48 protein-coding genes, 3 tRNA genes and 1 pseudogene are annotated in these 48,926 nt (G+C 57.7%); 15 read left to right on the forward strand and 37 right to left on the reverse strand.

Annotated elements, in window-relative coordinates:
• Positions 1-134 precede the first annotated feature (134 nt).
• Positions 135-1,697, reverse strand: a complete 1,563-nt coding sequence (locus DU506_RS06285; RefSeq protein ID WP_235825458.1) for a tyrosine-type recombinase/integrase — start codon at positions 1,695-1,697, stop codon at positions 135-137.
• A gap of 11 nt (positions 1,698-1,708) precedes the next feature.
• Positions 1,709-2,977 carry a site-specific integrase gene (locus tag DU506_RS06290; RefSeq protein ID WP_114486096.1) on the reverse strand — a complete coding sequence of 423 codons (1,269 nt, stop codon included), beginning with the start codon at positions 2,975-2,977 and terminating at the stop codon, positions 1,709-1,711.
• 145 nt (positions 2,978-3,122) lie between these two features.
• On the opposite strand from DU506_RS06290, the gene ettA reads away from it, so the two are divergent.
• Positions 3,123-4,811, forward strand: a complete 1,689-nt coding sequence (gene ettA / locus DU506_RS06295; protein ID WP_114486097.1) for an energy-dependent translational throttle protein EttA — start codon at positions 3,123-3,125, stop codon at positions 4,809-4,811.
• A 100-nt stretch (positions 4,812-4,911) separates the two neighbouring features.
• Here ettA and coq7 read toward each other — a convergent pair whose 3' ends face one another.
• From coq7 to phaR, 6 genes are all read right to left on the reverse strand, one after another.
• Positions 4,912-5,553 (reverse strand): 2-polyprenyl-3-methyl-6-methoxy-1,4-benzoquinone monooxygenase, encoded by a 642-nt coding sequence (gene coq7 / locus DU506_RS06300; RefSeq protein WP_114486098.1) that lies wholly within the window; start codon positions 5,551-5,553, stop codon positions 4,912-4,914.
• A gap of 33 nt (positions 5,554-5,586) precedes the next feature.
• On the reverse strand, positions 5,587-5,928 hold the full coding sequence (locus DU506_RS06305; RefSeq protein WP_114486099.1) for a histidine triad nucleotide-binding protein: 342 nt from the start codon (positions 5,926-5,928) through the stop codon (positions 5,587-5,589).
• Between the two features lie 62 nt (positions 5,929-5,990).
• Positions 5,991-6,863, reverse strand: coding sequence for a phosphoribulokinase (locus tag DU506_RS06310; protein ID WP_114486100.1), 873 nt, complete (start codon positions 6,861-6,863; stop codon positions 5,991-5,993).
• Positions 6,863-7,315 carry an acyl-CoA thioesterase gene (locus DU506_RS06315; RefSeq protein ID WP_114486101.1) on the reverse strand — a complete coding sequence of 151 codons (453 nt, stop codon included), beginning with the start codon at positions 7,313-7,315 and terminating at the stop codon, positions 6,863-6,865. Before DU506_RS06315 ends, DU506_RS06310 begins: the two co-directional genes overlap by 1 nt.
• Before the next feature lie 72 nt (positions 7,316-7,387).
• On the reverse strand, positions 7,388-8,683 hold the full coding sequence (purD, locus tag DU506_RS06320; protein ID WP_114486102.1) for a phosphoribosylamine--glycine ligase: 1,296 nt from the start codon (positions 8,681-8,683) through the stop codon (positions 7,388-7,390).
• A gap of 98 nt (positions 8,684-8,781) precedes the next feature.
• Complete coding sequence (gene phaR / locus DU506_RS06325) at positions 8,782-9,318, reverse strand: polyhydroxyalkanoate synthesis repressor PhaR (RefSeq protein ID WP_114486103.1); 537 nt, start codon at positions 9,316-9,318, stop codon at positions 8,782-8,784.
• A 148-nt stretch (positions 9,319-9,466) separates the two neighbouring features.
• On the opposite strand from phaR, the gene DU506_RS06330 reads away from it, so the two are divergent.
• On the forward strand, positions 9,467-10,180 hold the full coding sequence (locus DU506_RS06330; protein ID WP_114486171.1) for a 16S rRNA (uracil(1498)-N(3))-methyltransferase: 714 nt from the start codon (positions 9,467-9,469) through the stop codon (positions 10,178-10,180).
• Positions 10,181-10,203: 23 nt separating this feature from the next.
• On the opposite strand, the gene rloA3 is transcribed toward DU506_RS06330, so the two are convergent.
• From rloA3 to DU506_RS06385, 11 genes are all read right to left on the reverse strand, one after another.
• Positions 10,204-10,695, reverse strand: a complete 492-nt coding sequence (gene rloA3 / locus DU506_RS06335) for a retropepsin-like aspartic peptidase RloA3 (RefSeq protein ID WP_114486172.1) — start codon at positions 10,693-10,695, stop codon at positions 10,204-10,206.
• Between the two features lie 114 nt (positions 10,696-10,809).
• A complete protein-coding gene (locus tag DU506_RS06340; RefSeq protein WP_114486104.1) occupies positions 10,810-12,066 on the reverse strand; it encodes a lytic murein transglycosylase in 1,257 nt (418 codons plus the stop codon).
• A gap of 112 nt (positions 12,067-12,178) precedes the next feature.
• Complete coding sequence (locus DU506_RS06345) at positions 12,179-12,643, reverse strand: DUF3429 domain-containing protein (RefSeq protein ID WP_114486105.1); 465 nt, start codon at positions 12,641-12,643, stop codon at positions 12,179-12,181.
• 60 nt (positions 12,644-12,703) lie between these two features.
• Positions 12,704-13,975 carry a DASH family cryptochrome gene (locus tag DU506_RS06350; protein ID WP_114486173.1) on the reverse strand — a complete coding sequence of 424 codons (1,272 nt, stop codon included), beginning with the start codon at positions 13,973-13,975 and terminating at the stop codon, positions 12,704-12,706.
• A gap of 254 nt (positions 13,976-14,229) precedes the next feature.
• On the reverse strand, positions 14,230-14,634 hold the full coding sequence (gene mnhG / locus DU506_RS06355; protein WP_114486106.1) for a monovalent cation/H(+) antiporter subunit G: 405 nt from the start codon (positions 14,632-14,634) through the stop codon (positions 14,230-14,232).
• Positions 14,627-14,896 (reverse strand): MrpF/PhaF family protein, encoded by a 270-nt coding sequence (locus DU506_RS06360; protein ID WP_114486107.1) that lies wholly within the window; start codon positions 14,894-14,896, stop codon positions 14,627-14,629. Before DU506_RS06360 ends, mnhG begins: the two co-directional genes overlap by 8 nt.
• A 21-nt stretch (positions 14,897-14,917) precedes the next feature.
• Positions 14,918-15,391: a Na+/H+ antiporter subunit E gene (locus DU506_RS06365; RefSeq protein WP_114486108.1), complete on the reverse strand. Its 474-nt coding sequence runs from the start codon at positions 15,389-15,391 to the stop codon at positions 14,918-14,920.
• Positions 15,388-16,965: a Na+/H+ antiporter subunit D gene (locus DU506_RS06370; protein ID WP_114486109.1), complete on the reverse strand. Its 1,578-nt coding sequence runs from the start codon at positions 16,963-16,965 to the stop codon at positions 15,388-15,390. The genes DU506_RS06365 and DU506_RS06370 overlap by 4 nt, the downstream gene beginning before the upstream one ends.
• Positions 16,962-17,309: a Na+/H+ antiporter subunit C gene (locus tag DU506_RS06375; protein WP_114486110.1), complete on the reverse strand. Its 348-nt coding sequence runs from the start codon at positions 17,307-17,309 to the stop codon at positions 16,962-16,964. The genes DU506_RS06370 and DU506_RS06375 overlap by 4 nt, the downstream gene beginning before the upstream one ends.
• Positions 17,310-17,339: 30 nt before the next feature.
• Positions 17,340-17,771, reverse strand: coding sequence for a Na+/H+ antiporter subunit B (locus DU506_RS06380; RefSeq protein ID WP_114486111.1), 432 nt, complete (start codon positions 17,769-17,771; stop codon positions 17,340-17,342).
• Positions 17,764-20,094, reverse strand: coding sequence for a putative monovalent cation/H+ antiporter subunit A (locus DU506_RS06385; RefSeq protein WP_114486112.1), 2,331 nt, complete (start codon positions 20,092-20,094; stop codon positions 17,764-17,766). Before DU506_RS06385 ends, DU506_RS06380 begins: the two co-directional genes overlap by 8 nt.
• Before the next feature lie 241 nt (positions 20,095-20,335).
• Between DU506_RS06385 and DU506_RS06395 the strand changes: the two genes are divergently transcribed.
• The 6 genes from DU506_RS06395 to DU506_RS06420 are packed head-to-tail and all read left to right on the forward strand — an operon-like array spanning position 20,336 to position 26,161.
• A complete protein-coding gene (locus tag DU506_RS06395) occupies positions 20,336-23,161 on the forward strand; it encodes a monovalent cation/H+ antiporter subunit A (RefSeq protein WP_114486114.1) in 2,826 nt (941 codons plus the stop codon).
• Positions 23,161-23,493, forward strand: a complete 333-nt coding sequence (locus tag DU506_RS06400; protein ID WP_114486115.1) for a Na+/H+ antiporter subunit C — start codon at positions 23,161-23,163, stop codon at positions 23,491-23,493. Before DU506_RS06395 ends, DU506_RS06400 begins: the two co-directional genes overlap by 1 nt.
• Positions 23,490-24,992, forward strand: a complete 1,503-nt coding sequence (locus tag DU506_RS06405; protein WP_114486116.1) for a monovalent cation/H+ antiporter subunit D — start codon at positions 23,490-23,492, stop codon at positions 24,990-24,992. The genes DU506_RS06400 and DU506_RS06405 overlap by 4 nt, the downstream gene beginning before the upstream one ends.
• Entirely contained in the window at positions 24,989-25,486 is a 498-nt protein-coding gene (locus DU506_RS06410; protein WP_114486117.1) for a Na+/H+ antiporter subunit E, read from the forward strand. The genes DU506_RS06405 and DU506_RS06410 overlap by 4 nt, the downstream gene beginning before the upstream one ends.
• Complete coding sequence (locus tag DU506_RS06415) at positions 25,480-25,749, forward strand: K+/H+ antiporter subunit F (RefSeq protein WP_114486118.1); 270 nt, start codon at positions 25,480-25,482, stop codon at positions 25,747-25,749. Before DU506_RS06410 ends, DU506_RS06415 begins: the two co-directional genes overlap by 7 nt.
• Before the next feature lie 19 nt (positions 25,750-25,768).
• Positions 25,769-26,161 carry a Na+/H+ antiporter subunit G gene (locus DU506_RS06420; protein ID WP_181870708.1) on the forward strand — a complete coding sequence of 131 codons (393 nt, stop codon included), beginning with the start codon at positions 25,769-25,771 and terminating at the stop codon, positions 26,159-26,161.
• A gap of 75 nt (positions 26,162-26,236) precedes the next feature.
• Here DU506_RS06420 and hemH read toward each other — a convergent pair whose 3' ends face one another.
• Entirely contained in the window at positions 26,237-27,307 is a 1,071-nt protein-coding gene (hemH, locus tag DU506_RS06425; RefSeq protein ID WP_114486119.1) for a ferrochelatase, read from the reverse strand.
• A 164-nt stretch (positions 27,308-27,471) separates the two neighbouring features.
• Here hemH and DU506_RS06430 point away from each other — a divergent pair, with 164 nt between their 5' ends.
• Positions 27,472-27,885 (forward strand): thiol-disulfide oxidoreductase DCC family protein, encoded by a 414-nt coding sequence (locus DU506_RS06430; RefSeq protein ID WP_114486120.1) that lies wholly within the window; start codon positions 27,472-27,474, stop codon positions 27,883-27,885.
• Positions 27,886-27,927: 42 nt separating this feature from the next.
• Here the strand turns inward: DU506_RS06430 and DU506_RS06435 are convergent, their stop codons facing one another.
• The 9 genes from DU506_RS06435 to rnr form a co-directional block, all read right to left on the reverse strand.
• Positions 27,928-28,230, reverse strand: coding sequence for a DUF6482 family protein (locus tag DU506_RS06435; protein WP_114486121.1), 303 nt, complete (start codon positions 28,228-28,230; stop codon positions 27,928-27,930).
• 127 nt (positions 28,231-28,357) lie between these two features.
• The gene (locus DU506_RS06440; RefSeq protein WP_114486122.1) at positions 28,358-28,651 is read right to left on the reverse strand and encodes a hypothetical protein; all 294 of its coding nucleotides are present in this window, start codon (positions 28,649-28,651) and stop codon (positions 28,358-28,360) included.
• A gap of 150 nt (positions 28,652-28,801) precedes the next feature.
• Positions 28,802-30,190: a replicative DNA helicase gene (dnaB, locus tag DU506_RS06445; protein WP_114486123.1), complete on the reverse strand. Its 1,389-nt coding sequence runs from the start codon at positions 30,188-30,190 to the stop codon at positions 28,802-28,804.
• 141 nt (positions 30,191-30,331) lie between these two features.
• Positions 30,332-30,778 (reverse strand): 50S ribosomal protein L9, encoded by a 447-nt coding sequence (gene rplI / locus DU506_RS06450; RefSeq protein ID WP_114486124.1) that lies wholly within the window; start codon positions 30,776-30,778, stop codon positions 30,332-30,334.
• A gap of 15 nt (positions 30,779-30,793) precedes the next feature.
• Entirely contained in the window at positions 30,794-31,645 is an 852-nt protein-coding gene (locus tag DU506_RS06455) for a hypothetical protein (RefSeq protein WP_114486125.1), read from the reverse strand.
• A 12-nt stretch (positions 31,646-31,657) separates the two neighbouring features.
• A complete protein-coding gene (gene rpsR / locus DU506_RS06460; RefSeq protein WP_114486126.1) occupies positions 31,658-31,885 on the reverse strand; it encodes a 30S ribosomal protein S18 in 228 nt (75 codons plus the stop codon).
• Between the two features lie 33 nt (positions 31,886-31,918).
• Positions 31,919-32,287 (reverse strand): 30S ribosomal protein S6, encoded by a 369-nt coding sequence (gene rpsF / locus DU506_RS06465; RefSeq protein ID WP_114486127.1) that lies wholly within the window; start codon positions 32,285-32,287, stop codon positions 31,919-31,921.
• Between the two features lie 187 nt (positions 32,288-32,474).
• Entirely contained in the window at positions 32,475-33,260 is a 786-nt protein-coding gene (gene rlmB, locus DU506_RS06470; RefSeq protein WP_114486128.1) for a 23S rRNA (guanosine(2251)-2'-O)-methyltransferase RlmB, read from the reverse strand.
• Between the two features lie 3 nt (positions 33,261-33,263).
• Entirely contained in the window at positions 33,264-35,630 is a 2,367-nt protein-coding gene (gene rnr / locus DU506_RS06475; RefSeq protein WP_114486129.1) for a ribonuclease R, read from the reverse strand.
• Between the two features lie 277 nt (positions 35,631-35,907).
• Between rnr and DU506_RS06480 the strand changes: the two genes are divergently transcribed.
• The 3 genes from DU506_RS06480 to DU506_RS06490 all read left to right on the forward strand — a co-directional run bounded on the left by DU506_RS06480 (position 35,908) and on the right by DU506_RS06490 (position 36,316).
• A tRNA-Leu gene (locus DU506_RS06480) sits at positions 35,908-35,994 on the forward strand.
• 104 nt (positions 35,995-36,098) lie between these two features.
• A tRNA-Leu gene (locus tag DU506_RS06485) sits at positions 36,099-36,185 on the forward strand.
• 44 nt (positions 36,186-36,229) lie between these two features.
• Positions 36,230-36,316: transfer RNA gene (locus DU506_RS06490), tRNA-Leu, on the forward strand.
• A 179-nt stretch (positions 36,317-36,495) separates the two neighbouring features.
• Here the strand turns inward: DU506_RS06490 and DU506_RS06495 are convergent.
• Both DU506_RS06495 and DU506_RS06500 read right to left on the reverse strand, forming a co-directional pair.
• Positions 36,496-37,287, reverse strand: a complete 792-nt coding sequence (locus DU506_RS06495) for a DNA/RNA non-specific endonuclease (protein ID WP_114486175.1) — start codon at positions 37,285-37,287, stop codon at positions 36,496-36,498.
• 143 nt (positions 37,288-37,430) lie between these two features.
• Positions 37,431-37,706, reverse strand: a complete 276-nt coding sequence (locus DU506_RS06500; RefSeq protein WP_114486176.1) for an Lrp/AsnC family transcriptional regulator — start codon at positions 37,704-37,706, stop codon at positions 37,431-37,433.
• Positions 37,707-37,945: 239 nt separating this feature from the next.
• Between DU506_RS06500 and DU506_RS06505 the strand changes: the two genes are divergently transcribed.
• The gene (locus DU506_RS06505; protein ID WP_114486130.1) at positions 37,946-38,260 is read left to right on the forward strand and encodes a high-potential iron-sulfur protein; all 315 of its coding nucleotides are present in this window, start codon (positions 37,946-37,948) and stop codon (positions 38,258-38,260) included.
• Between the two features lie 103 nt (positions 38,261-38,363).
• On the opposite strand, the gene DU506_RS06510 is transcribed toward DU506_RS06505, so the two are convergent.
• The 5 genes from DU506_RS06510 to DU506_RS06530 form a co-directional block, all read right to left on the reverse strand.
• Positions 38,364-39,929, reverse strand: coding sequence for a SpoVR family protein (locus DU506_RS06510; RefSeq protein ID WP_114486131.1), 1,566 nt, complete (start codon positions 39,927-39,929; stop codon positions 38,364-38,366).
• A gap of 22 nt (positions 39,930-39,951) precedes the next feature.
• The gene (locus DU506_RS06515) at positions 39,952-41,238 is read right to left on the reverse strand and encodes a YeaH/YhbH family protein (RefSeq protein ID WP_114486132.1); all 1,287 of its coding nucleotides are present in this window, start codon (positions 41,236-41,238) and stop codon (positions 39,952-39,954) included.
• Positions 41,239-41,256: 18 nt separating this feature from the next.
• Entirely contained in the window at positions 41,257-43,179 is a 1,923-nt protein-coding gene (locus tag DU506_RS06520) for a PrkA family serine protein kinase (RefSeq protein ID WP_114486133.1), read from the reverse strand.
• 219 nt (positions 43,180-43,398) lie between these two features.
• Entirely contained in the window at positions 43,399-44,442 is a 1,044-nt protein-coding gene (locus DU506_RS06525) for a threonine aldolase family protein (RefSeq protein WP_114486134.1), read from the reverse strand.
• 152 nt (positions 44,443-44,594) lie between these two features.
• The gene (locus DU506_RS06530) at positions 44,595-46,616 is read right to left on the reverse strand and encodes an NADPH-dependent 2,4-dienoyl-CoA reductase (protein WP_114486135.1); all 2,022 of its coding nucleotides are present in this window, start codon (positions 46,614-46,616) and stop codon (positions 44,595-44,597) included.
• 140 nt (positions 46,617-46,756) lie between these two features.
• On the opposite strand from DU506_RS06530, the gene DU506_RS06535 reads away from it, so the two are divergent.
• Together DU506_RS06535 and DU506_RS06540 are read left to right on the forward strand one after the other, a co-directional pair.
• Positions 46,757-47,665, forward strand: a complete 909-nt coding sequence (locus DU506_RS06535) for a DMT family transporter (protein WP_114486136.1) — start codon at positions 46,757-46,759, stop codon at positions 47,663-47,665.
• A 145-nt stretch (positions 47,666-47,810) separates the two neighbouring features.
• Positions 47,811-48,197 carry a hypothetical protein gene (locus DU506_RS06540; RefSeq protein WP_114486137.1) on the forward strand — a complete coding sequence of 129 codons (387 nt, stop codon included), beginning with the start codon at positions 47,811-47,813 and terminating at the stop codon, positions 48,195-48,197.
• 62 nt (positions 48,198-48,259) lie between these two features.
• On the opposite strand, the pseudogene DU506_RS21610 reads toward DU506_RS06540, so the two are convergent.
• Positions 48,260-48,926, reverse strand: a pseudogene (locus tag DU506_RS21610) (IS4 family transposase); the annotation flags it as partial.

Below are 48,926 nucleotides of genomic sequence, written 5' to 3' on the forward strand. Positions count from 1 at the left end.
CATTTCCAGAAACTGGAACTGGTCATCAACAACGTCAAGTTCCAGGACGGAGAGCAAGTAATCGATCAGTCAGACAGGAACGCCGCCTGACCGTCGTACACCAGATTTGACAATAACTCGTCATGCGTCACCCCCTATGAACTGGCTAATTGGCGCAGGGTTTGACAATCTAAAATAACCTTACGGCAGGCCAAAATGGCGCGATCCCAGAGCACTGCCGTGGTTTTATCAGTGATGATTTGCGCTCGACGACGTTCCAGCCGTTCAAGAACAGACGTGTGATCCGCCTCCAAAAGTGGTTGGAATTTACCGCATCCGTAACAAGTAAAAGGTGCATCCAGGTGGCAGACTGCATCGGCACCACATATGGCTAGATCTTCAATCTGCCGATCCACTTGATTCCCGTTCTTCGCTGAGCTTTGATCCCTCACAATGGTGCCGGTAAACGCACTCACAACCAACGCGAGATGATCACTCATTTTCGCGTCAATCAAATTCATCAACTCAGCGGAGACCGCTCGATACTTTCGCACTGTCTGAGAATTTTTGTGCATCAGTGCACGTGCCATCGCCCATTCTTCCAATCCCGCATTGGAAAGATCTGTGCCAAAGGTGTGCCTGAAACGATGACCTCGACTGATTTTCAGCGGCTGATGCGTGCGATGCGAGATCGGGAAGCCAGCCATACGCTCCACTCCTGCGAGCCAGCTTCTTACCAAGCGCGATGAAGTATGAAACTCCGGCTGAGGCGCGTATTCCAGTGCCTTTTGATTGGGGAGATCAATCAAAACTGGTGGGTTTAAAGTGTTGCCACCCCTCTTATTTTCTACCTTACGTCGAAAAAGTGGAACATGGTTGATCGCCTTATCCCAATCGGCTTGGTCTGGATATTCCTGCCAGAGTTTGGCGAGGAGAATCGCCTTATAGGCCTGCACGGTGTTGTAAAGATCTTCATCCAGGCTGAACGTCTCTACCTTTTTGCGCCAGCCCTCATCGTCGCCTCGTTGCTTCGCCCAAAAAATTCTAATTTTGTGGCCCTGATCGGTCTTGATAAAGTCATCAAAGACCATCATGCGCAGCTGTACGCCCCGCTGCCCGTAAATCATCAGCAGGCGCAGGTAAAGGTATTGCTCGGGAACTAACTGACCATGGCAAAACTGCTCATGTATCCACAGGTGCAGCGCGTCCTGCTCCACCTGTGTATAAGGGCCTTGTTCAGGGTCCAAGCTCAGGATGGCATCTTTACGGACGGACTTTTTCCTCGGCAGCGTCTTGTACGCATTATTCAGTGATTGCGAAGGGCCCTGTTCAACGGACTCGCAGGTCTGCCAAAACTCGATGAAACTGACTAGTAGAGCAAACTCACTATTGCTAAAGCGCTCCCGCAGGTTGATCAGATGATCCTCATTGAGGATGTTAAGCCCTGCCTGCGCAGCCCGCGACATCACACTGCAGATGCTAACAACAGATCCCTGTGCCATATCTAGCATGCGGTATGCCAAGGCCGCATGTAGCCAGCGCTGCCATTCGGGCGCGACAACGGCGAGTGCGGCTTGCCAGTTAACCGAATTTTCAGCGGTTCTATCAGGCCACCAACTTAATTCAGTGGGCGTGAAAAACCTCCCACATTTGGCCAGGCGAGGTGTGTTCAACCACGCATCGAGTGTGTACCGAGTTGGTGCTTGGAGTGCATCCACAGCTATATCCACTAGGCACCTCTCTTTTTAATTTTGACTTCAGCTTTCTGACGGATGGCCTTAAACCTCTCGGAGCGTTTCTTCATTGCCTTATCTGCCTCTTCTTTCCAGAACTTCGCTCCATAGAGCGCCGGCATATTCGATTCAGGACTCCAGCCGAACATCCAGGTTAGGACTTTTTGAACTTGAGTTGTGCGATCCTCTGGCGTGAGGTTTTCAAGCTCCTCGCGCATGCTTTCGAGCATTGTGTAGACCGCGTCATGCCTTAGGATATGAGGATGGATGTGAGCCAGCTCAGGCGCTACTTTGCCTACTCGGGGGAAAACGCCATCCAGCGCTTTGATGCTCATGGGCTTGCCTTCATTTCGTCTATGAGATACGAGCAAAAACGGGTGCTTTCTCGCCTGCGATGAGCCTTTATGAGTTTTTCTGTAGCGATATTTCGACTCATACTGGCTAATCGACTCATAAAGGTCGTCGCTCATGACCAACATGCGTTCATGCGTTTTGAATTGCGGGGCCATCGTGCGCGGATCTAAGCTTTCATTCTCAAGATTGACCACCGAGAGCTGACGACTGGGCCAGTGAATATCGCCGATCTTGATCAAAAGCATTTCAGAGCGGCGAAGTCCCATATCGAGACCTAACAACAGAATGATGAAGTTACGCAGCTTAATTGATTCATCTGCGAATGGGTTCTCAGCACTCTCCGGATGCATGACTTTCAACAATCGACTCCGTTCCGAGGCTGTCAGCCCTTTCATCTCATCGATGCGCGTCTTTTTCCAACCTGGACTCGCCGCTTTAATTTTGCGATTAAAACGCCGTTTAACATCGTCAACCGCTTCATCTCGTGTCGAGTGATCACCGAGCTTATCGTATAGAAACGCCAGGTAATCGCGTACTGCTTCAATACGTTGTTTAGCATGGATCTTGCCAACCGATTCGTATGCCGTTGGATGTAAGCGCATGCCCGCATACTTTTTGGCCAAGGTTACTTTGTTGAATCCAGCGTCTGACACAAACCGAGCAATTTCGCTGTCTGTCAGATACTGCGATTGGGGGCGCTGTTCCAGGCGGGAAATGAGATCGATGGATGAGAAAGCGAGGAAGCCCTCAAATACGGTCAAGTGCTCAAGATACTTTTTTGTGGTTTCCAGAGCCTTTCCCGAGAGCTCAAAGGTTACGTACAGGTTTGGGTAATAGACGGGGATATGGTCTTGCACGAGCAGCTTTCTTCGCGCAGCATTCACCACTTGCTCGATAACTTGATAGCCCACGTTGCCCCCTGAAACATTACTTTTTTCAAGAATAGTAAAGAACAGAAATTTACACAAGGAAAAACTTAACTTTTTGTTTTATGCTTTGAGCGCTTATAATCACCCTCAAAGCCCCATGATAACTGACTTAAAGGCAAGATAGATTATGTCAAAAAGTGACAAAACAGGTAAAACAGGTTCTTATGTCTTTACCATGAACCGGGTCGGCAAGGTCGTGCCGCCCAAAAAGCAAATTCTCAAGGACATTTCCTTGTCGTTCTTCCCCGGCGCCAAGATTGGTGTGCTGGGCCTTAACGGTTCGGGCAAGTCCACCCTGCTACGCATCATGGCCGGTGTCGACAAGGAGTTCGAAGGCGAAGCGCGGCCGATGCCTAATCTCAATATTGGCTACCTGCCTCAGGAACCGGAGCTCGACGATACCAAAAACGTTCGGGATACCGTCGAGGAAGCCTTGGGCGCGATCAAGGAAGCTCAGGAAAAGCTGGATGGCGTCTACGCCGCCTATGCCGAGCCGGATGCCGACTTCGACGCCTTGGCCAGCGAACAAGGGCGCCTGGAAAACATCATCGAAGCGGCCGATGCGCATAACCTCGAGCGCAAGCTGGAAGTCGCCGCCGAAGCCCTGCGCCTGCCGCCCTGGGATGCCAAGGTAGGTACCCTTTCCGGGGGTGAGCGTCGCCGTGTGGCCCTGTGCCGTTTGCTGCTTTCCAGCCCCGACATGCTGCTGATCGACGAACCCACTAACCACCTAGATGCCGAATCGGTGGCTTGGCTCGAGCGCTATCTGCACGACTATTCGGGTACCGTGGTGGCGATTACCCACGACCGTTACTTCCTGGATAACGTTGCCGGCTGGATTCTGGAGCTTGACCGTGGCCAGGGCCTGCCTTTCGAAGGCAACTACTCCAACTGGCTGGAAACCAAGGAACAACGTCTCGGGCAGGAAGCCAAGCAGGAAGCGTCACGCCAGAAAGCCATTCGCCAGGAACTTGAATGGGTGCGCAGCAACACCAAGGGGCGCCAGGCCAAGAGCAAGGCGCGCCTGAATCGCTTTGAAGAGATGCAATCCGGCGATTTCCAGAAGCGCAATGAAACCAACGAAATCTACATTCCACCCGGCCCGCGCCTGGGCGACAAGGTCATCGAGTTTCATAACGTCACCAAGCGCTTCGATGACAAGCTACTCTACGAAGACCTGTCCTTCAGCATACCGCCCGGCGCGATCGTGGGGATTGTGGGTGGCAACGGTGCCGGCAAATCCACCCTGTTCAAGTTGATTACCGGCCAGGAACAGCCCGATGCCGGTGAAGTGGTGGTCGGTGATACCGTCAAGATCGCCTATGTCGAACAGCTGCGCGACGCCCTGGATGACAAGCAGACGGTGTGGGAAGCGGTTTCCGACGGTCAGGACCTGCTCAACATCAACGGCTACGAAGTGCCTTCGCGTGCCTATGTAGGTCGCTTCAACTTCAAGGGCAACGACCAGCAAAAGCGTCTGGACGAGCTTTCCGGTGGTGAGCGTGGCCGCCTGCAGCTGGCTCAGACCTTGAAACAGGGCGCCAATGTGCTGTTGCTGGATGAGCCCTCCAACGACCTGGACATCGAGACCCTGCGCGCCCTGGAAGAAGCGTTACTCGCCTTCCCCGGCTGTGCCATGGTGATCTCCCACGATCGCTGGTTCCTGGACCGTATCGCCACGCATATCCTGGCGTTCGAAGGCGATTCCCAGGTGGTGTTATTTGACGGCAACTACACTGATTACGAGGCGGACCACAAGAAGCGCGTCGGCAATGACTCGCCCAAGCGCATGAAGTACAAGCGTATCGATGCATGATGCTAGCTTCATGGTAGCTATCGATAACCGCGCTTGACTGAAAAAGGCCCCGAGGGGCCTTTTTCGTTTTTTAACCGCTTTTATTTCTCACTACCCGGGGCTATACCCGATAGACGCTTTTGGTCATGACCTTGGACATCAGGGACATGCCCAGCTTTACCGGCGCAGGAAAACGTGCGCCACCCGCCTCCAGCGCCAGCTGGGCGTGGTGGGCTTCATCGATCGCCATTTGCTTGAGAATTGCCCGAGAACGCTTGTCGGCTTGCGGCAAGGTTTTCATGTGTTCTTCCAGGTGCTTTCCCACTTGATCTTCGGTGGCGGCGACGAATCCCAGGCTGATCTTGTCACCGATGGCGCCCGCCGTGGCGCCGATCCCGAACGAGGCGGCGTAGAACAAAGGGTTGAGGTAACTGGTGCGCCCTTCAAGCTCCTGCAGCCGCTGGTCGCACCAGGCCAGATGGTCGATTTCTTCCTGGGCCGCCTCTTCCATCTGGCCACGCACCTGGGGCAACTTAGCGGTCATTCCCTGCCCCTGATACAGCGCCTGGGCACAGACTTCACCGGTATGGTTGATCCGCATCAGCCCCTCGGCATGGCGACGCTCCTGCTCATCAAGCGGCTCTTCGGCCAACTTCCCGGCGGGATTGGGCCGATACGGCTGCGCCGCCCGCGGCACCAGGGTACGCAACACGGTATCGAATTGATGAATAAGATTATCCGTACGACTGAGATTACGACGCATGGCGATTGCCTCCCTTGATGAGCATGACGCCCTTTAACCGGCGGGCCAGGTGAATTGCCGGCCTCCCAGAAGGTGCATGTGAAGGTGAAAGACCGTCTGGCCGCCCTTTTCGTTGCAGTTCATGACCACCCGATAACCATCATCGGCAAAGCCGTGATCCTTGGCCAGCTTGGCGGCGGTGTACTGCAGCCGGCCGATAGTCGCAAGGTCGCCTTCCTCGATATCGTTCAGGGTGGCGATGTGCTTTTTGGGTACAATCAGGATATGCGTCGGCGCCTGGGGCGAGAGGTCGTCAAAGGCCAGCACCTCGTCGTCTTCATAGACGATATTCGCCGGTATCTCCTGATTGATGATCTTGCAAAACAGACAATCCATGAAAAAGTCTCCTTGTGTTGCATGTCGTTGCGTCATTGGTTGGCTACCTGAATTCGGGTCTCTCAACGAAACCGGCGCTGGGCCAGAAGATGACGTACCAGCGGTGCCAGGATCAACTCCATGGCCAGCGATAGGCGTGAGCCCGGCACGACCAGCGTATGCGGCCGCGTCATGAAGGAATCCTTGATCATTGCCAGGAGCCAGGGAAAATCCACGGTGGATGGGTCGCGAAAACGAATCACCACGAATGACTCGGCATCCGTGGGAATGTCCTGCACCTCGAAGGGGTTCGAGGTATCCACGGTGGGCACTCGCTGAAAGTTGATGTGAGTGCGTGAAAACTGCGGCTGAATGTAGCGCACGTAGTCGTCCATGCGCCCCAGAATGGTATCGATCACCGCTTCCTGCGAATAGCCGCGCAACTTGGTGTCACGGTCGATCTTCTGGATCCACTCCAGGTTCATGGTCGGGGCGACGCCCACCAGCAAGTCCACGTGCCGGGCAATATCATGCTCTTCGGTCACCAGCCCACCATGAAGGCCTTCATAGAACAGTAGATCGGTACCGCAGGGCAGCGCCTGCCATTCGGTAAAGGTGCCCACACGACAGCCGGCTTCGATCATCTGCTTGTCTTCGGCATGGATGTAATGCCGAAAGGTGCCAGTACCCTGCTCGCCGTACTCGATAAACAGATTTTCCAGCCGGTCCAACTGATTGGCTTCCACGGCAAAATGCGAAAGCTCGTTCTTGCGTTCGGGCTCTTCGCGGAAGATACGGTGAAGATCGTCCCGGGTATAGCGGTGAAAGGCATCACCGTCGACCACGGCGGCATGCACATCCTCGCGCAGGAACATGCGTTCGAAACTGCGTCTGACCGTGGTGGTACCCGCCCCCGAGGAGCCGGTCACCGCGATGATCGGATATTCCCGTGACATCAGGCTTTCTCCGCCTCGGCAAGCACGGCCAGAACCGTCTCTGGAATGGCGACCGGACGCCCGGTTCGTGCATCGACCAGCAGCTGATTGACGCGTGCCGTCGCCACGACCTCACCGTCGCTTTTATCACCAGCACTTTTAACTACGCGGTGATAAATGCTCAATGCCTTGCCCTGGGGGGTGGGAATAGCGGTTTCCACGCTCAGGCTATCCGGCCAACGCGCCTCGCTCTGATACTGCACGGCAAGATCCGCCACCACGCTGGGATAGCCATGCATGTCCCATTCGGTCAGCCCCAGTGATGCCAGCGCCTGAATGCGAGCTTCATGCAGCAGCGAGACCAAGGCATCGTGGCCCAAGTGATGCCCGTAGTTCATGTCGGTCACGCGCACCGTCATCGGGTGACGATGGAAAACCGCCTCATGGGGAAATACCAACTTCACACGTTCCATGCTTGTTTCCTTTCAGGCTGCTTCGGGGCATGAGGCTCGAGCTCATGAATTCATGCGTTCTCACGCAGGCTTTTACGAGCGCTGGCTTTCGCGGGCAATGGCGCGAAAGCCGATATCGCGGCGATACTCGACCTGCGTCCAGTCGATCTCGGCCACCCCTTGATAGGCCGTCTGCTGCGCCGCAGAGACGCTTTCGCCCAGCGCCGTCACACACAGCACCCGGCCTCCAGTGGCCACGAACTGCCCCTGGGCATTTTCCTGGGTGCCGGCGTGGAAGACCTTGCAACCGGTTCCGGTAACATTATCCAGGCCGTGAATCACGTCGCCCTTGCGGTAGTCGCCCGGATAGCCTCCGGCCGCCATCACCACCCCCACCGCTGCACGCGGGTCCCACTCACAATGTTTGCCTTCCAGCTGCCCTCGGGCACCCGCCAGGCAGAGTTCAGCAAGATCCGAACGCAGGCGCAGCATGATCGGCTGGGTTTCCGGGTCACCGAAACGGCAGTTGTATTCGATCACCTTGGGGTTGCCTTGCGCATCGATCATCAGGCCGGCATACAGAAAGCCGCTATACGGATGGCCTTCGGCGGCCATCGCTTCAACCGTGGGCAGGATGACCCGCTCCATGATGCGTTGATCGACCTCGGGGGTAACCACCGGTGCCGGTGAATAGGCGCCCATGCCCCCGGTATTGGGGCCGGTATCGCCGTCGTAGGCACGTTTGTGGTCCTGGCTGGTCGCCATGGGCACCACATGCTTGCCATCGACCATGACGATAAAGCTGGCTTCCTCGCCTTCAAGAAATTCTTCGATCACCACCCGTGCCCCGGCGTTACCGAAGGTGTTAGCTTCGAGCATGTCGCGAATGGCCGCTTCCGCTTCGGCTTCGCTCATGGCGACGATCACGCCCTTGCCGGCGGCCAGGCCATCGGCCTTGATCACGATCGGCGCGCCCTGGCGCTTCAGGTATTCAAGAGCGGGCGCCACTTCGGTAAATGTCTGGTAATCGGCACTGGGAATATGGTGACGAGCCAGGAAATCCTTGGTGAAGGACTTGGACCCCTCAAGCTGAGCGGCAGCCCGGGTGGGGCCGAAAATAGCCAGCCCGGCCGCTTGAAAACGATCCACGACACCTTCCACCAGCGGCGCTTCGGGGCCGACAATGGTCAGACCCACCGCCTGAGCGGTGGCAAAATCCACCAGCACATCGAGATCGACGGCTTGAATGGCGACATTGGCAACCTTCGGCTCTTGGGCGGTGCCAGCATTGCCCGGGGCGACGAACACTTGCTCGACATTTTTCGACTGGGCTATTTTCCAAGCCAGTGCATGTTCGCGGCCACCGCCGCCAATAATCAAAACCTTCATCTGTTTCCTTCTCGACCTGGGAAGCTTTCAGTGCGTTGCAGCATTATGCCACAGCGTAGGCGGCCTGGCTTAATCCCGCCATGGCAGGGTCACCCGGCTCAACCAGGCGTTTTATCATTTTTGTCCGAGCTTTTAGTCTTGCCGGAGCTTTCAGCCTCATCAGGGCTTTCATCCTGGCTGTCGGGCGCGTCTTGTTCGATGGCATCCTGGTCGGTCTTGTTGAAGGTGTTTTTCCAGAAATGCATGTTTTCCTCCGCCAGTTCCCGCATGACCTCTATCGGCGAATTACGCACCGCCTGCTTCCACTGGTTTTGCATGCGTTTTTGCTGAGACAGCATCAAGCGCGTGCCCTGCTCCAGGTAGCGTGACAAGGGCAAGGGTGAGGTCATGTCATAGACCCGAATCAACTGCGCCAGTAGGTCATTGGAGAAAACCTCGGATTCACCCTCGCCCTGCTCCTGTTCGATGATGATCGACAGAAGAATGGTACGCGTCAGATCTTCTCCGCTTTTGGCATCTTCCACCCGGAACGGCTCTTCCTCAAGGATCAAGTGGCGCAGATCTTCCAGGGTGACATAGCGGCTTTGCTGAGTGTCGTACAATCTGCGATTGGCATACTTGCGAATTACGCGCACTGCGCATCTCCTTTGAAGCAATAGAGCTTTTTAGCCCGATGCTGGTATTGTGCCTGCAACACACGCCCATGCAAGCAACCACTGACAATTCCCCGACGGCATGGGCGCACCCCTACCTTTCATTTTTTCCGGAAAAATCGTTTTCGCCATGAACCTGATATTGATCGATCCAAACGAGTTGGCAAGCCCGAGCGCTGCTCGTATCACCGACCCTCGCCGCTTGCGCCATTTGCATGAGGTGCATCGCGCTCAGGAAGGGGACCGTTTAAGCGTGGGCATTCAGGGCGGCAAGATGGGCAAAGCCATCTTGAGCAAGCTGGATGAACATCACGCCTGCTTCACGCTGGAGTCACTGGATGAGCCCGCACCGGCTGAACTTCCTGTCCATCTGGTACTGGCCCTGCCGCGGCCTCGCATGCTGGCCAGAACCCTGGAGCACGTGACCGCACTGGGGGTCAAGCAGCTTACCTTGCTCAATACCAAGCGAGTGGAAAAGAGCTATTGGCAGTCTCCGGAACTGCGCGACGACAAGATCCATCAGCATTTACTGCTCGGCCTAGAGCAAGCCCGGGATACCCGGTTACCCAGCATTCACTTGGCCAAGGGCTTTCGTCCTTTCCTGGAAGACACCCTGCCCGGCTTGCTGGAAAGTCGCCAAGGGCTTCTCGCCCATCCCGGCATGCCTCATCCTTGTCCCCGTGGGGTTACTCAGCCAAGTCTGCTTCTGGTCGGTCCGGAAGGCGGTTTCATTCCCTGGGAAGTCGAGCAGCTGCTGGCAGCCGGCTGCGAGGGCATACATCTGGGCCCGCGCATCCTTCGGGTGGAAACCGCCGTGACCGCCTTGCTGGCGCGGATTTTTTAAAGCCCGATCAAAACGGCCGACACCTAGTCTTTCGACTCATGAGCCACCAGAGGTGCATCGTCCTCGCAATCGGGCGTCTGCATGAAGGTACGCCTTACATCAAGCAGCCCTAGATGACTCAAGGTGCGCCGCCCCAACAATAAAGGATAATTCATTTCCTCGCGGTCACGCAGGCTGAACTGTTCCTCGTAAATAGTGTTGCCCATGCACACCTTCAACAACACCACCGGGCGTTCATCACGCCCGCCGGCACCGCGCACGGCCAGCTCGCGATATAATGGGCGCTCCAGCGTATCGCTGAACGTTTCGCCGCTGGCATGATTTTCCAGTTTCAGGCGAAAGCGTACCCACTCTTCGCCATCTTCCTCGAACAGCTCGATATCGCGCGCATCCAGGGAAGAGGTCAAGGCGCCGCTATCCAGCTTGGCCTTCACTTCTATTCCCCAGGGTTTCAGGGTGGCCTTTTCCACCCAGCCGAAGACCTTTTCCTCGGCTTGCACCGCGCTGCTGCTCATGACAAATAGCGCTATTCCAATGACGTATACCAAGGCGCTATGTGTCACGCTTCGACCCGAGCTTGTTTTCCCAATCATGCAGCACTCCGTAAAGACAGAATTCGTATATTACTTTCACTGCGCCTGGCGTAGCCGGGCAAGCAGGTGCTGAGTGGCGAAGCCATCAGGGGTCAAACCGTTCTCACGCTGAAAGGCGCGTAGCCCGGCCCGAGTATCGGGACCCATGATGCCGTCCGCGCCACCCACTGCATAACCTTGATCGTTCAATAGGCGCTGAAGTTCCCGAGTATCCTGGCGACTCAAGGGAGCTTGTTCGCGCGGCCAGGACTGTTCGACACCTTCACGCCCGGCAATGGCGTCGCTCAGGGTAGCGACGGCCAGGGCATAACTGGTGGCATTGTTGTAGCGTAAAATCGCACGAAAGTTCTGCCCCACCAGAAAGGCGGGGCCATCGGCACCTGCCGGCACGATCAACGCCGCACTATCGAATTGGGGCAGTTCGCCCCGCATGGCGTGCACGCCCTGGGCAGCCCAGTCGGCCGTGCTCAGTCGTTGGGTCTGGGCGTAATCGAATGATTCGGGAAGTTTTACTTCAACCCCCCATGGCTGCCCCGCTTGCCAACCCGCCCGAGCCAGGTAATTAGCGGTGGAAGCCATTACGTCGGGAATGCTTTGCCATATATCACGCCGACCGTCGCCGTCGCCGTCCACCGCATAGGCTTCAAAACTTGACGGAATGAATTGGGTATGGCCCATGGCACCTGCCCAGGAACCCACCATTCGTTCGGCGGCAATATCACCTTGTTCAATGATACGCAGTGCCGCCATCAATTCATTGCGGGCGAATGCCTGACGCCGGCCTTCATAGGCCAAGGTGGCCAAGGATTCCAGAGTGGAAAAATCACCGAAGTTACTGCCGTAGTTACTTTCTATCCCCCAGATCGCGACGATAACCTCGGCAGGCACACCATAGCGCTGGGCCATGCGTTCTGCGGTGGCGCCATGGTCGGCGAGCTTTTCGCGCCCGTTATTGACCCGGGTACTGGAAACGGCAGTGTCCAGATAGTCCCAGATCGCCCGAACGAACTCGGGCTGATGCCGATCCAGCTCAATGACTCGAGGCCGGTAACGCAACCCATCGAGAGCCTGGGAGAGGGTCGCTTCACTGATGCCTTCGCTTCGCGCGTCGCGGCGAAATTCTCTTAGCCATTGGCTGAAATCGGTGTGACTGACGTCTTCGGCTACCTGGGCATCCACTTCGGATAACAGGGCATTGCCGGCCGTCGCCAAGGGCGACAAGGTAAATGTCAGGATGGCCGCGGCACCCAGCACTGAACCGCGCAGGGAAGAACGAATATGGGTTTTACACATAGAAAGGAACCTGTCTTTGATGGGCGACCCTTGACGAGAAGCACTTGCCGCCCACATAAACCCCAACCGGGAAAATAAAGCACGCGATGATCTCGCAGATCAGGGGAACACGCTAGCCTGACAGGTACTTTAGTCGCCAGATAACCAACAAATGGGTCAATATCACTACGACCGATAGCAATGAACGCAACGGCAAATACCATCCAGGAAATCCGGCGCGCCCCTCCCGACTAGCATCGTAGGCCCAGATCAGTATAAAACCGATAGCCAGCACCCATGCTCCTGTACTGAGGTTCAGTAACAGGGCCGGCCAGGCGATCAAACTCGGCACCATCGCGAGTGCCAGACGTCGACTGATACTAGCTCTTTCATCAATGTGATGGCTCAATGCCATGCCCCATTGCACGCCGCCCAGGAAGGAAAGAATGACCGCGCTGTAATATAAAAAGGCATACACCGCGATGAGCTGCCATGACGATGGCGCAGTCCATGCAAGAACGCCGGTAACGATGAAGGGAATCAGTCCAGCCAACCCCAAAAGCCAAACCACGCGTCTGTCGTCAATCATTTTCGCCATGGTGTGTTTCTCTATTTCGCGTTAGCGGGTTCGTGCACCCCCGAAGGGCCCACTTCGAGCTCAGGGCAACCAATGCGCAACATACAAACCGTCCGGATCATAATGCTCGGCTTGCTTGAGCACGTCGAAGTAGCGATCCTTTCGCGGATCACATCCGACACCCGCAACATACCGCCAGTTCCCCCAGTTGCTCGCCACATCATAGTCAATCAGGCAATGTTCGAACCAGGCGGCGCCCAACCGCCAATCGACATTCAAGTCCTTGACCAGAAAGCTGGCCACGTTCTGCCGGGCACGGTTGGATAACCAGCCGGTACTTTTCAGTTCGAGCATGGCGGCATCGATGAAGGCAACGCCTGTCTTGCCATCGCGCCAGGCATTGAAATTGGCGCAGGGTGCGGGCAGTTGACGGGAGCCGAACAAGGCGACCCCTTCCAGTCGAGCGGCATGATAAAAATATTCACGCCAGAGCAATTCGAAGATGACCCAATAGCTGGAATCATTGGCCCCATGGCAGGCTTCCCACCGGCGTACCTCGCCATATACCTGCCGAGCGGAGAGACATCCCTGCGCCAACCAGGGTGAGAGCCGAGTGGAGAAATACGCTCCCAGCAAGCCATTTCGAGTTTGCTTGTAAGTGGCGACTCCGCCCTGGTGCCAGAGGTAATCCTCCAGGCGCTGGTGAGCGGCTTCTTCGCCACCCACGTAGGCCAACCCTTGACGTGCATCGGGTTGCCAGCTGGCACTTTCTTCACATACCAGCTGTAGCGCTGGAAACCCCCGCGGTGCATCCGGCCAAGGCGGTAACGTAATAGGTGCCGGCAACGCCGAAGGCACTGACCACTGGGCTTCCACTTGGCGGCGAAAAGCCGAAAAGCTCGTCGGCAAGTCGTGCGAGGCAAAGGGTAGCGATTGCGATGCGAGCAACAACCCGCTCTCCACCGTCTGCAGTTCAGTACTGGCGGGAAGGTTGGCGCGCACAGCCGCTTGATAGCGTCTTTCATCCACCCCGGCGGTTTGCCGCACGCGAATACTGCGTACATTCAATCGCTTGGCCAGATCACCCACGATCTGGTCCGGCGACCCAATGCGTACTAGCAGGTCACTGCCCCGTTTGAGTAATTCGCCGCGCAACGCCATCAAGCTCTGCCATATGAAACGCAGGCGCGCCGACCCCATGCGCGACGCATCTTCTTTCTGGAAAAGCGCTTTTAGCCAGTGTTGATCCAGAACATAAAGGCAAAGCAGCTGATCCGGCGCGGTATCAAAGTGAAATAGCGGGTTATCCGCAATACGTAGATCATCCTGCAACCATACGATGTCAGCCGTCATGCCTGTGCCACCGTGCATACTGTTGTCTCCATATCATTTCCCCTTGCTGTTTGCTCGTCGCTACGCGTGCTGACCGGTAAATTACTTAACAGAATATATTACATTGTATAATTACTGTACATATATTGCAGTGTAATCTCTGTTCAACTCCCGCTTGTAACGCTTTCTTCAGGCACAAAAAAACCACCCGAAGGTGGCGTATGCAAAGAGCACTAACTTGCTACAAACATTTGAATTAGATAAATTTTTCCTGATTAGTCCGGATCGGTATCCCGCGGCTGACGCTGGGTATTCTCAATGCTTTCCATGCCGCTTTTGAGTTCATGGGTCAGCGGATCATAGTTGGGGCGCAGCTCATCCTTGACCGTGCCGCTCCACAGCTTGGAGCCGACGAAGTAGCCGGCCCGGCCGATCACATGGGCCGCCACCGGCGCGGTCATCAGGATGAACACGATGATGGCGAAGGCGCGCGCCGACACCCCAACCTCGGCGTAATGCATCGCCACCGCCAGCATGATCAGGATCACCCCCAGGGCCGCGGCCTTGGTGGTCGCGTGCATGCGGGTGAGCAGGTCGGGCAGGCGCAGGATGCCCAGTGACGCCAGTAGCATCAGCAAGGCGCCGGCAATGATGAAGGTACCCTTGACAAACTCAATCATCACGCGGTCCTCCCCGTTCCAGAAAGCGGGCGAAACCCATGGCGGCCAGAAACCCCATCAGGGCGATCACGATGGCGGCATCGATGAAGCTCGAGACGCCGGACTTGATGGCGTAGACGCCCACCAGGCCCACCACGATGCTGGCGAACAGCTCCAGCGCCACCACCCGATCGGGCAGGCTCGGGCCTCTCACCACGCGCACGAAGCACAGGATCAGCGCCAGGCTCATGATGACCTGGCTGATCAGGATCACGGTATCCATGTCGGCACCTCACGGCCAGGCTCAGCGAAACAGTTCCAGGGCACGGTATTCCATTTCCTTGAGGTTGCGGCGCAGCTCCTCCTCATCGTCGAGGAACATGGCGTGGATGTAGAGCACCTTGCGGTCGTCGGAGACGTCCAGACTCAGGGTGCCGGGGGTCAGGGAGATCAGGTTGGCCACCATGGTGATCTCCAGTTCGGTACGCGCCGCCAGGGGCATGGCGATCACCCCGGGACTCATGTGCCAGGGTGGCGTCAGGATATCAAAGCCCACCTTGAGGTTGGCCATCAGCAGCTCCTTGATAAAGAAGCCGATGAAACCCAGAATCCGCGGAATACGCGCCGGATAGCCTTTCAGTGCCTCCACCTGGGGTTCGATCAATAGCAGTGCAATGTAGCCGAACACCAGCCCCACCACCAGGTTGAGGCCGGAGAAGTCGCCGCTGAGGGTGACCCAGGCCAGCCCCAGCAACAGGTTCCAGATAGCTCCGGTCATGGGCTTTCCTCCTCGGCTGCCGACGCCTCGATGAGGGCCTCGATGACATCCACGTTGCTCCCCAGTACGGCGTCGATATAGCCCTGCGGGTTCATCAACTGGTCCCCGATGACGGTCATGATCACCATCAGCGGCTCGGCGAAGACACCGATCAGCAGCGACATCGCCGCCAGCACCCCCACCGGCATGCTCATCAGCCACAGACTGGGCGCGACCATGCGGCCGTCATCACCCACCACGGATTTCGGCTCGGGCACGAGGTTATCCTCGGGCAGCGCCTTCCAGAATACCTCGTTCCAGATCTTGACCATGGAGTAAAGTGTCATAAGACCCACCGCCAGCGCGATGCCGGTGACCACGTAGGCCTCGGCCTCGATGCCGGCGCGCACGATCACGAACTTGGCGAAGAAGCCCGACAGCGGCGGGATACCCGCCAGGGAGAAGGCGGAGAGGAAGAAAGCTACCGCTAACCAGGGACGCTCCTTGTAGAGTCCGCCCATCTTCTTGAGCTGGTAGGTTCCCTGCAGGCGCCGAGTGATGCCACTGATCAGGAAGAGGTTGGTCTTGACCACGATGTTGTGCATCACCGCGAAGACGCCGCCGGCGATCGCCAGGGGCGTGTAAAGCGCCAGTCCCAGGATCATGTAGCCGATCTGGCTGACGATATGGAACGACAGGATGCGCCGGAACTCGTACTGGGCCGCCGCGCCCAGTACGCCGGTAACCATGGTCAGGGCCGCCCCCCAGATCAGCAGGTCCTGGGTGTAGTCCATCGTCTGGTCGAACATCAGGGTGAATACCCGGAACAGCGAATAGACCCCCACCTTGGTCAACAAGCCGGCGAACAGTGCCGAGACCGCCACCGGCGGCGTGTGATAGGAGGCCGGCAGCCAGAAGAACAGCGGAAAGGCGGCCGCCTTGATACCGAAGGCCACCATGAACATCACCGCCAGCACCTCGACCATGCCCTGGTGCTCCGCCTCCTTGAGGCGCAAGGCGATGTCGGCCATGTTTAGGGTGCCCACCATGCCGTAGAGCAGGCCAATGGCGGTAAGGAAGATCACCGAGGCCAGCAGGTTGAGTGTCACGTACTTGATCGCCCCCTCCATCTGCGCCTTCTCGCCGCCGAGGATCAGCAAGGCGAAGGAGGCCACCAGCATGACCTCGAACCACACATAGAGGTTGAAAATATCGCCGGTGAGGAAGGCACCGGCAACCCCCGCCAGCAGCAGGTGCATCAGCGGATAGAAGCCGAACTTCTCGTGATCCGGCCCGGTGGAGGCCAGCGAATAAATGGAGAGTACCAGGCCGATCAGCGCGGTCAGCACGATCATCACCGCGCTGAGCATGTCGGCCACTAGGGTGATGCCGTAGGGCGCCGCCCAGCCACCCATCTGGATGGTGACGTAACCATCCTGATATACCGAGGTGAACAGCCACAGCGAGATCACCAGCAGCGCCAGGTTGCCGGCCACTGCGGTGAAGCGCTGCATGAGCCGCGAGCGCCAGAACAGCAGCGAGATGGCGCCCGACAGCAGCGGGAGAAGGACGGGAAGTGCGACTTCGGGCCTCACGTATCGGTATCCTTCATCTTGTCCAGGTCATCGGCCTTGACGATCTCGTAGGCCCGGCGAATCAACACCACGGCAAAGGCCAGCACGCCGAAGGCGATCACGATGGCGGTCAGCACCACTGCCTGGGGCAACGGGTCGGCCACCACACCCTCCGGGGCCAGCATGCCCTCGGGGATCAACGGCGGCGCCCCGCGGGTCATCCCTGCTGAAGTGAAGATCAGCAGGTTGGCGGCATTGGTCAGCAGCATCAATCCAATCACCAGCTTGACGATGGAGCGGCGCAGCATCAGGAAGATCGCGGCGGAATACAGCAAGCCGATGGCAATGGCCATCACGGGTTCCATAGGGCGCCTCCTGTCCGATAAGTGGCGGTTTCAGGGTTCATCCTTGTCCACCTCCATCAGGGTCATCACCATCGTCAGCACCGACCCCAGCACGGCCAGATAGACGCCGATATCGAAGATCAGCGGCGTCGAGGCCTTGAAACCGATACCAGGGATGGTCCACCACTGCGCGGTAAGGAAGGGGTCGCCCACGAACCAAGCAGGCACTACTGAAATCATGCCCAGCAACAGCCCCATGCCGATCAGGTCACGGGGATCGAGCATGCGCAGCACCTCTTTGGTGGCGCTGACCCCGAAGGCGAACAGGTAGAGGGTAAAGGCGCCGGCGGCCACCAGGCCAGCGATGAAGCCGCCGCCGGGTTCGTCGTGGCCGCGCAGCAGCAGGAATACCGAGAACAGCAGCTGCAGCGGCATCAGCAGCCGCGCCGCCGTGTTGAGGATAATGGTGCCGGACTTAACCATCGGCGTTCTCCTTGGCCGGGGCGCTGTTCTTGGGTTTCTCCGGGGCGCGCAATTTGAGCATGGCGAAGACCCCGATGGCGGCCAGCGCCAGCACGAAGATTTCGCCCAGAGTATCCAGAGCGCGATAGTCCACCAAAATCACGTTGACGATGTTGCGCCCGTGGGCCAGCGTCGCGCTGTTGGCGATCATGTAGTCGGAGATCGGCACGAACTGATCGATACTCCAGGAAGTGAGCACCAGCAGGGTAATCAGCGTACCCAGGCTGCCCGCCACGACCACGTCGCGTACTCGCTCCAACGGGGTCGAGAGGCTGGAGAAGCGTGGCAGGCGGAACAGCACCAGCACCAGCAGGATCACCGTCAGGGTCTCCACCAGCAGCTGGGTGATAGCCAGGTCCGGTGCGCTGAACAGGATGAAGATCAGTGCGATGGAGAAGCCCATGATACCCACCGAGACCACGGCACCGAGCCTCGAGCGGGCGATGGTGGCAAACAGGGCTGCCATCACCATGATGCCGACCACAACGGCCTCGTGGAACTGAACGTCCAGGGCAATGTGGAACTGGGGCGCGTGGCGCAGCAGCAACGAGTTGCCCACCAACGCGATCAAGGTAACGATCATCACCATGATGTAGTTGCGCATATAGCCGTTCTGCAGCACCCGGGTCTGCCACTCGGAGATCACCACGACGCCGTCCATCAGGGCGTCATAGCCGGCTTCCGGGCCGCGGGAAAGCAGCGGATCGAGGCACGCCAGCCGCGCCCGTATGCGATCCCAACGTTTGAACAGCAGGTAGCCCAGCGCCAGGCTGGCCAGCGACATCAACAGCGGCAGGTTGACGCCGTGCCACAGCGACAGCTTGACCTCCACCGATGTGCCGGCCACCGCCGAGGCCGCCGCCGCGAGCAGCCCGCTACCGGCGAGCACTGGTACAAGTCCGAACAGCAGTGAAAGGATCGCCAGCACCGCAGGGCCGATCAGCATGGAGGTCGGCGCCTCGTGGGCCACCCGCGGGGTCTCGCGGCGCTGTCCGAAGAAGGGGCGCAGGGCGACGATGGCCGCAACAACGATGGTCAGGGCCGTCGCACTGAAGGCCAGCAACATGATCAGCCACCGCCAGGCGCTGACCTCGAGCACCGACTCGAACATCAGTTCCTTACCGATGAAGCCGAACAACGGCGGCACCCCGGCCAAGGACAAGGCGGCAATACAAGCCACTGCGGCAGTGAGCGGCATGGTATGCCTTAACCCGCCCATGGCAGTGACATCCTTGGTACCGGTCTCGTGGTCGAGAACACCGGCCACCATAAACAATGACCCCTTGTAGAGGGCGTGGGCCAGCAGAAAGGTGACGAAGGCGATCATCGCCCCCTCGGTGCCGATACCCAGCAGCATGGTCAGGGTGCCCAGCGCCATGATCGTGGAGTAGGCCAGCAGCTTCTTGATGTTGGTGTGGCGAATGGCCAGGAAGGCGCCGGTGAACATGGTCAGCGCCCCTACCACCGAAAGCGTCACCGTCCACATCTCGGTACCGCCCAGGCTCGGCTGCAGGCGCGCCAGCAGGTAGATGCCCGCCTTGACCATGGTGGCCGAGTGCAGATAAGCCGAGACCGGCGTCGGGGCGGCCATGGCATTGGGTAGCCAGAAATGAAACGGAAACTGCGCCGACTTGGTGAAGGCGCCGATCAAAACACAGACCAGAAGTGCTGTGTAGAGTGAATGCTCGCGCAGCACATCACCCATGGCATTGAGTTCACGCAGCGACCAGCTTTCCCCAGCCACACCCAGCATCGTCAGCCCCGCCATCAGCGCCAGCCCCCCCGCCACGGTGACGAAGAGCCCCTGACGTGCCGACTTGCGGGCCTCGAGATCATTGTGATTGAAGCCGATCAAGAGGTAGGAGGTGATGCTGGTGAGTTCCCAGAACACGAACAGGGTAAACAGGCTGTCGGCCAGCACCAGCCCCAACATGGAGACCATGAAGGCGAGGATCGCCAGATGAAAGCGCATCAGGTCCGGATGCCCTTTCAGATAGCCCCCGGCGTAGACCAGCACCAGGGAGCCGATGCCGGTGACCAGCAGTGCAAACAGCAGCGACAGGCCGTCGATCACGAAGGTCAGGCTCATGCCCAGCGACGGCACCCACTGCATGGCGAAAACCAGGGTCTCCCCGGCCATCACTGCCGGCAGCTGACTCAGGAACCAAAGCGCCAGCGCCGCCGGATAGGCGGCGAGGACGAAGCTGGCACGATCACCGAACCAGCGATGGAAGAGGGGCGCGAACCCCGCCACCACGAAACCGCTCAGCACTGCGAGTTGCATGATACGTCCTCCCGGCATGTGCGATTCGACACTTACACTCAAGGCGGCGAATCACAACAACATGAATCGCAGCGACATGAATCACGATTGCGTGAAATCAGCACTATACAGAGCCAAGATATTGAAAGACAAGGAGGGCGCCATAAGCGCTGTTTTACGTTACAGTAGGACTATCGACGCTGCGGTGAGCAAGATGGTTCTCACCCACCCTTCTTTCGGACCCGTGCAGGATGACTGATCGATGACTTTGCTGTGGATAGCCCTGCTGCCTCTGCTGGGGGTACTGGTGCCTGTGCTGACCGCTCGACGCGGTCGGCATTTTTGTTCTCTGGCCACCGCCTTGCTGCCGGCCCTTGCCCTGTTACTCACGCTCGCTCAGTTGCCTGCGCTGAACGCCGGCGAAGCACTACGCTTCTCCGTTGCCTGGATTCCCGGCCTGGGGCTGGACCTGGCGTTTCGCCTTGACGGCCTGTCGCTGCTGTTCAACCTGCTGATAATCGGCATCGGCCTGCTGATTCTTCTCTACGCGCATTACTACCTGTCGCCGGAGGAGCCTTTCGGGCGCTTCTATGCCTACTTGATCCTGTTCATGGCGTCGATGGTCGGTATCGTCATGTCCGACAACCTCCTGCTGCTGTGGCTCTATTGGGAGCTCACCAGCCTTTCCTCCTTCCTGCTGATCGGTTTCTGGTCGTATCGCAGCGATGCGCGCAAGGGAGCACGCATGGCCCTGGCCGTCACCGGTGGGGGCGGACTGGCCTTGCTTGCCGGTCTGCTGTTGCTGGGCAACATGGTCGGCAGCTTCGACATGAACGTGGTATTGGCCAGCGGCGAGCTGATTGTCGCCGACCCTCTTTATCCGGTGATGCTGATACTGGTGCTGCTGGGCGCTTTCACCAAGTCGGCGCAGTTTCCGTTTCATTTCTGGTTACCCCACGCCATGGCCGCCCCGACGCCGGTCTCGGCCTATCTGCACTCGGCCACCATGGTCAAGGCAGGTATCTTCCTGATGGCCAGACTGCACCCGGCTATCGCCGGCAGCGAGCTATGGTCGGTCATCGTGCCGCTGGTGGGTATCATCACCATGCTGTACGGCGCCTGGTTCGCCTTGATCAAGACCGACCTCAAGGCCATCCTGGCCTTTTCCACGGTCAGCCACCTGGGGCTCATCACGGTGCTGCTGGGCATCGGCAGTCCCATGGCAGTGCTCGCCGCACTCTTTCATATACTCAACCATGCCACCTTCAAGGCGGCGTTGTTCATGAGTGCGGGGATCATCGACCATGAAACCGGCACCCGTGAGCTCGGCCACCTCGGCGGGCTCAGGCGCGCCATGCCGGTCACCGCTTTATTGACCACCGTAGCGGCCGCCGCCATGGCCGGGCTGCCGCTACTCAATGGTTTTATCTCCAAGGAAATGTTCTTCACCGAAACCTTGGCCACGCCGGTGCTGGGCGGACTGAGTTGGATAATGCCTGCCTTGGCGACCCTGGGGGGCGTGCTGTCGGTGGCCTATTCGCTACGCCTGGTATATGCGGTCTTCTTCAAATCGCCTCGCCAGGAACCCCCGAAATCGCCTCATGAGCCGCCCCACCTGATGCGCTTCCCCGTGGAGTTGCTGGTGGTTATTTGCGTGCTGGTGGGGATATTTCCTGCGGCCTTGGCCACCGGCCTGCTCGGGCTCGCCACCCAGGCCGTGCTCGGTGAAGCCCTGACGTTCTACCTGTCAGTATGGCATGGCTTCAATCTGCCGTTGGCCATGAGCTTCGTGGCCATTGTCGCGGGTATAGCTCTCTACTGGCGTCACCCCTACCTGAAAAGTTTTGCCAAAAGCTTCCAGCCGGTGGATGCTCGCCTGGTCTTCGAGAGTGCCATGCAGTGCCTGGCTCGCCGGGCGGAAAGCAGCCTGGCCCGCTTCGATGGCGGTTCCCTGCAACGTTACATGGGACTGCTGCTGTTCGCCGCCCTGGTCATGGGCACGCTGGGCCTGGCCGGTATGGCGACGCTGACCGGCAGCCGGGGCAATCAGCCACTCGATGGGGTACTGTTGCTGGGTGCCGGTCTATTGATCTTCGGTGGCATCGGTACCGTGCTCACCCACCGCCACCGATTGATATCGCTGCTGATGCTTTCCGTCGTGGGGCTGGTGGTCGCGCTGACCTTCGCGCGTTTCTCCGCTCCCGACCTGGCACTGACTCAGCTGTCGGTGGAAGTGGTCACCATGATTCTGTTGATGTTGGCGCTGTTCTTTCTGCCCCAGAAAACCGCAAGCGAGTCCTCGCCACGCCGCAACCTGCGTGACATGGCCCTGGCCGGCTCCCTGGGCACGGTCATCGCAAGTCTCAACTATGCGGTGCTGACCCGTGACAACGACCCGATATCGAGCTTTTTCATGGAAAACAGTGTACCCGGCGGTGGCGGTCATAATGTGGTCAACGTGATTCTGGTCGACTTTCGCGGCTTCGATACCCTGGGTGAAATCACCGTACTGGCCCTCGCGGGGCTGGCGATCTTCAAGCTACTCAACCGTCTGCGCTTGTTCATGCCTCACAGCGATAACGAGGGGCGCGTCTGGTCGCCGGACTGCTATCCGATGATCCTGACCACCATTTCCCAAGCCATACTACCTCTGGCGCTGCTGGTCTCGGCCTTCATCTTCCTGCGCGGACACAACATGCCGGGCGGCGGCTTTATCGCCGGGCTGATCACCGCCGTGGCCCTGATCCTGGTCTACATGTCACGTGGCGTCGAATGGGTCCAGTATCGCCTCGACTTCCCCTACCAGCCAGTCGCCATTGCCGGGGTCGCCATCGCCACTCTCACAGGCCTGGGCAGCTGGTTGTTCGGAAAGCCGTTCTTGACCTCGGCTTTCGGCTACTTCCATCTGCCGCTGGTGGGTAAGTTCGAATTGGCCACCGCCATGCTTTTCGATTTAGGCGTCTACCTGGCAGTGGTCGGGGCTACCTTGATGATTCTGGCCAACTTGGGCAAGGTCACCACGGTGCATCGCCCCATCAAGCAGCCGGAATCGAGCGATACCGAACGTTCCACCAAGGAGAAAAGTTGATGGAAGGCCTCTACGCCATCACCACCGGTGTTCTCACCGCTTGTGGTCTCTACCTGACGCTGCGCGGACGCACCTTTCCGGTTGTGGTCGGTTTGACCTTGCTCTCCTATGCCGTGAACCTCTTTCTGTTCTCCATGGGCGGGCTAACCACCGATGGGGCCACTATCGTTGACGGCCCCGCAAGCTATGCCGACCCTTTGCCTCAGGCACTGGTACTTACGGCCATCGTCATAGGCTTCGCCATGACCGCCTTCGTGGTGATTCTGGCGATGCGCGCCCGCAGCGAGGCGGGTAACGACCATGTCGACGGCCGCGAGGAGGAACGCCAGTGATACAGCATCTGATTGTCCTGCCGGTCGTCCTGCCGTTGGTGGCCGGCATTCTGACATTGCGCAGCCGCCAGGGCGGCACCCGCTCCAAGCGCCTGATCGGCGTGGGCGCGACTGCCTTGCTGGTGATGATCGGCATCGCGCTGCTGGTTCAGGCCGCTGGCGGCGAAGTGAGCTACTACGCGCTGGGCGGTTGGCAGCCCCCCTTCGGTATCGTTCTGGTGCTCGATCGCCTTTCAGCCTTGATGGTATTGGTGACCGCCGTGCTTGCGCTGGGTGCGGTGGTCTTCGCCTGCGGCGGTGACGACGAGAAAGGCAGCAATTTCCATGGGCTTTTCCAGCTCCAGCTGATGGGCATCAATGGCGCCTTTCTCACCGGCGACCTGTTCAACCTCTTCGTCTTTTTCGAAGTCTTGTTACTGGCTTCTTACGCCCTGCTGATGCATGGCGGCGGCAAGGCACGCATTCAGGCCGGGGTGCATTATGTGGTACTCAACCTGGCAGGCTCTTCGCTGTTTCTGATTGCGGTGGGCGTGCTCTACGGCGCCACCGGCACTCTCAACATGGCCGATATGGCCGTGCGGATCAGCGAACTGCCTGCCGAACGCGCCGGTCTGGTAACTGCCGGCGCCCTGATGCTGCTGGTGGTGTTCGGCCTCAAGGCCGCCATTCTGCCCCTCTACTTCTGGCTGCCGCGTGCCTATGCCGCGGCACCCGCCCCGGTAGCGGCGCTGTTCGCCATCATGACCAAGGTGGGTATCTATGCGATTCTCAGGGTCTACTCGCTGCTCTTCGGCGAACAGGCGGGTCCGCTCGCCGGGCTGGAACAATCCTGGATCTGGTGGCTCTCCCTGGCCACCCTGGTAGCCGCCGCCATGGGTATACTGGCGGCACGGGATCTGCGCCTGATGGTCGCCTATCTGGTGTTGTTTTCGGTCGGCACCTTGCTGGCCGGCATCGGCATCGGCTCGGTAGAGGCCACCTCCGCACTACTCTATTATCTGATTCATACCACCCTGGTGACCGGCGGGCTCTTCCTGCTTGCCGAATTGATCGGTGTGCAACGCGGTAAAGCCGGAACACGTCTGGTGAAAGGCCGCCCTCTCAAACAGGGCGGCTGGCTGGCGGGGCTATTCTTTCTCGGGGCCATCGCGGTGGCGGGCATGCCTCCGCTGTCCGGCGCTATCGGCAAGGCATTTCTGCTGATAGCCGCCGAAGGCACTCAGCGGCTGTGGCTGTGGCCCATCCTGCTGGGCGGTGGGTTGTGCATGATGATTGCCCTTTCCCGCGCCGGCTCCACCCTGTTCTGGCGCAGCCACGGTGAAGCCGCTGGTGAAGTGTTACCGCGCCGCCAATGGTTCGGCGTCGTCTGGCTATTGGGCGCATCCCCCCTGCTGGTGGTACTGGCGGGCCCGATCAGCGACTACACTCACGCCACCGCCGTCCAACTGGCCAACCCCCAGAGCATGATTCATGCCCTTCTCGACGGAGAGTCTCCATGATCAAGCCCCGCTCTTGGCTGCCGACACCTCTGTTGTCGATCCTGCTGTTGCTGGTATGGCTACTGATGACGCGTAGCATGGCCTTCGGCCAGATTCTGCTCGGTAGCGTACTGGCGATCGTCATTCCTCTGCTTACCTACCGTTTCTGGGACCTACAGCCGCATGTCAGCCAACCCTGGCTGTTGCTGCGCTTCATCCTGCGGGTACTCGGCGATATTGTCGTCGCCAACCTCGAGGTGGCCTGGTTGATCATCAACCCTTGGCGCCGCATGCGTCCGCATTTCGTTGAGTACCCGCTGATGGTGAAGAAGCGTTTCACGGTTACCTTGCTGGCCAATACCATCAGCCTTACCCCGGGAACGGTCTCGGCCAACCTGCGCATGGATGGCAAGACGCTGCTGATCCATGCTTTGGATGTAGAGGACGAAGAGGCGCTTATCAATCACATCCGCGAGCGTTACGAGCGGCCGCTCATGGAGATATATGAATGCTAGCTATCGCACTCAAGATCAGTCTGGCGCTAGTGATCCTGGCGCTGTTGCTGAATGTCTACCGACTCACTGTGGGTCCCTCGCTTCCCGACCGACTGCTGGCCCTGGACACCATGTACGTCAACTCCATTGCCTTGATCGTGATGATGGGCCTGTGGCTCAACACCAAGACCTACTTCGAGTCGGCACTGTTGATCGCCATGCTCGGTTTCATCAGCACGGTAGCGGTGTGCAAGTACCTGCTACGCGGCGATATCATCGAATAGAAAAAGCCTTGGAGGCTCCATGACGATTAACGTGATTCTTGAGGGCGTGATCAGTTTCCTGCTGATTGCAGGCGGCATCTTCGTATTTATCGGCTCGCTGGGCATGACCCACCTGCGCGACTTCTACATGCGCCTGCATGGCCCCACCAAGGCAACCACCCTGGGCATTGGCTGCATTCTGCTGGCTTCGATGCTGTATTTCTGGGGTGCCCAAGGCAAGCCGGATATCCAGGAAATACTGATTACCTTGTTCTTGTTCATCACCGCCCCGGTAAGTGCGCATTTGCTGGCCAAGACCGGGCTGCACTTGCAGCTGCCTCATGTCGACAAGACCCAAGGCAGGCCTTTTGAGCTGCGGGATGAAGAAATCGGGGACAAGCCGGTGCCGCATCCCGATCGGGGACACGGCTGACGGATGGCACGGAAAATGGAGTAACGGACATCATGAAGGCCAATGCAGTCGTTGATACATTGTCCTTTTCATTGGCTAGAGCCAGCCTCCCAGTTCGTTGCGGATAATCGCTGTCAGGGCCGCGATATGATCGTCCCGGTCATTCAGGCAAGGAATATAGGTGAAGGTCTCGCCTCCGGCTTCCAGAAAGCTATCGCGGATCTCTTCCTGAATTTCCTCCAACGTTTCTACACAATCCGAGGCGAACGCTGGAGATATCACCGCGATATGCTTCTTGCCCTGCCTGGCAAGCTCCGCCACATAATCCACGGTAGCCGGACCCACCCACTTCTCCGGGCCGAACTTGGATTGGAAAGCGGTCACGATCTCTTCATCCGCCATCCCCAGCCGTTCTTTCAACAGACGCGTGGTCTTCTGGCAGTGACAATGATAGGGGTCGCCTTCCATCAGATAACGCTGGGGCACACCATGGTAACTGGCCACCAGTTTTTCCGGGCGTGATGCCGTGTCGTCATAGACCTCCCGCACTGAATTGGCCAGCGCAGTGAGATATTCCGGGTGCTCGAAATACGCCGGCACCGTGCGAATGGAGGGCTGCCACTTGAGTTTCATCAAGGTGCGAAAGGCCTGATCGTTGGCGGTCGCGGTGGTCGGTGAACCGTATTGCGGATATAACGGGAAGAACACGATTTTTTCGCAGCCTTGGGCCTGGAGTCGCCGAATCACGCTATCGGTGGAAGGATTGCCGTAGCGCATGCAGAAATCCACCACCACATTATCCCCGTAAAGCTCGTGCAGCGCCGTGGTCACTTTCTCGGTTTGGGCACGGGTAATGGTCAATAACGGGCTTTCGTTATTTTCCATGTTCCAGATACTTTTATACGCTTTGCCCGAAGAGAAGGGACGCTTGCTGAGAATGACCAGCTGCAAAAGGGGCTGCCATTTCCAATCGGCGTAATCCACCACCCGCTTGTCGGACAGAAATTCACCCAGGTAACGTCGCATCGACCAGTAATCGGTGGCATCGGGCGTGCCCAGATTGGCCAGCACCACACCGACCTTGGCGGGCGCCACCGGCGGGTGGTCGGAGGCGGCATGCGCCAAGCGCCCTTTACCGGGCTGGTCCTTCTCTACGCTCGTGGTCATCCAGTACTCCTAGGCAAATACGTTATACATCATGGAATCTTAACATTTTTCATCACCGCGGCGGCATAAAGTTATACTATCGACACGATCTGTATAACAATAGATGAACTCATGTCTAAGCCTTGAGCTTACTACCCGGCAGATTACTGCCCCCAGGAGTTTTTATGAGCCGCTTTCAGCCATTGCAAGCGAGCGCGCCGGTAACGCTATTTCACGACGGCCACTGCCCTTTCTGCCGCGTCGAAGTCGCCTGGCTGGAAAAGCATCGCCAGCGTGAGCGTGTCAAGCTGGTCGATATCCAAAGCCCAACGTTCAATGCCGAAGCATACGGCACCCGATTCGAGCGCATGATGGGAAAGCTGCACGTATTGGATAGCCAAGGGGCGTGGTATATAGGCATGGACGCCAGCCGGGCCCTTTATGCCGTCTTAGGCTACCGGCGGCTGGTGTGGCTGTCTTGCTTGCCCGGTGTATGCGGCGTCATGGATGCCGGCTACCGTTTTTTTGCCCGCCGCCGGGTACGGCTGGGCCAGTGGTGGGAAAAACGCCAAGCGAAACGTTGTTCTAAACGGTCTTGAGAACGACCTAAAGAACGCGGTTGATATACGGCCAGCAGATACTCAAAAGACCAGCGGCATGCGCGATGTCAGAGGCTCATCATAATGGGCTTCGCGACCGACCACTTCGTCCTGGGGCACATACTGCACCAGGTAGGCACGGTGAATGCCGGCTCGCTTGAGCTCCAGATAAACATCGTCGAGCGCGCGAAATAACATCGGTTTTTTACGGTTAGTCAGCATGTGGCGCTGTCCTTCCACATCTTCAAGTTCCACTTGATAGAAACGGCTGCCCGCGTGGGTAATCACCCTTACTTCAAAGTTATCATGCTGTTTGACGAATGGCTTGAGTGACTTGAATTCCATGGTTCCCTCCTGCATTAAATACAACTCAGGCACAGCTTGACTGTGCCTGATGACTATTCCATTGCGATTCGGTGTCAAAAATATGACGACAATGCTGCAAGGGAGTTCCAATGAACCTCATTAAACATTACTGATAGTCAGCTGGATCGATCGCCTTTCCCAATGAGTTACGGTCGATCCAATTGCCTGCCTTGGTCTGCTTATAACGGAACACCACCTTGTCACCGACCGCTACCGGCAATTCGCCATCTTCGGTCTGATAACTGTAGGCCTCGCCTTCCACCACCAGGTGATAACGGTAAAGATCCGGCATCCCCAGCCATTCCTTGAACGGCCCTTCCTTCTCCAGCGATTGGAGTTCACCACGCGCTTCCAACTTGGGAATGCGCGGACGATTACCCCGTCGAAAACCACCTGCCATTGTTTTCTCCACTTGATTGATTACCAATCACACACCTGCCTCGCTCGTGCGACTGCTTGTCGGTACTACCCTTGGGCTGGGCATTATACGGTCTGGCCGTTGCATCTCAACTGTCTCATCAACCGTCTCATCAACTGTCTCAACATCGGCTCAACCGCCGAAGGCTTCGCCGTAACTATCCGGGGCCAGGTCCTCGAAACGTGTGTACTTGCCGATAAACGCCATATGCACCGTACCGATCGGACCGTTACGTTGCTTGCCGATAATCAATTCAGCCAACCCCTGGTTATCCGGATTATCCGGGTTGTACACCTCATCACGATAGACGAAGGCGATCACGTCCGCATCCTGCTCGATGGCCCCGGACTCCCGCAAATCCGACATTACCGGACGCTTATTGGGGCGCTGCTCCAATGAACGGTTGAGCTGGGAAAGCGCTACCACCGGGCAACCGAATTCCTTGGCCATCCCTTTTAACGAGCGCGAGATCTCGGAGATTTCCCCGGTACGGTTTTCGGAAAAACCGGGAATCTGCATCAACTGCAGATAATCGATCATGATCAATGCCATGTTGCCATGCTCGCGTACCACGCGGCGTATGCGCGAGCGCATCTCGTTAGGCGAAAGCGCCGCGGTGTCGTCGATGAACAGCTGCTTGTCTTTAAGCAGGTTGACCGCCGAGGTCAGCCGGGGCCAATCCTCATCTTCCAGCTGGCCGGTACGCACACGGGTCTGGTCGATTCGCCCCAGGGAAGACAGCATCCGCAGCATCAAGGATTCCGCGGGCATCTCCATGGAAAACACCATCACCGCCTTGTCGCTGGAGATTACCGCATGTTCCACCAGGTTCATGGCGAAGGAGGTCTTGCCCATCGAAGGCCTTCCGGCAATGATCACCAGATCCGAGGGCTGCCAGCCGGTCGTCATCTCGTCCAGGTCACGAAAGCCGGTGGACAAGCCGGTCATCTCGCCCTTGAGATTGAACAGCTCGTCGATGCGATCCACGGCCTTGGTCAAAAGCTCGCTCATGCCGAGAGGACCGCCGCTTTTAGGCCGCTCCTCGCTGATCTGAAACACCAGACGTTCGGCTTCGTCCAGCAGTTCATCGGCAGGCCGCCCCTGGGGGCTGAAAGCGCCATCGGCTATCTGGCTAGCGGCACGGATCAGCTTTCGCAAGGTCGCCCGCTCACGCACGATATCGGCGTAAGCACGAATATTACTCGCCGAGGGGGTGTTGCGGGCAAGTTCGGCCAAAAACGCCAGGCCACCGACCGTATCCAGCTGGTCGCGTGCTTCCAGGGCTTCCGAGAGTGTGACCACATCCAGCGGCTGCCCGGCTTCCGCCATGTAGGTCATGACGTTGAACACCAGGCGATGCTCGTAGCGATAGAAATCATCGGCCACTAACCGGTCCGACACATTGTCCCAGGCCTGGTTATCCAGCATTAACCCGCCGAGAACCGACTGCTCCGCCTCCAACGAATGAGGAGGCAGCTTGAGCGCTGCCGTTTCCTGGTCGGAAGAAGACGTGTCCTGCATCATTTGCTCCTTGAACGCTCGATATCGTTCAAACCGGTAGCCTGAGGGTATATCAGTGACGAAGGTGCCGTTGATAAACCCGGAACGACAAAGGGCGCGGGATAGCCCGCGCCCTTTGATGGTCTGGCGAGATCAGGCAGCTTATTCAGCCACAATCACCACACGTACCACCGCATTTACTTCTGCATGGAGATGCAGATCGATGTCGAATTCGCCGGTGTGACGAAGCGGACCTTGCGGCATGCGAACTTCGCTCTTGACCACATCAATACCCGCGGAAGAAATCGCATCAGCGATATCACGCGGACCGATGGAACCGAACAGTTTGCCTTCGTCACCAGATTTCGATGTCAAGGACAGTTCGATTTCATTGAGCTGTGCTGCACGCTCTTCGGCTTCGGCCTTGCGCTCGGCGGCCTGAGCTTCAAGCTCGGAACGCTGGGCATTGAAGGCTTCGATGTTTTCCTTGGTAGCCGGCACGGCCAAGCCGTAAGGCACCAAGTAGTTACGACCATAACCAGGCTTTACAGTGACCTTGTCACCGAGGCCGCCCAGCTTACCAATCTTATCGAGCAGAATGACTTCCATCTCGTAAACCTCTTGTCAGTTGCTGCGAGCCAACCGTGCGCGAAAATTCGCTAGCGTATCGATCAGGCCCAACAGCAGCACGATGAGAATCGTGGGCCATGTGGTGATAAGCAGCGCGTAGAACGCTACCAGCCACAAGCCATTCATCCCTTTTAATCCAATAACCCCGTGTACCAACGCAATGCCGGCGATCAGTAGAGGTACCCACCCGAGCATGGCCAACGGCGCAATTCCCAGCAGCATGCCTGCCACACCCAGCACCACCAGAACGGCAAGCTCACGAGGCGCCAGGCGCAAGGCGTGGAACTCCTCGCGAAAGCCTCCCGGGTTATAAAGCCCGGCTTGCCAACTGCGTGCCAGTGCCAGACAGCCTATCGATGCCAGCAATACCACCAAACCGGTGACGCCACTGATGACCAGTTCAGCCAGCACCTGGGTGTCAAACCCTTGGCTGGTGAATTCGGTCAGCATGCGATCGATCTCGGGGGAGCCTTCACGCAACTCCTCGAGCATCAAACGGGTGTCACCCGGCGGGGTGAAAATTCCCAGCTGGATCATTGCCGAGGCGGCCAACGAGCCACCGATCAGTGCCTCGCTCCAGCGCATTCGCTCACGCAGGATAACGGCCATCAGCGTCACCAGCAGTACACTGGCAAGCGGAATCACGTCGCCCTGCGACCACCACCAACCGGCGGGTAGCGCGGCGGCGATAAGCACGGGGAGCGCCGGCACAAGGCCATGGCGCAGTGTCGTCAGGGCGGCAATCGCCGCCCCCAGCCAGAATAGCCAAGGCACCAGGGTTGCCAAAGCAGCCCCGGCGGCAGCGTAGGGTATGCCGCGCATCAGCCATCGGGCGAGCACTAACATCACGCTAGCAACTTACTTGTGGCTATCGGAGTAGGGCAGAAGCGCCAGGTAACGCGAGCGCTTTACAGCTGTCGCCAACTGGCGCTGATAACGTGCCTTGGTGCCGGTGATACGGCTTGGAACGATCTTGCCGGTTTCGGTGATATAAGCTTTCAGCGTATCCAGATCCTTGTAATCGATCTGCTTTACGCCTTCAGCGGTGAAGCGGCAAAACTTGCGGCGACGGAAAAAACGTGCCATGGAATAACTCCTTCAAACGTGCAAATAATAAAATCAGGCAGTTTCTTCGCGGGGCTTGTCTTCGCGACGCGGACGCTTTTCTTCTGCCGGCTTCATCATCGGAGAAGCTTCGGTGACAGCTTCCTTGCAGCGCAAGACCAAGCTGCGGATGATGGCATCGTTGAAACGGAAGATGTTCTCGATTTCGTCGAGAGTCTCGCCGCCGCACTCGACGTTCATCAGCACGTAGTGAGCCTTGTGGATCTTGTTGATCGGGTAAGCCAGATGGCGACGGCCCCAATCTTCCAGACGATGCACGGTACCACCGTTTTCGGTGACAATGCTGGTATAGCGCTCGACCATGGCCGGCACTTGCTCGCTCTGGTCCGGATGGACCATGAACACGATTTCATAATGACGCATACGATCTCCTTGCGGTTTGGCAGCTTCCAGTGCGCGTGCTACCGAAGCACCACGACAGGGAAGCAAGGAGGTGATTGAAATGCCTCCGCTCGAGTCATCGCAGCAAGCGATGAGACGCCGGAGGCATCAAGTAGAATAGCGCTCGCTTGTCAGACAAACGGGCGCAGGCATTTTAGGGGCGCAGCGACTAACTTGCAAGCTGGCGTTGGCGCACCGCCTCAAACAGACAGATACCCGTAGCCACCGAGACATTCAGACTCGACACCTGCCCCGCCATGGGCAGCTTGGCGAGATTGTCACAGGCTTCGCGGGTCAAACGGCGCATGCCCTTGCCTTCAGCCCCCATCACCAGGGCGACAGGGCCGGTGAAGTCGATCTGATAGATACTGGATTCGGCTTCGCCGGCGGTACCGGTGATCCATACACCTTCGGCCTTGAGCTTGGCCAGGGTGCGCGCCAGATTGGTGACCTGATAAACCGGCACCACTTCAGCGGCACCGCAGGCCACCTTGCGTACGGTGGCATTGAGCGGAGCGGCCTTGTCCTTGGCCACGATCACCCCATGCGCACCGGCCGCATCGGCGCTACGCAGGCAAGCACCGAAGTTATGCACGTCGGTCACACCATCGAGCACCAGAAACAGTGGCGGTTGCGGTGCCTGCCAGGCGCGCAACTTGAGCCATAACGACTCTTCACCTTCGGGTGTCAAAGGCGAACAGAACGCAGCCACCCCCTGATGGGCACCGCCCTGGGTCAGTTGGTCGAGCACCTCGCGGGGCCGCTCCTTGACCAACGTCCCCTTGGATCGAGCTTCGTCCATCAGGGCCGCAAGGCGCGTGCCCGCCCCTTGCTGCACCCACAGTTCACGGGGAGCTTCACCACGATCAAGCAGGCTGCGCAGCGCATGTACACCAAATACCAACTCAAGGCCATTCGGCACCTTGAGGTGCTGACGAGAAGACGCCGATTTCATGAATTACCCCTTCTTGGGTGACGTCTTGCGTGGCCCGCGGCGAGTTCGTCGTGCACCCTCACCGCTTTTATGGGCGCCTTCCTTCTTGTCCGCTGCGTGGCTTTTGCGCGGCTGACGCTTAGGGCGTGGCTTGTCATTTTCCAAGGCGAAATCGATCTTGCGATCATCCATGTCCACACGTGCGACCTGCACCGTGAGCCCATCACCCAAGCGGTAGCTCGAACCGGTCCGCTCACCCTTGAGACGATGCTTTTCGGCTTCGTAATGGTAATAGTCGGATGGCAGCGAGGTGACGTGCACCAGCCCTTCCACATAGAACTCATCCAGGCGCACAAAAAGCCCAAACTGGGTCACCGTGGCGATGGTCCCTTCAAAGACTTCACCCAGCTTGTCGGACATGAACTCGCACTTGAGCCAGTCTTCGACATCACGGGTGGCATCGTCAGCACGACGCTCGGCCATCGAACAGTGCTCACCCAGCTCGACCATCTGCTCGAACGTATAAGGACACCACTTGCTTGGCGGCTCAACCGGCGCGCCTTCGGCACGCAGCACCGTATTGGTCTGGCGTGGTCCGCGAATCACCGAACGAATGGCGCGGTGAACCAACAGATCCGGATAACGCCGGATCGGTGAAGTGAAGTGAGCATAGGCGGGATACGCCAGACCGAAGTGGCCGTCATTCTGCGGTGAATATACGGCACGACTCATTGAGCGCAGCATCACGGTTTGAATGATATCGAAATCCGGACGCCCCTTGATCACCTCCGCCAAGGTGCGGTAGTCCTGAGGGGTCGGTTCATCGCCGCCACCCAGGGAAAGCCCCAGCTCATTGAGAAACAGGCGCAGCTTGTCGAGGCGCTCCGGCGCGGGACGCTCATGAATGCGATACAGCGCCGGCAGGTCATGCTTGTCGAGAAAGCGTGCCGTGGCCACATTGGCGGCGAGCATGCATTCCTCGATCACCTTGTGGGCGTCGTTGCGCGAGCGTGGCACGATTTTTTCGATCTTGCGCTCTTCATTGAAGATGATCGCGGTTTCGGTGGTCTCGAAATCGATCGCCCCACGCTCTTCACGCGCCTGGCGAAGCAACTGGTAAAGTTCGTGCAGGCTCTTGATCGGCTTGACCAGGGCGGAATGCTCGTTACGCAACGCCTCGCCCTCTTTACTCGACTCATCGAGTATCGACGCCACCTTGTTATAGGTCAGGCGGGCGTGGGAGCGCATTACCGCCTCATAAAAACGGTGACGGCTGATGGTGCCGGTCTTGGAAATATTCATTTCGCAGACCAGCACCAGGCGATCGACGTGCGGGTTCAGCGAACACAGACCGTTGGAAAGAAGCTCCGGAAGCATCGGCACGACCTGGCCCGGAAAGTATACCGAGGTACCACGGGTACGCGCTTCTTCGTCCAGCGCTGCACCCGGCCGAACGTAATGCGAAACGTCGGCAATCGCCACCAGCAATTTCCAGCTGCCCGACTTGGTCTTCCAGGCGCAGACCGCATCGTCGAAGTCTTTTGCTGACTCATCGTCGATGGTCACTAGCGGCGTATCCCGCAGGTCGATACGGTGGGCCTTGTCGGCGTCTACGACTTCTGCCGAGATACCGGCAATCTGATCCAGCACCTCTGGTGGAAACTCGGCAGGAATATCGTAACTGCGAATCGCAATATCGATTTCCATGCCGGGGTCCATACGTTCGCCCAGTACTTCGACGACTTCCCCTACCGGCTGCACGCGAGTTTCCGGCTGCTTGACGATCCTGGCCGAAATCACCTGACCGTCCTGGGCACCACCACAGGCACTGTGAGGAATGATCACTTCCTGGGTGACTCGAGGGTTTTCCGGAATCAGGATGCCGAATTCCGGGGTATTGGCCCGGTACACGCCTACGATTGTCTGGGTGTTGCGTGTCAGCACCTCGGAAATGGTGGCCTCGTCACGCCCACGTCGGTCACGTCCGGTAACGCGTGCCAAGACATGATCGCCATGAAAGACGCGGCGCATTTGCCGCGACTGCAAGACCAGGTCGGGCTTCTTGCCGTCATCGCGCACCAGAAAGCCGAAACCGTCTCGATGGCCCAGCACCTTGCCCTTGATCAAGTCCAACTTATCGATCAAGGCATAGGCATTGCGGCGATTGCGCAGCACCTGGCCGTCACGCTCCATGGCCGCCATGCGCCGGCGTACCGCCTCTTGAAGATCTTCATCTTCCAGGCCCAGCATCCGGCTCATGTTTTCGTGGGTAATAGGTTTGCCGTACTCTTCAAGCGCAGCCAGCAGATACTCGCGGCTAGGCGCGGGTTTGTCGTATTTATGCGCTTCGCGTTCGGCGTGCGGATCGTCACGTAAAGTCCATTGCGTCATGCTTTCGGCATCCTCAGCGGCAGCAGGGGAAGAGTATTTAGGAGTAGGTACTCTAAAGAGAAGTGATGATGGAGCGCGGACGACAAGCGTCGCATGCACAAGGTTCCAGCAGCGGATGTGTCAGAAAAAACAAGTCTATGATTGGTCATGCCCGCAGTATAGCGCCGCTGTTTGAATGACCCAACCATCTTCCTTGCTGTTTGTCGCCTATGAAGCAAGAAAAAACGCCTTCAAAGGCTTGCATTCCATTACCAGGCGGGTAATATACGCGCCACTTGCCCAGATGGCGGAATTGGTAGACGCGCTAGCTTCAGGTGCTAGTGTCCGTATGGACGTGGAGGTTCAAGTCCTCTTCTGGGCACCATTGATTTTTGAGGATATTATTCAAGAATGTCTGGTTACCTCGGTCACAGCGAGGTGGAGTAGCGAAAGAAAACAGTCGTATAAGATGTAGGCAGGTTTGTGTTCGCCCAGGTGGCGGAATTGGTAGACGCGCTAGCTTCAGGTGCTAGTGTCCGTATGGACGTGGAGGTTCAAGTCCTCTCCTGGGCACCATACCGAACACAACCGATCACATCGAAAAAGCAGCAACATGATGCGCCCAGGTGGCGGAATTGGTAGACGCGCTAGCTTCAGGTGCTAGTGTCCGTATGGACGTGGAGGTTCAAGTCCTCTCCTGGGCACCATGCTTCATGGTACCGTTCAACCGCATCATTTTCATTACCCCCCTTCCTGCATTGCCTTCCCGTCGCGCTATCTATTATTGCTATTCTTTCGTGCTATACAGCCATACCAACCACTTGTCGCACCAAATTCTTGCCACATTAGCCACTGCCATTATTGGCCTTCAAGTAGCATCCGTTATTTACTGGAATCGCCCCGGCCGCTTGGCTACCTCTTCCAGCGCCCAGTCTTGTGTATCGATGCGGCTCTCCAGGCGTTGTTCAACGTCCTGAGCCAGATCGGGGAAGAAGTCCAAACCGGTACGCGCCTCTACCTGATCGATACTCACCAGATAATCGTCCAACGGTTCATTACCGCGCACGGTCTGAGGCATGATGAACGCCAATGCCAAGGGTGTTTCGGCGTGAGGCACCACGATAATTTTGTAAAAGGCTTCGGGAATTTCCACCAGGCCGACACGGTTGAAGACGTTATCCATAAAGGATTCCGGAAACACCGGGCCGGTAATTACCTGCAACCGCTCGAAACGCGGGGCGAAATGATCCATGACCGATTCTTCCAATCGTTGCCATAACTGCCGATTGAGGTCGGGACGCTGCGGCGCCATATTGCTCATGCGAAAGGTATGTAACTGCGCTGAGCGACCATGCACCGCGGCAATCGCGTAATTAGGCGCCAGGTGCCCACGATCATAACCACTGCCGGAATATTCGTCGGTGCCAACCGGCCACAGTGTGCGCCAATCCGCCTGGAAATTTGGCCGCGCGCCAATACGCGTGTCTTCCACGGCATTTAGCTGGTAGCTGACCCAAAGAGCGTTGACCCGCACATCCGACCAACCCACCAGAAAGCCATCATTGCGCAATACACGATGAAAGGTGGTGGGATGCAAGGACTCCCAGGTCGGCGTACCCATCCAGTTGTAGTCATCGCTGTATTGGCGCTCCTGGAAATACCATAATCCCGAGGCCATCACCACGAATAACAGCGAAACGCCGAGGTTTCGGCCTCGGCGGCGCCAACGAGATACTGAGTTACGCAAGGTCGATTTCTCCGCTTGGCGGTTTGTTCTATCCAACAACAGCTTTATGAAGCAACCGGTCTATCCGATAGCCGTTACCAGCCCAGGGAGAACATGGTTTCCAGATCGTGGCGGGAATGAACCTGCATGGCATTCAATGTTTCAGTGTCACTCACGCCTTCCACGGCATTGAGACGTTCCGTCACCAACTCCGCGAGGCTTTCAAAGTCACGGGTCCGGGCAATGGCCACCAGATCGTAACGCCCGCAGGTGGAATAGACTTCACTGATGCCTTCGACATCCGCCAGGCGCTCGGCTACCGCTTTCACCTGGCCTTTTTCGGTGTTGATCAAGATGACAGCATTTTGCATGACGAACCCTTCATAAAAAGAAATGCCAAGCGAGTATAACACCCACCTCTGCTTGCCACAGCACTCGCCCCGGCCGTGACTAATTGTCGCTGGGTTGAAACAGGTATTCGCAGACTGGGTTGCCTTCCGCTAGCATAGGCTTCGGGACTCCGTTATTCAGATATTCTCGGAGCAAGAGGTGGAAAAACCACCCTATAAATCGTGACCATACGTCAGACCGTGACGTTTAAGGAGACACCATGGCTAATCAAAGCCGTCGCAAGTTCATGCGTAACAGTCTTATGGGCCTTGCCGCCTTGCCACTGGGTGCGGGCATCCTTTCCAAGGCTGCCTTTGCTCAGACCTTACCCCGTCTGGACCCTTCCGCCAGTAACGCCCAAGCCCTGAATTACGTCGAAGTAGCCAGCGAAGCCAGCGATCATCCGGCCTACAGCGAGGGCGAATTTTGCAATAATTGCATGTTCTACACAGAAGACAACGAAGGCTGCCAGCTATTCCCGCAAAACAGCGTAGAACCCAAGGGCTGGTGCCAGTCCTGGACTGCTCAGATGTAATCTGTTTCTGCCTGAAGCACCTTAAGCAGCTGTACCTTTGTCCCGCGCCCAGGCGCGGGACAGTTGTCTTGCATTCAACTTCTCGTCCACCATATCGATGAACTCAACGACCGGCCTGAACCTCCTCCCCTTCTATCGGCCAATGGTACCGTCGGGTAACGCGCTCCGCCTCGAAGGAATCGAGCCTGACCGGAAAGCCCCATAATTGATGCAGATGGCGCATTACCGGGTAGACACTCCGTCCCAGCGGGCGCCGCGCATCCTGGACATGATGCAGCGTCAAGGAACGATCCCCCCGAATATCCGCCTCGACTATCTGAACATTAGGCTCCCGAACCGAAAGCGCATATTGCATGGCCAAGGCTTCGCGCACGCGCCGATAGCCACGCTCATTATGGATGGCACCCACTTCCAGCGTTTCCTCCTGATCATCGTCCACGACCAGAAAGAGCTTCAGATCACGCATCACCTTGGGAGATAGAAACTGCTGAATAAAGGATTCGTCCTTGAAGTTACGCATGGCGAATTCCACTGATTCGCGCCATGGACTTCCCGCCATATCCGGAAACCACTCATGGTCTTCGTCAGTCGGCGACACGCAGATACGTTTTATGTCGGTAAAGATGGCAAACCCCAGAGCGTAAGGGTTGATACCGCTGAAATTGGGACTATCGAAATCCGGCTGATGGATAACCGCTGAGTGCGACTGAAGAAACTCCAGCATCAACCCTTCATCAACCAACCCATCATCGTATAAACGGTTCATCAGGGTGTAATGCCAGAAGCATGCCCAGCCTTCATTCATCACCTGAGTCTGGCGCTGGGGGTAAAAATACTGGGCCAACTTGCGCACGATACGTACGATCTCGCGCTGCCAGGGCGCCAGCAATGGCGCATTTTTCTCAATGAAATACAGCAGGTTCTCCTGCGGCTCAGAAGGATATCGGCCGGCACTGTGCAATCCCAGCGGGTCGTTTTCCGGGCTCATGCCGTCCACTATCGGCATATCGCCGCGCGGGGCCTCGGGAATGGTTCGCCAGAGCATATTCACCTGAGCCTGAAGATAGGTTTCACGCTCATCCTGGCGACGTATTTCTTCTTCCGCTGAAATCGGCGATGGCCGCTTATAGCGATCCACACCATAGTTCTGCAAGGCGTGACACGCATCCAGCAGCTGTTCCACGGCCTGAACCCCATGGCGCTCTTCGCACTGGGCAATGTACTTGCGGGCGAATACCAGGTAATCGATGATCGATTCGGCATCCGTCCAGGTTCGGAACAGATAATTGCCTTTGAAGAAGGAATTATGCCCATAACAGGCATGGGCCATGACCAGCACCTGCATCATCAGGGTATTCTCTTCCATGAGATAGGCGATGCAGGGGTCGGAATTGATCACCAGCTCATAGGCCAGGCCCATCTGGCCCCGCCGGTAGGCCTGCTCCACGGCCAGAAACTGCTTGCCGAACGACCAATGATGATAGCCCACCGGCATGCCTACGCTGGCGTAGGCATCCATCATCTGTTCAGTGGTAATGACTTCGATCTGATTGGGATAGGTATCCAGGCGGTATTCATCCGCCAGACATGCAAGTTCCGTATCGAAACGCTGGAGTATGGCGAAGTTCCAGTCAGAGCCGCTGGCAATTGGACGGCGTATGTCATTCATGGCGCACTCCTTGAGTGTCGTCTCACTGTCTCTGGCTGAGCCGACGCTTGAACAGCTCGCGAAACACCGGGTAAATATCACCGGCCTCGACGATCTGGCGCATGGCGAAGCGTTCGGAAAATACCCCAGCCACTGCCTCGTACTCCTGCCACAAGGATTGATGCTCATGCGGCGTGATTTCCACGTAGGCAAAATATTGCAGTTGCGGCATCAGTTTCTTGAGTAACAGCTCCCGACAGACATCCGAATCATCGTCCCAGTTATCCCCATCGCTGGCCTGGGCCACATAGAGGTTCCACTTCCCGGGGGGATAGCGCGCCTCGATGATCTTGTCGACCAGCCTCAAGGCGCTGGAAACGATGGTGCCGCCGGTTTCGCGTGAGTAAAAGAATTCCTCCTCATTCACTTCCCGCGCCGCTGTGTGGTGACGCACGAATACCAGTTCGACTTTCTCGTAGTGCTTCTCCAGAAACAGATACAACAGCAGGAAAAAGCGCTTGGCGATATCCTTGTGGTTTTGCGTCATCGAGCCCGACACATCCATGACGCAAAAGATCACCGCCTGACTTGACGGCTGTGGCTGAGCGCTGAGCTGGTGGTAACGCAAGTCATAGGTGTCGATGAAGGGGATTGACTCGAGGCGTTTTTCCAGTCGCTCGATTTCCGCCTTGAGCTCGGTGATTCGTGCCGGATTACGTAACACGGAATCCTTGCGCTCTTCCGCTTGCAGCGCCTCCTGAGCAGCCTTCAAGGCACGCCGAATCGGAGCGCGCAAGGCAATCCGCCGGGCATAGGCTTCGCGCATCGAGCGGGTGATACTGATACGCGCAGGTACACCGTCACGGCTCAGGCCGGCTCGCACCATCTTCACTTCATCCAGGGATTTGAGCGGTTTGCGCTGCAAATGTGGAAGTTCCAGGCCATCGAAGACGAACTCCAGAAACTCCTCTCGGCTCAAGGTGAAGGCGAATTCATCCATGCCTTCACCCTGGTTGGAAGCGTCGCCTTGGCCCCCGCCCTGGCCGCCCTGCCCCTTGGGGCGTTGTATCCGGTCGCCTTCGAGAAACTCCTTGTTACCCGGCGCGACAATCGAGCGCGCGCCACCCTGGCCATGTTGAAACACCGGCTCGGAAATATCCTTCGTGGGTATCGAGATCTTTTCGCCACGCTCCATGTCGGTGATCGAGCGGCGGTTGACCGATTCCTCCACGGAGCGCTTGATATGCTTGCGATAACGTTCCAGAAAGCGCTGCCGGTTCACAGCGCTCTTGTGCTTGGCATTGGGCCTTCGATCGATGAAATAGGTCATGTGACCTCCCGGCAAGGCTCACTGAGATTTACGCACGCGCAAATACCACTCCGACAGCAAACGCACCTGCTTCTCGGTATATCCGCGATCCACCATGCGCGCCACGAAATCCTCATGCTTGCGTTGATCTGATGTCGACGCCTTGGCATTGAACGAGATCACCGGCAGAAGCTCTTCGGTATTGGCGAACATCTTGTGCTCGATAACCCCTTTAAGCTTTTCATAGGATTGCCAGCTGGGGTTCATGCCATTGTTCTGGGCGCGCGCACGCAGCACAAAGTTGACCACCTCATGACGAAAATCCTTGGGATTGGAAATACCCGCCGGCTTCTCGATCTTTTCCAGCTCTTCGTTGAGTGACTGGCGGTCGAGCAGCGCACCGGTTTCCGGGTCACGGTATTCCTGATCCTGAATCCAGAAATCGGCATAGATGACGTAGCGGTCGAAGATGTTCTGGCCGTATTCGCTATAGGATTCAAGATAGGCGGTCTGGATCTCCTTGCCGATGAAGTCGACATAGCGCGGCGCCAGAAACTCCTTGATGAAACCCAGATAACGCTCATGGACTTCAGTGGGCAACTGTTCACGTTCGAGTGCCTGTTCCAGCACATACAACAGATGCACCGGGTTGGCCGCCACTTCGGTGCTATCGAAGTTGAACACCTTGGAGAGAATCTTGAACGCAAAGCGCGTGGAAAGCCCTTGCATGCCTTCATCCACACCCGCCGCATCACGGTATTCCTGGATCGACTTGGCACGTGGGTCGGTGTCTTTCAGATTTTCGCCGTCATAGACGCGCATCTTGGAAAAAATATTCGAGTTTTCCGGCACATTGAGCCGCGAAAGCACCGAGAACTGAGCCAGCATGCGCAGGGTGTCCGGCGCGCAGGGCGCAGCATTCAAGGAGGAATCTTCGAGCAGTTTCTCGTAGATCTTGATCTCCTCGGAAACGCGCAGGCAATAAGGCACCTTGACGATATACACCCGGTCGAGAAACGCCTCGTTGTTACGGTTATTACGAAACGCCTGCCACTCGGACTCGTTGGAGTGAGCCAGGACGATACCGTTGAAAGGAATCGCCCCCATCCCTTCGGTGGGGTTGTAGTTGCCTTCCTGGGTGGCGGTCAGCAATGGATGCAGCACCTTGATAGGCGCCTTGAACATCTCGACGAATTCCATCAGCCCCTGGTTGGCGCGGCACAGCCCGCCGGAGAAGCTGTAGGCATCCGGGTCATCCTGGGAATAAAGTTCCAGCTGACGGATATCCACCTTGCCCACCAAGGATGAAATATCCTGGTTGTTCTCGTCACCAGGCTCAGTCTTGGAAATAGCGATCTGGTGCAGCCGCGAGGGGTACAGGCGCACCACGCGGAATTCGGAAATATCCCCGCCGTACTCCTTGAGCCGCTTGGCCGCCCAGGGCGACATCACGCTTTTCAGATAGCGCTGCGGAATGCCGTACTCCTTTTCCAGCAGCTCGCCATCTTCCTCAGGAGAAAACAGGCCCAAGGGTGACTCATACACCGGGGAGCCCTTGATGGCATAGAACGGAATGCGTTCCATCAATAGTTTCAGGCGTTCGGCCAGCGATGACTTACCCCCGCCCACCGGCCCCAGCAGGTAGAGAATCTGCTTACGCTCCTCCAGCCCTTGAGCAGCATGGCGAAAATACGCCACGATCTGTTCGATGGCTTCTTCCATACCATGAAATTCCGCGAACGCCGGATAGCGACGAATCACCTTGTTGGAGAAAATCCGCGAGAGACGCGGGTCTTTGGCAGTATCGATCACTTCGGGCTCGCCGATGGCTTCAAGCATCCGCTCTGAAGCGCTGGCATAAGCGGACGCATCGCGCCGGCACAATTCCAGGTATTCCTGCAGGCTCATGTCTTCCTGCTGGACACGGGAAAAACGATTTTGAACGTGGTCAAAGATGCTCATTGATGCCTCCTCTGGCCCAACCTCGGCGGTACGACGCGTCGGATAACACGAAGTACCTGTTCTATCAGCGTAGTCAGCATTAGCGATAACGATGATGGATGCTTCAACGCAACCCAATTTTGTTTTATTAGTTCTATTCTAAGAAAGCTTGGAAGGAAATTGGTTGCGTTGAAAGCAGGAGATTTGAACAGAGCAGCAAACGAAGAAGGTGAGGAAGGATCAGTTCAGGGCTGCTTGGATATCGGCAATCAAGCTATCGAGCAGCACGGTGGTGGTATTCCAGGCGCACACAAAACGCACCCCACCGGCACCGATGAAGGTATAGAACGTCCAGCCGCGTTGGCGCAGAGACGCGATCACCGCCGGCGGCAATTCCACGAACACACTGTTGGCCTGGGTGGGAAACATCAAGGATATGCCGGGTAAGGCGCGCAGGCCTTCGGCCAAGTAGCCGGCCATGGCATTGGCGTGTTGCGCATTGCTGAGCCAGGCGCCACTTTCCAGCAGCCCTAGCCAAGGCGCCGCCACGAAACGCATCTTGGAAGCCAGTTGGCCGGCCTGTTTGCAACGCCAGGCGAAATCTTCAGCCAGGTCACGGTTGAAGAACAGAATGGCTTCCCCGAAAGCCAGGCCGTTCTTGGTGCCGGAAAAACACAGGGCGTCTATCCCTACCTGCCAGGTCAATTCCGCCGGGGTGACGTTCAAACTGGCACAGGCATTGGCGAAACGGGCGCCATCCATGTGCAGGCGCAGGTCGTACTTGTCGGCAACGGCCCTTATGGCCAGCAACTCCTCACGCGAATAAAGCGTGCCCACCTCGGTGGGTTGCGTCAGCGAAATGACTTTCGGTTTCGGGTAGTGAATGTCGTTGCGCTTGGTGACCAGCGCCTCGATGCCTTCCGGGGTCAACTTGCCGTTGGGGCCCGGTGCAGTGAGCAACTTGGACCCATTGGAGAAGAATTCCGGCCCCCCGCACTCATCGGTTTCGATATGCGCCAGTTCGTGGCAGATCACGCTGTGATAACTGCGTGCCATGGCCGAAAGCACCAGGGAATTGGCTGCGGTACCGTTGAAAACGAAAAATACGTCGCAATCGTAGTCGAACAATTCCCGAAAACGATCCGCCGCCCGGGCCGTCCAGTGGTCATTGCCGTAAGCCAGGTCGTCCGTCTGGTTGGCTTTGAGCAGATATTCCATCGCTTCCGGACAGATGCCGGAGGTGTTGTCACTGGCAAGAAAGCGCGGGGTGCACTCCGAGGTCATGAGGAAAAATCCTTGTAAGCTAGCGTAATCGCGGCACCGGCCGGGTGCCACCGGGCTATGGGCGGTCAAGACGGGATAACCGCTTGGCCGGATACGTCACCTTATCGCCCTTTCCTTCGAGCGTCACCCGGCAGGCTACGCCATCCTGCAGGCTACAATGCTGCTGCCAGACGCGTGCCTTGTTCGATGGCGCGTTTGGCATCAAGCTCGGTGGCCTCATCGGCGCCGCCAATGATATGTACCGCGACACCTTCCTCGCTCAACGGCGCCAGCAATTCACGTACCGACTCCTGCCCGGCGCAGACCACAATGCTGTCAACCGCCAGTACGCGGGTCATCTCATCCTGGCGTATGTGCAGCCCTTGGTCATCGATCTTGAGGTAGTCACAGCCCGCCAGGGTGGTGACGCCACGCTGCTTGAGAGAAACGCGGTGCACCCAGCCCGTGGTCTTGCCCAGATTCTTGCCCGGCTTGGAAGCCTTGCGCTGGAGCATGGTGATCTCTCTTGGCACCTCAGGCGGTTGCGGGGCTTTCAAGCCGCCCCGGCTAGAAACCGCCAAGTCAACGCCCCACTCATCACACCAGGCGTCGACATCCAGCGTCGGGTGGCCCTGATGCGAAAGCAGTTCCGAGACATCGAAACCGATGCCACCGGCACCGATTACCGCCACACGCCGACCCACGCGTTCGGGGTGGGTGATCGCCTGGGCATAACTCAACACGCTAGGGTGGTCACTACCGGGCAAGGCCAGCTCGCGGGGACGCACACCGGTGGCCAGTATCACCTCATCGAAGTCTTTCAGCGCCTGGGGGTCGGCTTGAGCATTCAAACGCACTTCCACGCCGTGCTTGTCGAGCATCACCCGGTAATAACGCAGGGTTTCCAAGAACTCCTCCTTGCCGGGAATCTTGCGCGCATAGTTGAACTGCCCGCCAAGCTCGGCGTTTTGCTCGAACAGCACTACCTCGTGACCACGGCTGGCGGCCGTTACCGCTGTCGCCAACCCCGCAGGACCGCCACCCACCACTGCCACCCGCTTGATCCGGCTCGCCGGTTCGATCAACAATTCCGTTTCATGGCAGGCACGTGGATTGACCAGGCAGGAGGTCAACTTGCCAGCGAAGGTATGATCCAGACAGGCCTGATTGCAGGCGATACAGGTATTGATTTCCTGCGATCTGCCCGCCTGGGCCTTTTCCACCCAGGCCGGGTCGGCGAGAAAGGGCCGCGCCATGGACACCATGTCAGCGTGGCCTTGCGCCAAAACCCGCTCGGCGGTTTCCGGCATATTGATGCGATTGGTGGTGATCAGGGGAATCGAAAGCTCGGTTTTCAGACGCTGTGTGACTTGCGTGAACGCCGCACGCGGCACACTGGTCACGATGGTGGGCACCCGCGCTTCGTGCCAGCCGATACCGGTATTGATCACGTCGGCACCGGCCGCTTCAATGGCCCGCCCCAGGGCGATCACCTCTTCCCAGGTGCTGCCATCCTCCACCAGGTCGATCATCGAAAGGCGGAAGATGATCAGAAATTCTTTACCGACCGTCTCGCGAATCCGCCGAACGATCTCCACGGCAAAGCGGATGCGATTGGCGAAACTTCCGCCCCATTGATCTTCGCGGTGATTGGTGCGCGGGCAGATGAACTCATTGATCAGATAGCCTTCCGACCCCATGACTTCCACGCCATCGTAACCGGCTTCCCGGGCAAGGGTGGCGCAGCGCACGTAATCATCGACTTGTTGCTCGACGTCCTGGGTGCTCAAGGCGCGCGGCATGAAGGGATTTATCGGCGCCTGAAGCGCTGATGGGGCCACCAGATCCGGGGAATAAGCATAACGTCCGGCATGCAGAATCTGCATGCAAATATAGCCTCCGGCCTCATGTACTGCCTTGACCACCTCTTGATGAGGCGGCAGCTGATCGTTTTCCATCAAGGCGTTGGCATTCTCGAATACCGCACCCTCTCGATTGGGGGCGATACCCCCGGTGACGATAAGGCTCACCCCATGCCGCACCCGCTCAGCATAGAACACCGCCAGGCGCTCGAAGCCTCCCGGCACCTCCTCCAGGTTGGTATGCATCGAGCCCATGAGAATACGATTGGGCAGTGTCAGGTGTCCGACATTCAAAGGACGAAACAGATGGGGGTAGGCAGACGCTTGCGACATGATAGAGTCTCTTTTGTTAGTAGAGTAACCAATCGAAGTAACCAGTCGACATTGGTAGCGACCAATCGAAATTCAAACAAGCGTATGCCATCCTGGGTGTGACGTACAGCCCCTGCCAAGCTTGCCAACAGGAACATCCCATGCCGTTGATCTACTTTCTGGCCCCCTTGGCCACCGTACTGATCTGGTCGGGCAACATGACCATCAATCAACTCAGCGTCGGTGCCATTGCTCCCACCAGTATCGCCTTTCTGCGCTGGGTGTTGGCCCTTGCCGTCATGACGCCCTTCGTGCTGCCGGCGGTATGGCGTCACCGGGAAGAACTCGGCCGCCAGTGGCCGAAACTGGCTTTTCTCGGCTTGCTCGGCATGGGCTTGTGGCAAGGGTTGGCCTACGTGGCGGCGGAAACCACCAGCGCGACCAACATGGGTATCCTGGCCGCCATGGTGCCCCTTCTCACCGTACTGCTGAGCGCCCTGATCTTGCGTGTCGCACCGACGCTTGGCGGCATCGCCGGTGGGGTAGTGGCGTTTGTCGGGGTAACGGTGCTGCTGGGGCGTGGCAACCCGCTTTCGTTGCTGCACCTTGAAGTGGCATTCGGTGATGCGCTGATGGTGGTGGCCGCCAGCTGCTACGCCCTGTATGGCGTGATGCTCAAACGCTGGCCAATGGCACTGCCGCCCTGGGTAATGCTGTATGCCCAGGTGTGCTTTGCCGTGCTCTTCTTGCTGCCAGGCTATCTTCTCGGCCCGATGACGCCCGTCAGTACCGCCAATATCGGTTTGATCCTGTATGCCGGCATCCCGGCTTCCATCATTACCACCTTCCTGTGGATGCGGGCGGTACGCCAGATAGGCGCCAACCAGGCAAGCATCTTCATCAACTTGATGCCCTTGTTCAGCGCCTTGATTGCCATGGCTTTCCTGGGCGAAATCGTGGCCGGCTTTCACCTCGTCGGCGGCCTGTTGATACTGGCCGGTGTGATCATGGCGCAACTGCTGACCCAGCCGCTGAACCGCATTCCTCGAAGCCGAGAGTCCCTCTCTTGATGAGGAAACGTCTCTTTCTTGATGATGAAATAATACTTGAAAAGCCAGATAAGCCAGCTAGGTTTACATCATCATCCAAAAAAAGCCTTCACTATTATAATGAATGGATGCTAATGCCCCTTAACCAAAACGATACGAGGTTTTTATGAAACATATCCTTAAGGCTGCGGCACTGATTGGCACATTCAGTTTATTGTCAGGCATGGCGGTTGCAGAGCAGCCCGGTGAAGACATCGACCCAAACGGTGGTGTGGATTCGGCAAATGCCCCTGACGACGCCATGGTCGATTCCCAAGGCAAGGTAGAAAATGGAGAGATAGTTCCGGGCAGCGGCGTCGATAGTGCGAATGACCCTGACGACACCATGAACGATCCCCAGGGCAAGGTAGAAAATGGAGAGATAGTTCCGGGCAGCGGCGTCGATAGTGCGAATGACCCTGACGACACCATGAACGATCCCCAGGGCAAGTTAGAAAATGGAGAGATAGTACCGGACGGCGGCGTGGATTCGGCCAATGATCCCGACGATTGATCTTGAGCGCTAACCCACTGTAATGCGAGAAAGCCCCGGCATTTCGCCGTAATGCCAGTCAGTTAACGCTGACTGGCATTTTTCTTGGTGGGGTATTTCTGTGGTCGGCGCCTGACCGATCGAGGATAAGACCGCTCGCGTCGCTCAGGCAGGACGAAGGCAGGTGCCATGTCCAGCATCGATTGAAGCACGCCGGGCACGCGTCCCGGCGAGACTCAAGGTAGGATCGTCAACTCCTTGATGAGCCAGTGGGCAGCCTGATGGAAGCTGAGCTGGCATCCAGGCTATAGGCCATGCGCGCCATCTGGAAACGGATCAGGTTGTAGGCCAGCAAGGTGCCCCAGAGCTCCTGAAAGACCATCTCCGGCGTGCGGCTGCGCAACGTTAGGCGGTTTCCTAATAACGATTGCTTGATTTCCCGGTAGCCCAGTTCGATTTCCCAGCGATGGCTATAAAGGTCGACAATATCTGCCGCCGGAAAGCGCAGCGGGTCGGACATCGAGGTCAGGCCCTGGACCTCCTTGCCATTCACCTTGCGGCGTAACAGACGCGCCGTCATTGTCGGCGGCAAGTCCGGCCACTTCTTGCGCGCCTGCGGTGACGTGGTCAAGGTCACCAGGCGGTCTTGCCTGCCCAGCGAGCGTTGTTCCTGATAATGCGTTCCCTTCTTCAGGGGAATGAGCCAATGACGCTGCTCGCCTGCGCTCTGCCAGGCATGCAGCAGACCCA

The organism is Vreelandella rituensis, from assembly GCF_003336665.1.
Lineage (GTDB): Bacteria > Pseudomonadota > Gammaproteobacteria > Pseudomonadales > Halomonadaceae > Vreelandella > Vreelandella rituensis.

What these genes read in the sequence shown, in the direction of transcription:
- ettA (WP_114486097.1), top strand. Translation starts at nt 3,123, where the DNA reads ATGTCAAAAAGTGACAAAACAGGTAAAACAGGTTCTTATGTCTTTACC.
- coq7 (WP_114486098.1), bottom strand. Translation starts at nt 5,553, where the DNA reads ATGCGTCGTAATCTCAGTCGTACGGATAATCTTATTCATCAATTCGAT.
- DU506_RS06305 (WP_114486099.1), bottom strand. Translation starts at nt 5,928, where the DNA reads ATGGATTGTCTGTTTTGCAAGATCATCAATCAGGAGATACCGGCGAAT.
- DU506_RS06310 (WP_114486100.1), bottom strand. Translation starts at nt 6,863, where the DNA reads ATGTCACGGGAATATCCGATCATCGCGGTGACCGGCTCCTCGGGGGCG.
- DU506_RS06315 (WP_114486101.1), bottom strand. Translation starts at nt 7,315, where the DNA reads ATGGAACGTGTGAAGTTGGTATTTCCCCATGAGGCGGTTTTCCATCGT.
- purD (WP_114486102.1), bottom strand. Translation starts at nt 8,683, where the DNA reads ATGAAGGTTTTGATTATTGGCGGCGGTGGCCGCGAACATGCACTGGCT.
- DU506_RS06330 (WP_114486171.1), top strand. Translation starts at nt 9,467, where the DNA reads ATGAACCTGATATTGATCGATCCAAACGAGTTGGCAAGCCCGAGCGCT.
- rloA3 (WP_114486172.1), bottom strand. Translation starts at nt 10,695, where the DNA reads ATGAGCAGCAGCGCGGTGCAAGCCGAGGAAAAGGTCTTCGGCTGGGTG.
- DU506_RS06340 (WP_114486104.1), bottom strand. Translation starts at nt 12,066, where the DNA reads ATGTGTAAAACCCATATTCGTTCTTCCCTGCGCGGTTCAGTGCTGGGT.
- DU506_RS06345 (WP_114486105.1), bottom strand. Translation starts at nt 12,643, where the DNA reads ATGGCGAAAATGATTGACGACAGACGCGTGGTTTGGCTTTTGGGGTTG.
- DU506_RS06350 (WP_114486173.1), bottom strand. Translation starts at nt 13,975, where the DNA reads ATGACGGCTGACATCGTATGGTTGCAGGATGATCTACGTATTGCGGAT.
- mnhG (WP_114486106.1), bottom strand. Translation starts at nt 14,634, where the DNA reads ATGATTGAGTTTGTCAAGGGTACCTTCATCATTGCCGGCGCCTTGCTG.
- DU506_RS06360 (WP_114486107.1), bottom strand. Translation starts at nt 14,896, where the DNA reads ATGGATACCGTGATCCTGATCAGCCAGGTCATCATGAGCCTGGCGCTG.
- DU506_RS06365 (WP_114486108.1), bottom strand. Translation starts at nt 15,391, where the DNA reads ATGACCGGAGCTATCTGGAACCTGTTGCTGGGGCTGGCCTGGGTCACC.
- DU506_RS06375 (WP_114486110.1), bottom strand. Translation starts at nt 17,309, where the DNA reads ATGGAACCCGTGATGGCCATTGCCATCGGCTTGCTGTATTCCGCCGCG.
- DU506_RS06380 (WP_114486111.1), bottom strand. Translation starts at nt 17,771, where the DNA reads ATGGTTAAGTCCGGCACCATTATCCTCAACACGGCGGCGCGGCTGCTG.
- DU506_RS06385 (WP_114486112.1), bottom strand. Translation starts at nt 20,094, where the DNA reads ATGCAACTCGCAGTGCTGAGCGGTTTCGTGGTGGCGGGGTTCGCGCCC.
- DU506_RS06395 (WP_114486114.1), top strand. Translation starts at nt 20,336, where the DNA reads ATGACTTTGCTGTGGATAGCCCTGCTGCCTCTGCTGGGGGTACTGGTG.
- DU506_RS06400 (WP_114486115.1), top strand. Translation starts at nt 23,161, where the DNA reads ATGGAAGGCCTCTACGCCATCACCACCGGTGTTCTCACCGCTTGTGGT.
- DU506_RS06410 (WP_114486117.1), top strand. Translation starts at nt 24,989, where the DNA reads ATGATCAAGCCCCGCTCTTGGCTGCCGACACCTCTGTTGTCGATCCTG.
- DU506_RS06415 (WP_114486118.1), top strand. Translation starts at nt 25,480, where the DNA reads ATGCTAGCTATCGCACTCAAGATCAGTCTGGCGCTAGTGATCCTGGCG.
- DU506_RS06420 (WP_181870708.1), top strand. Translation starts at nt 25,769, where the DNA reads ATGACGATTAACGTGATTCTTGAGGGCGTGATCAGTTTCCTGCTGATT.
- hemH (WP_114486119.1), bottom strand. Translation starts at nt 27,307, where the DNA reads ATGACCACGAGCGTAGAGAAGGACCAGCCCGGTAAAGGGCGCTTGGCG.
- DU506_RS06430 (WP_114486120.1), top strand. Translation starts at nt 27,472, where the DNA reads ATGAGCCGCTTTCAGCCATTGCAAGCGAGCGCGCCGGTAACGCTATTT.
- DU506_RS06435 (WP_114486121.1), bottom strand. Translation starts at nt 28,230, where the DNA reads ATGGAATTCAAGTCACTCAAGCCATTCGTCAAACAGCATGATAACTTT.
- DU506_RS06440 (WP_114486122.1), bottom strand. Translation starts at nt 28,651, where the DNA reads ATGGCAGGTGGTTTTCGACGGGGTAATCGTCCGCGCATTCCCAAGTTG.
- dnaB (WP_114486123.1), bottom strand. Translation starts at nt 30,190, where the DNA reads ATGCAGGACACGTCTTCTTCCGACCAGGAAACGGCAGCGCTCAAGCTG.
- rplI (WP_114486124.1), bottom strand. Translation starts at nt 30,778, where the DNA reads ATGGAAGTCATTCTGCTCGATAAGATTGGTAAGCTGGGCGGCCTCGGT.
- DU506_RS06455 (WP_114486125.1), bottom strand. Translation starts at nt 31,645, where the DNA reads ATGTTAGTGCTCGCCCGATGGCTGATGCGCGGCATACCCTACGCTGCC.
- rpsR (WP_114486126.1), bottom strand. Translation starts at nt 31,885, where the DNA reads ATGGCACGTTTTTTCCGTCGCCGCAAGTTTTGCCGCTTCACCGCTGAA.
- rpsF (WP_114486127.1), bottom strand. Translation starts at nt 32,287, where the DNA reads ATGCGTCATTATGAAATCGTGTTCATGGTCCATCCGGACCAGAGCGAG.
- rlmB (WP_114486128.1), bottom strand. Translation starts at nt 33,260, where the DNA reads ATGAAATCGGCGTCTTCTCGTCAGCACCTCAAGGTGCCGAATGGCCTT.
- rnr (WP_114486129.1), bottom strand. Translation starts at nt 35,630, where the DNA reads ATGACGCAATGGACTTTACGTGACGATCCGCACGCCGAACGCGAAGCG.
- DU506_RS06495 (WP_114486175.1), bottom strand. Translation starts at nt 37,287, where the DNA reads ATGGCCTCGGGATTATGGTATTTCCAGGAGCGCCAATACAGCGATGAC.
- DU506_RS06500 (WP_114486176.1), bottom strand. Translation starts at nt 37,706, where the DNA reads ATGCAAAATGCTGTCATCTTGATCAACACCGAAAAAGGCCAGGTGAAA.
- DU506_RS06505 (WP_114486130.1), top strand. Translation starts at nt 37,946, where the DNA reads ATGGCTAATCAAAGCCGTCGCAAGTTCATGCGTAACAGTCTTATGGGC.
- DU506_RS06510 (WP_114486131.1), bottom strand. Translation starts at nt 39,929, where the DNA reads ATGAATGACATACGCCGTCCAATTGCCAGCGGCTCTGACTGGAACTTC.
- DU506_RS06515 (WP_114486132.1), bottom strand. Translation starts at nt 41,238, where the DNA reads ATGACCTATTTCATCGATCGAAGGCCCAATGCCAAGCACAAGAGCGCT.
- DU506_RS06520 (WP_114486133.1), bottom strand. Translation starts at nt 43,179, where the DNA reads ATGAGCATCTTTGACCACGTTCAAAATCGTTTTTCCCGTGTCCAGCAG.
- DU506_RS06525 (WP_114486134.1), bottom strand. Translation starts at nt 44,442, where the DNA reads ATGACCTCGGAGTGCACCCCGCGCTTTCTTGCCAGTGACAACACCTCC.
- DU506_RS06530 (WP_114486135.1), bottom strand. Translation starts at nt 46,616, where the DNA reads ATGTCGCAAGCGTCTGCCTACCCCCATCTGTTTCGTCCTTTGAATGTC.
- DU506_RS06535 (WP_114486136.1), top strand. Translation starts at nt 46,757, where the DNA reads ATGCCGTTGATCTACTTTCTGGCCCCCTTGGCCACCGTACTGATCTGG.
- DU506_RS06540 (WP_114486137.1), top strand. Translation starts at nt 47,811, where the DNA reads ATGAAACATATCCTTAAGGCTGCGGCACTGATTGGCACATTCAGTTTA.